Source organism: Neorhizobium sp. T7_12 (genome assembly GCF_002968535.1).
Classification (GTDB): domain Bacteria; phylum Pseudomonadota; class Alphaproteobacteria; order Rhizobiales; family Rhizobiaceae; genus Neorhizobium; species Neorhizobium tomejilense.
Genome location: NZ_PVBK01000025.1, coordinates 1 through 56,621 on the forward strand (window position 1 = coordinate 1; position 56,621 = coordinate 56,621).

Genomic DNA, 56,621 nt, shown 5'->3' on the forward strand with positions numbered 1-56,621 from the left:
CGTCGGGATGCACGCCCGAAAAACCTTCCGGGAATTCCTCGGCGATGAAGGCCGTGGTGATCTTTCCGGAGCGAAAACGGTCGTGATCCATGACGGCCGAGAGGAAGGGCAGATTGTGGCCGATGCCGTCCACCTCGAAATCGTCGAGCGCCTTGCCCATCGCGTCGATCGCCGTCAGACGATCAGGCGCCCAGGTGCAGAGTTTCGCAATCATCGGGTCGTAATACATGGAGATCTCGCCGCCCTCGAAGACGCCGGTATCGTTGCGGACCACGGTGCCGTCGTCTTGCCGGCCTTCCGCGGGCGGACGGTAGCGGCTCAGCCGGCCGATCGACGGCAGGAAGTTGCGGTAGGGATCCTCGGCATAGAGCCGGCTTTCGATGGCCCAGCCATTCAGCTCGACGTCGTCCTGACCGAGCGACAGTTTTTCGCCTGACGCAACGCGGATCATCTGTTCGACAAGATCGATGCCGGTGACGAGTTCGGTGACCGGGTGCTCCACCTGCAGGCGGGTGTTCATCTCGAGGAAATAGAAATTTCTGGCGCCATCGACGATGAACTCCACCGTGCCGGCCGAGAAATAACCGACCGCTTTCGCGAGGGCGACCGCCTGTTCACCCATGGCCTTCCGGGTTTCGTCGTCGAGGAAAGGCGACGGGGCCTCCTCGATGACCTTCTGGTTGCGGCGCTGGATCGAGCATTCGCGCTCGCCAAGATAGAGCGTGGTGCCGTGTTGATCGCCGAGCACCTGGATTTCGATGTGGCGCGGCTGGTCGACGAATTTCTCGATGAAAATGCGATCGTCGCCGAACGAGTTCTTCGCTTCGTTGCGGGAGGACTGGAAACCCTCGCGCGCTTCGGCATCGTTCCAGGCGATGCGCATGCCCTTGCCACCGCCGCCGGCAGAAGCCTTGATCATCACAGGATAACCGATCGAGGCGGAGATTTTTACCGCCTCCTCGGCATCTTCGATCAGGCCCATATGACCGGGAACGGTGGAGACGCCGGCTTCGGCCGCGATCTTCTTCGAGGTGATCTTGTCGCCCATCGCCTGGATGGCTTTGACCGGAGGGCCAATGAAAACGACGCCCGCCTTTTCCAGCGCCTGCGCGAAAGCGGCATTTTCCGAAAGGAAGCCATAACCCGGATGCACCGCATCCGCGCCGGTCGTCCGGATCGCCTCCAGGATCTTGTCGATGACGATATAGGACTGGGAAGACGGTGCCGGGCCGATATGAACAGCCTCGTCCGCCATCCGTACATGCAGCGCCTCGGCATCCGCGTCCGAATAGACCGCCACCGTCTTTATGCCCATCTTGCGGGCCGTCCTGATGACCCGGCAGGCGATCTCGCCACGATTGGCGACGAGGATTTTCTTGAGCGCCGGCATCAGACCTCCATGACGTCGTCGAAGGATTCGGGGAACGTTCTGCGGGCGACCTTCTCGTCGATCCTGAGAAGCGCGTCGTAGGAGGTCGGGTCGAAGTCGTTTTCGGCCGGAACGACCTCGCGGCCGAACAGAAGGTTGAGCCGGCCGGCATCGAGATTGCCCCGCTCGAACGGCTCAGAGCCGAAATGGTGCCACAGCGCATGCAGGAAGGCGGCATCCACCTTGTGTTCGATCGTGCCCGGGCGGGCGAGGCGCTGCAGCTGCTTCAGCGGCGTCGCCCCCTTTTCGTTTGCCCGCCGGATCGTGAAATGATGCCCGTGGCCCGGCATGCCGGAAGGGAAACCCCTATGTTTCGTCATGTCGGGCGGTCTGGGCATGCTGGTCTCCTTGCGGTCGTTCTTCAAGCCTTGGCGAGCTTGTCCTGCGTCTTCGTCTCGAAATCGGAAGCGTCGTGGCGTTCGTGAAGCTGTTCGGACGGATCGCCGTTCACCCGGTTCACCATGCGGCCACGCTTGACGGCCGGCCGTTCGGCGATCTCGGCCGTCCAGCGCTGGACGTTCTTGTAGCTCTGGACGTCAAGGAAGGTGCCGGCCTCGCCATAGGCCTTGCCTTGCGCCAGGTTGCCGTACCAGGGCCAGATGGCGATATCGGCGATCGAATATTCGGAGCCTGCCATGTACCGGTTCTCGGCAAGATGCCGGTCGAGGACATCGAGCTGGCGCTTCACCTCCATCGAGAACCGGTCGATGGCATATTTGATATAGACCGGCGCATAGGCATAGAAATGGCCGAAGCCGCCGCCGAGATAGGGCGCCGAGGCCATTTGCCAGAACAGCCAGTTCATCGTTTCGGTGCGTGCCTTGTGGTCCTTGGGCAGGAAGGCGTCGTCGAACTTGTTTGCGAGATAGAGAAGGATCGCGCCGCTTTCGAAAACGCGGGTCGGCTCGGGCGTGGAACGGTCCAGCAGGGCCGGGATCTTCGAATTCGGATTGACATCGACGAAACCGGAACCGAACTGGTCGCCGTCGCCGATCTTGATGAGCCAGGCGTCGTATTCGGCACCCTTGTGGCCGGCAGCCAGCAGTTCTTCCAGCATGATGCCGATCTTCACGCCGTTCGGCGTCGCCAGCGAATAGAGCTGCAGGGGATGTTTGCCGACCGGCAGCGCCCTTTCATGGGTCGGACCGGCGATCGGCCGGTTGATATTGGCGAACTGGCCGCCGTTTCCCTGTTCCCAGGTCCAGATCTTCGGGAGCTCGTAGCCCGCTGGAAAATTCTCGGCGGGGGATTTGTCGGTCATGAAATCTTCCTTCCATTCAAGTGGCACGCCCGGGGTTTTTAGCGGGGCGACACCTATATAGAGAGCGGCCAGCCGAATTTCCGCTCGTCACAGCGGGATCGTGTCGTGTTTCTTCCAATGCGTCGTCACCTGCTTGTTGCGCAGCGAAGCGAAGGCGCGGGCGATGCGGCGGCGCGACGAATGCGGCATGATCACCTCATCGATGAAACCGCGCTCGGCCGCCACGAACGGATTGGCGAAACGCTCCTCGTATTCCTTCGTCCGCGCCGCGATCTTCTCCGGGTCGCCGAGTTCCGAGCGGTAGAGGATCTCGGTCGCTCCCTTGGCGCCCATGACGGCAATTTCGGCGGTCGGCCAGGCATAATTGAAATCGGCGCCGATATGTTTCGAGGCCATGACGTCATAGGCGCCGCCATAGGCCTTTCGCGTGATCAGCGTGACCATGGGGACGGTCGCTTCGGAATAGGCGAAGAGAAGCTTGGCGCCGTGCTTGATGACGCCGCCATATTCCTGGGCAACGCCCGGAAGGAAACCCGGCACATCCACCAGGGTCAGGATCGGGATCGAGAAAGCGTCGCAGAACCGCACGAAGCGGGCCGCCTTGCGGGAACTGTCGATATCGAGGCAGCCGGCCAGCACCATCGGCTGGTTGGCGACGACGCCGACCGTCTGGCCTTCGAGACGGATGAAGCCGGTGATGATGTTTCTCGCATAGGCTTCCTGGATCTCGAAGAAATCGCCCTCGTCGGCGATCGCATAGATCAGTTCCTTCATGTCGTAGGGTTTTGCGGCGCTGTCCGGGATCAGGCTGTCGAGGCGGTTCTCGATGCGGGCCGGATCGTCGTGGAAGGGACGGACGGGCGGCTTTTCGCGGTTGTTGAGCGGCAGGAAATCAAAGAGCTGGCGGACGGCCTCGAGCGCCTCGATGTCGTTCTCGAAGGCCGCATCGGCGACCGAGGATTTTTTCGTGTGGGTGCCTGCGCCGCCGAGTTCCTCGGCGGTGACGATCTCGTTGGTAACGGTCTTCACCACGTCGGGACCGGTGACGAACATGTAGGAGCTGTCGCGCACCATGAAGATGAAGTCGGTCATGGCCGGCGAATAGACCGCACCGCCGGCGCAGGGCCCCATGATGACGGAAATCTGCGGCACGACGCCGGACGCCTCGGCATTGCGGCGAAAGACTTCGGCATAGCCGGCAAGCGAGGAAACGCCTTCCTGGATACGGGCACCGCCACTGTCGTTCAGGCCGATCACCGGCGCGCCGACTCGTACCGCCATATCCATGATCTTGCAGATTTTTTGCGCATGTGTCTCGGAAAGGGAGCCGCCGAGAACCGTAAAGTCCTGGGAAAAGACGTAGACCTGGCGGCCGTTGATGGTGCCCCAGCCGGTAACGACGCCATCGCCCGCGACCTTTTGGCTATCCATACCGAAATCCACCGCCCGGTGCGTGACATACATGTCGAACTCCTCGAAGGAGCCCTCGTCGAGCAGGACCTCGAGGCGCTCGCGGGCAGTCAGCTTGCCCTTGGCATGCTGCGCCTCGATACGCTTCTTGCCCCCGCCGAGCCTTGCCTCCGCCCGGCGTTTCTCCACCTCACCCAGAACTGCTCGCATGTTTGCTCCCGGTATTCCCTTGGGCATTACTTAGCGTCTCGCGGGCCTACGGGAAACCGTGGAACGCGCATCTATACGAATTGATAAGAGCGCGGGCCGGAAAATGCAAAACGGCCTGAAACCATATGACCGCGCCTAGAGCGTGGTTTCGCCCGAATCCGCCTTGATGATGTTGATGAACGCCTCGGCCGTCCAGGAGAGCGGCGCGCCGGGCATCGAGATGATTCCGTATTCGGAGACCTTGTCGGGGAGGAAAGGCCGCATGGCGATCGCATCGCTGCGGAAGAACTCGGCTATCAGCGAGGGCACGATGGCGATGCCGAGCCCTTGGGCTGCGCAGGCGCAGGCGGTCTCGACCGAATGGACTTCCAGACTGCAGCGGTAGCTCGGCACCATGCGGCGCAGTTCGTGTTCCAGTTCGTTGCGGTTGACGCGCTGCCGGCCAAGCAGGATCAGGTCGTTGCGGGCAAGATCGTTGACGTCGATGGCCTGCTTGGCGGCCAACGGGTGGCCGACCGGCATGACGCAGGTGGTGCCGCTGGTGAAAAGCGGGCGGGTGTCGAAGGAATGCTCCTCCGGCGGCAGGCGGACGAAACCGAGATCGGCGACGCGGCCGCGCACCATGCGTTCGATCGCATCGTAGGGACCGCTCAGGATTTCCACCGTCACCCGCGGATGATCGGCCTTGAAGCGGGCAAGGATCGGCGGCAGCATGGTGGTCGCGAGGCTGTGCGGGAAGGCGACGCGGATCAGCGCCTCACCGAAGGCACCCGAACGGACGTCGCCGACCTTGACGCGCAGTCTGGCGACGCTCTCTGCGACGTCATCCACCTCGTCGACCAGGAGATGCGCTTCCGGCCGGGGGATGAGCCGCCCCTTGTCACGCAGGAAAAGCTCGCGACCGATCTCTTCTTCCAGCGATGCGAGCTGACGGCTGATTGCCGACTGCGACAGGCCGAGTTGTGCCGCCGCCGCTATGGTGGAGCCGGTATCCATGATCGTCTTGAAGATTTCGAGCTGCTTGAAATTCATGCCGCGATCCTACGGAAGGCGGCGGCGAACACAAGCAGAGACATCGAACAGGGTTCCGCGCGCAAAACGCATAGGACCATGCATTCCGCGCATAATATTGCGCATCCCGCGCCGCCCGCTATCGTCGGCCTCAACAACGAGAAAAAAGGGAACGTCTTCATGAGAATTCTCTGTCCCTGCGGGACGAAGGGTAAGCAGGAGCGCACGCCATGACGGTTTTCGTCATCCGCCGCTTCCTGCAGAGCATCGCCGTCCTCTGCGTCACCGCAGTTATCGTCTTCATCGGTATCTATGCGATTGGCGATCCGGCCGAGATGCTGATCTCGCCGGATGCAAGCCCGGCGGAGCGCGCTCAGGTCGTCGCCTCGCTCGGGCTCGACAAGCCACTCTGGGAACAGTTCTTCACTTTTGCCTGGAACGCGCTGCACGGCGACCTCGGCCGCTCCTTCGTCTTCAACCGTCCGTCCATCAGCCTGATCTTCGAACGCCTGCCGGCGACGCTGGAGCTGACGCTGACCGGCCTCGTCTTCGCGCTCCTGCTCGGCATCCCGCTCGGCCTTCTGTCCGGCTTGAAACCGAACACCGCCACCGACGAAGTGATCATGACCGGCTCGATCTTCGGCTTCTCTCTGCCGAGCTTCTGGCAGGGCATGATGTTGATCATGATCTTTTCGGTGTGGCTCGGCTGGCTGCCGTCCACCGGGCGCGGCCAGATGGGCGAATTTCTGGGGCTCCGTTCCAGCCTGTTCACGCTCGACGGCCTCACTCACCTGATCCTGCCGGCGATCAACCTGTCGCTGTTCAAGCTTTCGCTGGTGATCCGCCTCACCCGCACCGGCGTGCGCGAGACGATGCCGCTCGATTTCGTGAAATTCGCGCGCGCCAAGGGCATTTCCGAGCGACGCATCGTCTTCGTCCATGTGTTCAAGAACATCCTGATCCCGCTGATCACCGTGATCGGCCTGGAGCTCGGCAGCATGCTCGCCTTTGCGGTGGTGACGGAGACGATCTTCGCATGGCCGGGGATCGGCAAGCTTTTGATCGACAGCATCATGCGGCTCGACCGGCCTGTCGTGGTCGCCTACCTGCTGGTCATCGTCAGCCTGTTCATCTTCATCAATTTCGTCGTCGACGTACTCTATTCGCTGGTCGATCCCCGCGTCCGGCTAGGAGGCGCCCAATGACCGCCCGCGCTCTTTTCGCCGAAGACATGCTGCTCGGCCGCCTGGTCACCGGCATCGGCCGCAGCCCCAAGGCGGTCGTTGCCGCCGTCGTCTGCATCATCCTGCTGTTTGCCGCGGTCATCGGACCCTATCTGACGCCCCAGAACCCGTTCGATCTCGCGGTGCTGGACATCCTCGATTCCAAGCTGCCACCCGGCTCGCAGAGCATGGACGGCATGAACTACTGGCTCGGTACCGATGGCCAGGGCCGCGACATGTTCTCGGCGATGATCTACGGCCTGCGCACCAGCCTCGGCGTCGGCGTATTCTCCGGCATCGTCGCGCTTCTGGTCGGCACGGTGCTCGGCCTGATCGCCGCCTATTTCGGCGGGCGTATCGACACGCTGATCATGCGCATCGTCGACCTGATGCTCGGCTTTCCGACCATTCTCGTGGCACTGATGCTGCTGGCGCTGCTGGGCCAGGGGCTCTGGAAGGTGATCTTCGCGCTGATCCTGGTGCAATGGGCGACATTTGCCCGCGCCGTCAGAAGTGCTGCGCTTGTCGAAAAGAACAAGGACTATGTCGAGGCTGCGGTAACACTCGGCATCGGCACGCCGCGTATCCTGATCGGCCATATTCTGCCGAACTGTCTGCCGCCGCTGATCGTCATCGGCATGCTGCAGGTGGCGAACGCCATTTCGGCGGAGGCGACCCTCTCCTTCCTCGGCATCGGCCTGCCGATCACCGAACCGTCGCTCGGGCTGCTGATCGCCAACGGATATCAGTTGCTGATGTCCGGCGAATACTGGATCAGCGTTTATCCGGGCGTCCTTCTGCTCGTACTGGTCTTTTCGATCAACATCGTCGGAGACCGGCTGCGCGAAGTCCTCAATCCCCGACTTGGTGAAAGGTGAGCGCGATGACACCGGTCCTCGAAGTGAAAAACCTTTCCACCCATTTCATGACCCGCCGCGGGATCTTGAAGGCCGTCGACGACGTGAGCTTCACGGTCGGTGAGCGCGAGATCGTCGGGCTTGTCGGCGAATCCGGCTCGGGCAAGTCGATCACCGGGTTCTCGATCCTCGGCCTCGTCGACCCGCCCGGGCGGGTGGTCAGCGGCCAGATCCTGTTCAACGGCGACGACCTCCTGAAGATGTCGCCGGGCGCCATGCGGACGATCCGGGGCAAGCGCATCGCGATGATCTTCCAGGATCCGATGATGACGCTGAACCCGGTTCTCTCGGTCGCCACCCAGATGATCGAAACGGTGCAGGCGCATGACAGGGTCTCCCGCGCGGAAGCCCGCGCCCGGGCTCGCGATGCACTGGGCCTTGTCGGCATTCCTTCGCCGGAGGAGCGGCTGGATTCCTATCCGCACCAGTTTTCCGGCGGCATGCGCCAGCGGGTGGCGATCGCGATCGCACTCCTGCACCGGCCGGACCTGATCATCGCCGACGAACCGACGACGGCGCTCGACGTGACGATCCAGTCGCAGATCCTGTTCGAGATCAAGCGCCTGGCCGCCGAATTCGGCATGGCGCTGATCTGGATCAGCCACGATCTCGGCGTCGTCGCAGCCCTCGCGGACCGGATCATGGTCATGTATGCGGGCCGGATCGTCGAGGCGGGGCAGGTCGATGGGGTGCTCACCGCGCCGCGCCATCCCTATACGTCCGGCCTGCTCAGCGCCGTGCCTGCGGCGGTGCCGCGCGGCGAGCCGCTTCGGCCGATCCCCGGTTTCGCGCCCTCGCCGCTGTCGCGCCCTTCCGGTTGCGCCTTCCGCGACCGCTGCGCTCGGGCCACCGATGTCTGCGCCACCGAACCGATACGGTCGATCGCCGCCGGCCGCGAGTTCCGCTGTTTCCACCCTCACCTCTGGAGCGCCGCATGACGAACCCGCTCGTGGAAGCCGTGCCCCTCGTAGAAGCCGTGGATGTCAGCCGGCGGTTTTCCCGCAAGCTCGACTATGCGGAAAAGATCGCCAATCTCTTCGGGGCCGGCCTCGAGGAAAAGACCGTGCATGCGGTCGACGAAGTCAATCTCGCGGTCCATCCGGGCGAGGTGGTCGGCCTCGTCGGCGAATCGGGCTGCGGGAAATCGACGCTCGGCCGGGTGATGGCCGGCATCATGCCCGCGAGCGGCGGCGAGGTACGCTGGAAGGGCCGGCCGCTGACTTCGCTGCAGGGTGACGACAAACGCGCCATGCGGCTTTCCGCCCAGATGATCTTCCAGGACCCGATGTCGACGCTCAATCCGCGCAAGCGGGTTCTCGACCTGATCGGCGAGGCGCCCAAGGTGCACGGCATCGTCAAGGGTCGGGAGATGCGGGATTACGTGGCGGCGCTGGTGACGCGTGTCGGCCTCGATCCGTCTTATCTGGACCGCTACCCGCACCAGTTTTCCGGCGGGCAGCGGCAGCGTATCGGCATTGCCCGGGCGCTCGCGGTAAAGCCGAAGCTGCTCGTCTGCGACGAATCCGTCGCTGCCCTCGACGTGTCGATCCAGGCGCAGATCCTCAACCTGTTCATGGACCTGAGACAAGAATTCGGGCTGACCTATCTGTTCATCAGCCACGATCTCGGCGTCGTCAAACATATCTGCGATCGGGTTGTGGTCATGTATCTCGGCCGCGTGGTGGAAAGCGCCACGCCTGACGAGCTCTTCGACAATCCGAAACATCCCTATACCCAGGCGCTGATCCGCGAACTGCCGTCGGTTAGCGATCGCCGCCGGGTGTTCACGCCGATCAAGGGCGAGATCCCCTCGCCGCTCCATCCGCCGGCGGGATGCCATTTCCATCCCCGCTGTCCCAAGGCTTTCGACCGCTGCCGCGTGGAACGGCCGGTCTTGAAGGAAAACACGGCCAAGGTCGCTGGTCGCCATGTCAGCGCCTGCCACCTGAACGATCTTGCCGCCCATCAGGCAACAAACGCGACGGCCGAACCGGCCATCTAAAAAGGAAGGGAACAGATATAATGAAACCGATGAAATTTCTCCTGGCCGGGGTTGCGGCCTCGGTCATCGCGCTGAGCTCGGCTCAGGCCGCCGACCTGATACTCGGCAGCGCCACCGAGCCGTCGGCGATCGATCCGCAGTTTTCGCGCACCGGCAACAACCAGAACATCGCCATGCAGGTCTTCGACCGCCTGGTGCAGACCGACCCGGCAATCAATGTCGAGCCAGCGCTTGCCGTCTCCTGGACAAATGTCGATCCGCTGACATGGCAGATCAAACTGCGCGACGGCGTCAAATTCCACGACGGCAACCCGCTGACATCAGAGGACGTGATCTTCTCGCTCACCCGCGCCAAGGATATCCCGAACAGCCCGGCGCCGTTCTCCGGCAATGTCGGGGCGATCGACAGCATGAAGGCGATCGACAAGCTGACCGTCGAGATCAAGACCAAGAAGCCGACACCCGATTTCATCGAACAGGTCGGCTTCGTCTACATCGTCGAAAAGAAGGTCGCGGAAGGCGCTTCGATCGAGGACTTCAACAGCGGCAAGGCGGCGATCGGCACCGGCGCCTACAAGTTCAGGTCCTGGACGCCGGGCGACAACCTGCAGCTCACCCGCAACGATGCCTTCTGGGGCAAGAAACAGGATTTCGACAACGTCACGATCAAGTTCATCTCGAACGACGCCTCGCGCGTTGCGGCCCTTCGCTCCGGCTCGGTCGACCTGATCGACGCCGTGCCGCCAGGCGACGTGAAGACCCTCCAGGGGATTTCCGGTCTCAAGGTCTTCTCAATCGCCTCGTCCCGGATGATCTACCTGGCGCTCGACAGCGCCCGCGACAAGACGCCCTTCATCACCGACAAGGAAGGCAAGCCGCTCGACAAGAACCCGCTGAAGGACGTCAAAGTTCGCCAGGCGCTCTCCGAACTGGTCAACCGCCAGCTGATCATCGACCGGATTCTCGACGGTTCAGCGGAAGCTGCAGGCCAGCTGGTTCCGAAGGGCGTCGCCGGCAACGATCCGTCGATCGCGGCGCCCGCCATGAACGCCGAGAACGCCAAGAAGCTGCTTTCGGAAGCCGGCTACAAGGACGGTTTCGGCATCACCATCCACACCTCCAACGACCGCTTCCCGGGCGATGCGGAGGTGGCGCAGGCGCTCGGCCAGATGTTCGCGCGCGGCGGCCTGAAGGTGAACGGCGTCGTCGCCCAGCCCTATAACGTCTACACCAAGGGCGCCGGGGCCGGCGAATTCTCCGCCTTCATCTTCTCGCTCGGCAATTCTACGCCGACCTCCGCCACGGGTCTTCGCAACCTGCTGATGACGGCCAACAAGGATGCGGGCACCGGCTCGTTCAACCGGACGAAATATTCGAACCCGGCCTTCGACGATGCGATGCGTGCCGCCACCGCCGAATTCGACGTCAAGAAGCGCGTGGAACTGCTGCAGAAGGCGACCAAGCTGGTCTTTTCCGACATTCCAGTCATCCCGCTCTACTGGCAGAAGGTTCACTGGGCCGGCAAGGCAAGCCTCTCCTATGTCGCCAACATGACGGAAGACACCGCCGCGACACTCGCCGGCATCGCCAAATAAGTCTTTCCGCACTCAACAGTTTGCTGCGGCCCTCTCTCCTGGAGCCGCGGCATATCCCGGGCCGGCCTGACGTGTGGTGGGGCTGGCCCGGAATTGATTTGCAAATTCGAGGATATGGACATGGATACTCTGACGCCATCGCGCTTCGAGGTGATTGCCGACGACGTGGTCGTCGAGCGGGATGTGATGGTGACGATGCGCGACGGCGTGAGGCTGGCGACCGACGTCTACCGGCCCGCCAAGGACGGCAAGGCGATCGAAGGCCGGCTTCCGGCGATCATGGAACGCACGCCCTACGGCAAGGCGGAGCGCTCGCGTTCCGAGATCGAAGTGGGCATGGCGGAGCCGATGAAGCGCCATGAGGTGGCGAGCTATTTCGTCCGGGCGGGATATGCCGTGATCTACCAGGATTGCCGCGGCCGCTACAATTCCGAGGGCGAGTTCAGCAAATACATTTCAGAAGCCGCCGACGGCTACGATACCGCCCGCTGGCTGGTGGAACAGGCCTGGTCGAACGGCCAGTTCGGGACGATGGGCCTTTCCTATGCGGCCCATACTCAAGCGGCGCTCGCCTGCCTGAACCCACCGGGGCTGGCCTGCATGGTGATGGATTCGGGTGGATTCTCGAACGCCTATCAGTGCGGCATCCGCCAGGGCGGCGCATTCGAGCTGAAGCAGGCGACCTGGGCCTACAACCAGGCGATCGGCGAGGGCAACGAATTTGCCCGTGCCGCGATCGAAGCGGAGGACCTTCACGCATGGTTCAACGTCATGCCCTGGAGCGAAGGCAATTCTCCGGTGCGCTGGATGCCGGAATATGAAAGCTACCTGCTCGACCAGTGGCGCAGCGGCACGTTCGACGAGAGCTGGCGCCGGGTCGGGCTTTACATGGAAGGTTTCTACGAGACTTTTCCGGAAGTGCCTGTCGTGCTGATGTCGAGCTGGTACGACGCCTATGTGAAATCGACGCTCGATAACTATCGCGGGCTTTCCGGCAAGGACAGCCGGCCGCTGCAATTGATCATGGGGCCTTGGCTGCACGGCAACCGCAATGCGACGCTTGCCGGCGACACCTCTTTCGGACCGGCCGCGCCGCTTGGCGGCAATGTGATGGAAAGCTGGCTATCCTTCCGCCGCAACTGGTTCGACCACTGGCTGAAGGGCAAGGACAACACGGTGGCGCAGGAACCGGTGGTGCGCGCCTTCGTGATGGGCGGCGGGTCGGGCACGCGCAACGCGGACGGCCGGCTGGATCACGGCGGGCACTGGATCGAGGCGGCCGACTGGCCGCTGCCTGGGACGGAATTCCGAAATTACTATATCCATGAAAACGGCTCGCTTTCGACCGACAGGCCGAGGGCGGAAGCTTCCCCCTTCACCTACGACTTCGACCCGAAGAACCCGGTGCCGACGATCGGCGGATCGCTGACGAGCGGCCAGCCGATCTTTGAAGGCGGCGGCTTCGACCAACGCGAGGGCGACAAATTCTACGGCTCGAAACATCCGGGCCTGCCGCTTTCGGCGCGTGCCGACGTGCTCTCCTTCGAGACCGAGCCGCTCGCCGAAGATGTCGCAGTAGTTGGACCGATCACGGTCGAACTTTATGTCTCGTCGGATGCGCCGGACACGGATTTCACCGCGAAACTCGTCGACGTCTATCCACCGAGCAAGGATTACCCGACCGGCTACGCGCTCAACATCACCGACGGGATCATCCGCTGCCGCTACCGCAACTCCTTCGAAAAGCCCGAGCCGATCGTCAAGGGCGAGGGGTTCAAGGTAACGATCGAGCCGTTCGCGACCGCCAACCTGTTCGCCAGGGGCCACCGCATCCGGGTTGATATCTCATCATCCAATTTCCCGAAGTACGACATAAATCCAAATAGCTATGCGCCGGAGGGCCGGGGACGCACAAGCCAAGTGGCCCGCAACACCGTTTTCTGCGATGATATGCGTGCATCCGCCATCCGCCTGCCGATCGTCGGTAGAGTGGCAATGGCGGCGCTGAAGCCCATCGCGAAATGAACGAGGCCATGCTGACCGTCGCCGTTACCGGCCAAATCCTGATCCACGGCCCCCTCGACCTCCATGGCGAAGGACAGGCCGAGGTCCAGGATTTCCTCGAGGCGGATGTTGTCTTCGGCAATCTCGAGGCGACGGTGGAGACTGCCGGTGCATGGCCCACCAAGACGAAGACGCTGCATCTGGCTTCCCCGGATGCGCTGGTTTCCATCCGGGAACTTGGCTTTCACGCGGTAACGCACGCCAACAACCACGCCTTCGACCTCGGTCCGCCGGGCATTGCGTCGACGCGCGCCGCGGTGGAAGCGGCCGGGCTGAAGCTTGCCGGCAGCGGGCGGGATATCGAGCAGGCTGCCGCGCCGGTCATCGTGCCGGGACCTGAGCAATCACTGGCCATCTTCTCCGTCGATCTCGGGCCGCAGCCGGACATCAACTATGCCTCGACGGAGCGCGGCGGCATTGCCCCGTTGCGGATGAAGCGGACGGTGAGCGTGCCGGCAGAAGAATTCGAGACGCTGAAGAGGATCGTCGGGACCCTTGGCGACGACAAACGGGGCGCGGCACGTGCTGCCGTGGGTTATGATGCAGGCGAGCGCCCGGAACTGGAGGTCTTCGGCACGCCCGTCGCTGCCGGCGACGCCATCGGTGCACGCTGGACGGCGGACGAGACGGACATGCAGCGGCTCGTCGACGGCATCGATGCCGCAAAGGCGATAGGAGATCTTGTAGCGGTGGCGCTCCACGGCCATCACTGGGATTCCAATTGGAAAATGACACCCGACTGGCTGCTCGATCTCTGTCGCGGCCTGATCGACTGCGGCGCGGACCTGGTGCTTGGTACCGGCGCGCCGGTCATGCAGCCGCTCATCTTTTATCGCGGGCGGGTGATCATCGCCGGCCTCGGCAACTTCGTCTTCCACACCGGGCGGCCGGCGACCTATGACGAAAAGCATGTCGATGTCTGGCGCAGCGCCGCGATCCGGTTGACGCTTGCCGATGACGGTACGTGCAAAAGGCTTGAATTGCTGCCGATTTCGGTTGGCAGGCCCGTGGACCACGACCTGCCTTTGGGGCCGGTTCCGCTGCAAGGCTCCGATGCGGACGATATCAGGGAAAGAGCTTTTGCCGGGCTTTCAGCGGCGGACAGGCAGGTCGTTTTTTGATCAGCCGAGCTTGCCGGTGAAAATGTAACCAACACCGCGAACGGCCTTGATGAGCTGGGGATGCTTGGCATCCGCCTCGATCTTGCGGCGCAGCCGGACGATCTGCGCGTCGATCGTGCGGTCGAAAGAATCGAGCTGCCGTCCTCTCGTGGTGTCCATCAGAAAATCGCGCGTCAGCACCCGGCCGGCATGCTGGATGAAGGCCGCCAGCATGTCGAATTCGCCCGTCGTCAATTCGACTTCGCCATCTTCGGCAGACAGCAGCTGGCGCCTCGAAAGATTGAGCGTCCATCCTTCGAAGCGGACGATCTTCTCCTCGTTTTCCTCGGGCTTCGGCTGAGCCGGCTGGCGCCGCCTGAGGATCGATTTCAGCCGCGCATGCACTTCGCGCAGGTGAAACGGCTTGGCTATATAGTCATCTGCACCGATCTCGATCCCGATAATCCGGTCGACCACATCGTCGCGGCCGGTCAGCATCATGATCGGAACGTCCGATTGCATCCGGATTTCCCGGGCAAGATCGAAACCATCCTGACCGCCGGGAAGCGAAAGGTCGAGAAGGATGATGTCGACCTCCTGCCGCTTCAGCTGAGCGCGCATTTCCTGCCCGTCGGATACCGCGCTGACGGCATATCCCTCGCCCTCGAAATACCGCGTCAGCATCTGACGAATTCGAGGATCGTCGTCGACGACGAGAATGTTGGCTGAGCTTGCGGGGGATGACATCAACAGGGAACCGGCGTGTTACAGATTGTTACCAATTAGAACCGTCTTTCACACGACTAGCATTCGCGCGTTACCGGGATTCGGTCAACTGCCTTAACCAAACGGATAGGGGCAGTTTCATGTTTGTCACGGATTATGCGAAGACCTTCAACACGGCAGCAGCAAGACCGCTCGACGAACCGGATTGTCTCCATTCGCTGTTCGCGAAGCAGCCTGTGGAATATCTGTCGGCCGGCCAGGCCCTGTTCTTCGAGGGCGACGAAGCCAGGCATATCTTCGAGGTCATGGAGGGGACGCTGCGCGTTTTCCGGATCATTTCGGACGGACGCCGGGTCATTACAGGGTTTCTGCATACCGGTGATATGATCGGCGTGTCGTTCCGGGATAATTATATCTACACTGCGGAAGCCATCACCACGGCGAAGGTCCGTCGGCTGGCGCGTCGGCAATTCGAGGCAGCCGTCATCAATTCCGAGAGCCTGAGGCCGAAGGTCTTTGCCCGCGTCTGCGACGAAATGGCCGCAGCCCAGGACCAGATGGTGCTCCTGTCGAGCAAAAGCGCGGAAGAGCGGCTCTGCACCTTCCTTCTGAGATACCTGAAACGCGCGATGGCCGAACGCAATGCGCAGCCGGTCGTCGAGCTCTCCATGAGCCGGCAGGACATGGCCGACTATCTCGGACTGACGATCGAGACCGTTTCGCGTACTATCACCAGGCTTATCGGCAAAGGCGTGTTGAATGTTCTGGACCCGGCCGCCCGTCATTCCATAAGAATCGAACGGCCGGGGATGCTTGCGCAACTCGCCGGTGACGACGATGACTGTGGGGACATGCGGCGCGACCTGATCGCTCTCGGCGAGCGACGGCGCCATTAGACGGATTGGACATGATCGGCAAGACAGGACCCGAAGCCACGACGGAAAGCCAACTCGATGCCGTCACTCTTCTTCTCGACGATGCCAACCTCATCGTCCACGGCGTGGACGGCATTATCAGCCGCTGGACGAGCGGCTGCGAGCAGCTTTACGGCTGGCGTCGGGAGGAGGCTCTCGGAAGGGTCGTCCACGAGCTGCTGGCGACGCAGTTTCCCGAGCCGCTCGACGGGATCCGCCATCATGTCCAGATCTATCATACCTGGCAGGGAGAGGTCGTCCATCGCCACAAGCACGGTCACTCCGTCGTCGTGGCGAGCCGCTGGGTGGCCGTCAATCCGTCGAGCGACGGACCTTCGATCATCATTCAAACGAACAACGATATCACCGAGATGAAAAGGGTGCAGAACGATCTTGCCGAACGCGAAGCGCATCTGCGCTCCATTCTGGACACGGTTCCGGAATCGATGATCGTCATCGACGAAGTCGGCTGCATCTCCTCCTTCAGCACCGCTGCCGAGCAGCTGTTCGGCTACTCGTCCGACGAAGTCTGCGGGCAGAATGTGAAGATGCTGATGCCATCGCCCGACCGGGACGCCCATGACGGATATATCTCGCGCTACCTCACCACAGGCGAGCGCCGGATCATCGGCTACGGCCGCGTCGTGACCGGGCAGCGCAAGGACAAAAGCACATTTCCGATGGAGCTTTCGGTCGGCGAGGCCGTCACCAACGGAAAACGCATTTTTACCGGCTTCGTCCGCGACCTCACCAGCCGTCACAAGATCGAAGAAGAACTTCGCCAGGCCCAGAAGATGGAAGCGATCGGCCAGCTGACCGGCGGCCTTGCGCACGATTTCAACAATCTTCTCACCGTCATCAGCGGCAATCTGGAGATGATCGAGAACAAGGTCGCGGATGCAGGCCTGCTGGAACTGCTGCATGAAGCCCAGGGCGCCGCGGAAGACGGTGCCAAACTGACAGGCCAGCTTCTGGCCTTCGGACGGCGCCAGCCGCTCAACCCGAAGCTCGCAGATGTCGGCAATCTCGTCTCCGGCTTCTCGGAGCTTCTCAGACGAACGCTCGGCGAAACGATCGAGCTTCGCACCACAGTGACCGGCGTTTCCAACGAAGCGCTGGTCGACGCATCGCAGCTCCAGAATGCGCTTCTCAACCTGACGCTCAATGCGCGGGACGCGATGCCGCGCGGCGGCAAGCTGACGATCGAGATCTCCCGCGTCAGGCTGGATGTCGATTATGCGCAGATGTATCCCGATGTCCGCACCGGCGATTTCGTGCTGATCTCCGTCACCGATACGGGTGTCGGCATGCCTTCCGACGTCAAGGACAAGGCTTTCGAGCCATTCTTCACCACCAAGGGCCTGGGTGCTGGAACAGGCCTCGGCCTCAGCATGGTCTACGGTTTCGCCAAACAGTCCGGCGGGCATATCCAGCTCTATAGCGAGCCGGGACAGGGCACGAGCGTGCGGATTTTCCTGCCGGTGGCGCACAAGACGCAGGCCGCAGGTCCGCTTGCCGTCGAGGCCGGCTCGAAACAGGCCTCCATTCCCGGCGGCACCGAAAAGATCCTCGTCGTCGAGGACGACCCGCGGGTCCGGCGCATTGCCGTGTCCCGGCTGACGCAACTCGGCTACGGCGTCATCGAGGCCTCGAACGGCCAGGAGGCGCTGGACCAGCTCGGCCAGCACGACGGCATCCACCTTCTTTTCACCGATATCGTGATGCCAGGCGGAATGACGGGCGACGAACTGGCGGCCGCAGTGCGCGCCAGACGGCCCGGCATGAAGGTGCTGTTCACCTCCGGCTACGCCGAACCGGCCATTGCCGGGCGCGAACTCGCCCAATCCGGTAGCTGGCTAAAGAAGCCTTACACCGCCAGGGAGCTCGCGATGCGGCTCCGGGAACTGCTGGACTGATTTTCGTTTGATAGAAGGGATGTATCCGCGGCCAGCGCCCCAGATTCCGCCGCAGAGCTCAGAGTTTCTGTGAATCCCCTGAAGGCCCTAGCCTTTGTGGTTCACCGATCTCTATCGCGTGTCCGTCGGGATCATAAAAGCGGAAGACTCGCTGTCCCCAGGCTTGCTGCTCTACCGGATGGATCAGTTCCACATGCGGCGCGATGTTTTCGAAGGCAGCATCGACATCCTCATGTTCGAAATATAGCAGCAAATTTCTCCGTCCGTAGGGTTCGTTCGCAACAGGGCCTTGCCGCCAAATCGTTTGCTCAAGCGAACTGCCTTCGTGGATTGCGAAACCGGTTTCGAAGAGTACGAAACCCCCGAAATCGTCCAGTATCCTCAGCCCGAGCCTATCTCGGTAAAACGCTTTCGAGTGATTTATGTCGCGAACGAAAGGAATGGGATTGATAAAACGCATCGAATTCCTTTCGTGAAGGCCGCAGTCCTTGCGGGCGCAGATGCCGTTTGTTGGCGGTTCCACGAAAAGAATGCCTCACGACAGTGCTCTCGGCAAGAAAACCGCCAGCGACGCCCACTCCTGAGAAGCTCGAGGGCGTGCCGGAGCTTGTCGGGGGTCGCCGGTTCATTCCGGCGGATCATCCCGAAGCACGCGCCAAGAGGCGCCTTCGAGGTCGTCGTACTGGCCGCTCTTCAGCGACCAGAGAAAGGCGAAGAGGCCAAGACCACCGAGGAAAAGCGCAATCGGGATGAGATAGATCAGCATGTTCATGCGACGCGGGCCTCACCGGGAGGGGCTTTTGCTCGACCGTGGCTCTCCGCCGCCGCTTCGGCCTCGGCAGCGCCTCCCGATCCGCTGAGCCGCAGCGCGTTGGCGACGACGATAATCGACGACGTGGACATGGCAACGGCGGCAATCAGCGGCGTCGCATAACCGGCAAGCGCGATCGGCACCGCGATGACATTGTAGCCGATGGCGAGCGCGAAATTCTCGCGGATCAACCGGCCGGCGCGTCGCGAGATATCGATCGCCATCGGCACCGCTTCCAGGCTGTCGCGCATGAATACGAAGTCGGCGGCCTGACGGCCGACGTCCGCCGCCGTCGCCGGCGCGATCGAGACATGGGCTGCGGCAAGCGCCGGCGCGTCGTTGATGCCGTCACCGACCATCAGCACCTTGCGGCCGCTTGCCTCGAGCGAAGTGCAGAACTCCGCCTTCTGTCTCGGCGAAAGCTCCGCCTGCCAATGTTCGAGGCCGAGGCGGATGGCGAGATCGGCAACCACCCGACGGCGGTCGCCCGATAGTATGCCCGTCTCGAAACCGCTTGCCGCGAGGGATGCCGTAGCGGTCAGGGCGCCGGGGCGGAGCGAATCATCGAACCGGAAGGTGGCTATTTCCTTGGCGTCGAGCGAGAGAACCGTCTCGGTCACGCTATTGCCCGGGCTTCCGTCGTCCGGCACTGACAGAGCGAAGCGGCGGTTGCCGAGGCGGTAGAGGCCTGCCGGCGTCACCGCTTCGAGGCCCCGCCCCGGGATTTCGGTGACCGTTTCGAAGACCGCAACCGGGCCGGATACCGCCATCGCGAGCGCCTGGGAGAGAGGGTGGCGCGAATGGGCGGCGAGGCCGGCGGCCAGGGCGAGCTGCTTCCTGTCGAACCGCTCGACATCCAGCAGCCGCGGCCGGCCGAGGGTCAGCGTGCCGGTCTTGTCGAAGAGCACCGTGTCGATTTCGGCAAGCCGTTCCATGGCCGAACCGTCCTTGACCATGATGCCGTTCCGGAACAGCCGGCCGGCCGCGACAACCTGCACCACCGGCACGGCAAGGCCGAGCGCGCAGGGGCAGGTGATGATCAGCACGGCGATTGCCACCAGCATCGCGTGTTTCCAGTCGCCGCCGATGAAACCCCAGGCGAGAAAGGCTGCAAGCGCCAGAAAATGGACGGCCGGAGAATAATATTGCGCTGCGCGATCGGCGATCCGGCGATAGCGTGCCCGTCCACCCTCTGCCGCCTCCATCAGCGAAATGACCTCGGACAAGAAGGAATCCTTCGCCGCAGCCATTGCCTTCAGTACTAGCGAACCGGTGAGGTTGAGCGTTCCTGCCTGTATTATGTCCCCAGCACGGACCGGCCTCGGCGCGCTTTCGCCGTTGACGATCGAGACGTCGATATCGCTTGCGCCGCTCTCGACGAGCCCATCGACCGGCACCCGCTCACCGGCCGCAATCGCCACCCGGTCGCCCGGCCGTATTTCGTCCACCGGGCGATAGTCGCGCGAGCCGTCCTGACCGATAACCGTGGCGCCGCGGGGCGACAGGCGTGCAAGGCCGCTGATCGCAGCCCGCGCCCGGTCGCGCATGACATGGTCGAGCGTGCGGCCGATCAGCAGGAAGAACAGCAGCGACACCGTCGCGTCGAACCAGGCATGTTCGCCGTGATGCATGGTTTCCCAGAGCGACACCGCATAGGAAAGCGTGATGGCGAGCGCGATCGGCACGTCCATGTTGGTGCGACGGCGGCTGAGCGCATTCCAGGCCGACTGATAGAAGAAACGGCCGCCATAGATCAGCGCCGGCGCGGCGATCAGTGCCGATATCCAATGGAACATGTCGCGTGTCGAGGCATCGGCACCCGACCATACCGAAACCGACAGCAGCATGATGTTTGCCGCCGCAAAACCGCAGAGCGCGACGGCGCGGATGAGGTCGCGTTGCAGCTTCTCGCCGACCTCCTCGGCATTCGAGAAAAGATGCGCATCGTAGCCGGTGGCGTCGACGATCGCCTTGACCAGCTCGACCGGATCCGTGTCGACATCTCCGGCCTTTTCCCGCCAGACGATCGAGACGCGTTTGGTGGAGAGATTGACCCGAGCCCGCTCCACCGACGGCAGTGCATTGAGCGCCTTTTCGATCGTCGCGATGCAGGTGCCGCAATGGACCTGCGGAACGCTGAGATCGGTCTGGCGCAAGCCAGGGGAGATCATCCGGCTGGACAGCGTCAGTTCCTCGGAGGACGGAAGCGGAAGATCCGAATAGCCTTCGGCTCCAGGCGCGCAGCAGCTCATTCCGCCCTCCTCAAAACCGAGATGCGTTCGGCCTGATGCAGGACGCGCTTGCCGTTCCGGATGGCGCTCGCATCGACGATCCATTGGCCGGGCAGGATTTCATGGGTGGCTACGAATATCCCCTGGCCGACGGGAACGAGGTCGAGTTTGAAATCCTGATGTTCGCCGACCGGTCGTTTGAACTTCAGCGTCAGCGCATCAGCCGCGACCGGCCCGTTCTTCGGGTGGAAGACCTCGTAACGGACATCCGAGCCGTTGACGGTGATGCGGCCGGTGACGCCGGTCGCCGTCAACGTCCGCGCCTCGGCTGCCTTGCCGTTGAACTGCTGGCTGGCGACATAGGTGTTTTCCGCCACCAGCCCGCTCCAGCTGGTGACCGCGTTATAGGCCATGTAGAAATTGACCGAGATGATGGTGCCGAAAAAGAGCACCAGCACGCCGACCATGTGCCAGCCGGTGAAGACGAAGGATTTTGCAGGGATCGCGTTCATTTTCGTCGGGCTCATTTTCTGGCTCCCGGTGTGTTGAAGACGGCTGAATAGCTGTCCTTTTCGTGGCTCGACCGGTCCTCGGCGATGAAGTGGAAATCGACGGCCTCGGAGGAAACGGCATCCTTGGGAAGGGTCACGAAAACCTTCAGGGCAAGCGTCTTGTCGGGCTCCACCTGCACCGCGAAGAGGCGGCCCGGTACGTCCGTGACGCCGGATATCTTCATCGTCGCTTCGGGCAGGCCTTCCATCGAGACCATGATCGTGCGCGGCTCCGGGATCATGTTGAGCAGCCGGATCGTGTAGCCGTTGCGGATGGAACCGTCCGATTCCAGCACGAATTGCGGGTTGCGATCATGGAGCACGTTGACCTCCAGCCGGTCGCGCGACAGGAGCGCGAAGACGAGGCCGAGACCGACGGCCGACCAGACACCGAAATAGATCAGCGTGCGGAGCCTGAAGATCACCCTCCAGTCGAAATGGCGGACCTTGTCGATGAAGGAACCGTCCGGATTGCGCACCCGGGCCGGATCGATCGGCGTCGTGCTGCCGTTTGTCGCGAGCGCCATGTTGGCGTCGTATTCGTCGAGCGTCGCATAAGCGATCAGGCCGCGCGGCTTGCCGATCTTGTCCATCACGCCGTCGCAGGCATCGATACAGAGCGCGCAGGTGATGCAGGCCATCTGCTGGCCTTCGCGGATGTCGATGCCCATGGGACAGACCGCCACGCAGGCATTGCAATCGACGCAATCGCCGACCGGCTGGCCGGCCGCCGCCGCCTTCTTGGCATGGCGGCTGCGCGGTTCGCCGCGCCAGTCGTTATAGGTGACGACCAGCGAACTCTCGTCCAGCATGGCGGCCTGGATGCGCGGCCAGGGACACATATAGATGCAGACCTGTTCGCGCAGCAGTCCGCCGAGGACGTAGGTCGTGGCCGTCAGGGTGGCGACGGTGGAATAGGCGACCAGCGCCGCCTGGCCGGTGACGAAATCGAAGGCGAGCGAGGGTGCGTCGGCAAAATAGAAAATCCAGGCGCCGCCGGTCGCCACCGCGATGGCCAGCCAGGTGGCGTGTTTGGCGACGCGCTTCCAGAGCTTGTCGAGGCTCCAGGGCGCGGCGTCGAGCTTGATGCGGGCATTGCGGTCGCCCTCGAAGAAGCGCTCGACGACAAGGAAGAAATCGACCCAGACCGTCTGCGGGCAGGCATAACCGCACCAGGCGCGACCGACGGCCGAGGTCACCAGGAAAAGGCCGAAACCGGCCATCACCAGAAGCCCGGCGACGTAGAAGAATTCCTGCGGCCAGATTTCGATGAAGAAGAAATAGAAACGACGGCTCGCAAGATCGACGAGCACCGCCTGATCGGGTGCAAAGGGACCCCGGTCCCAGCGGATCCAGGGAGTGAGGTAATAGATGCCGAGGGTGATCAGCATCACCAGCCATTTGAAGCGACGGAAGCGCCCTTCGGCCCTTTTGGGAAATATCTTCTTGCGCTTCTCGTAAAGCGGCTTGCCCGGCGAATGCACGGGCTGGACATCGATACGCTCAACGGAAGCGTCGCTGGGGCTAAGCGCGGGAGACGTGTAGAGATTCATGGGACCAGTTCCTTTGGTCCATGTTTTCTCATCCCGGCGACGGTCACTCCTTGACACAAGTCAATCGAACCGGTGTGACAAAACGGCCGCCTGCTGATGACGCACAGGCGGCCGCTCGTCAGATCGAGTGGATTGCGACTTTTCTCACTCCCCGCCGCCGAGCGAGTGAATGTAGACGGCGAGCTGCTTGACGGCGACGTCTCCGAGGCGGGCTCCCCAGGCCGGCATGACGCCGTGTTTCGGGGCCTGGATCTGCCTGGCAATCTCCGCCTCGCCGCGAGCCTTCAGCCAGATCGCGTCGGCAAGGCTCGGCCCGCCAAGGTCGCGGTTGCCCTCGGCCTTCTCGCCATGACACGAGACGCAATTGTCGGTGAAAAGCTGCTTTCCGGGCTCGACCATCGCTGGATCGCGCGGGGTTCCAGTGAGGCTCACCACGTAGGCGGCGACCTGGCGCACCTCGTCCGGCTTCAGCATGTCCGTAAAGGCCGGCATTTCCGAAATGCGGGTCTCGCCGTCGGCGGGATCGCGGATGCCGTGGGCGATCGTCTGATAAAGAGCGTTGACATCGCCGCCCCATAGCCAGTCGTTGTCGTTGAGATTGGGATAGCCCTGCCCGCCGGCGGCACCCGTGCCGTGGCAAGGGGTGCAGTTGACTCGGAAGGCGGCCGCGCCGCCTGCGATTGCGAACTGGCTAAGCTGGGGGTCGGCGACAATCTCTTCCAGCGACGAACTGGAGATTTTCTCCAGGATCCCACCCTGGGCGATCTTGGCACCATCGAGATCTGCCGCAAGCTCGGCACGGCTCGAATATCCAAGCAGGCCCTTCGTCGCGTCGGTCAGGAGGGGAATGGAAGGGTAGGCGATCGCATATCCGACCGACCACAGGATGCAGGCATAGAAGGTCCAGAGCCACCAGCGCGGCAGCGGATTGTTGAGCTCGCGGATGCCGTCCCACTCGTGGCCGGTGGTCTCAACGCCGCTCAATTGGTCGATATGTTTTTCCGCCATATGTTTTTCTGGCATGTTCAATCCTCCTTCAGAGGGATCCGGGCGGCCTCGTCTGCAGAGGCTTTCGCGCCGGGGCGCAAGGTGAAGACGAGAACGCCGAGGAAAAACAGGGTCATGGCAAGCAGACCCCAGCTATCGGCGAAGTGGCGCATGGCCGTGTAGAATTCCATGAGCTTGTTCCTTCAGCGGTAACCGGCAGCGTCGTCATAAGTCGAGAAATCGACCAGCGTGCCGAGCATCTGCAGATAGGCGACCAGCGCATCCATCTCCGTGAGGCTTTGGGCATTGCCGTCGAAATCGCCGACCTTGGCCTTGGGATAGCGGGCGAGCAGGCCGGACGTGTCGGCGTTCGGATCGGCCTGGGCCGAAAGGTCCGCCTTGGCGCTCGCTATCATTTCGTCCGAATAAGGGACGCCGACCGCGCGGTTCGCCTTCAGCTCCATGGAAACGTCGGTGATCTTGAGCGGCGTCTCCTTGAGGAAGGCGTAGCTCGGCATCACCGATTCCGGCACGACATCGCGCGGTTCGATCAGGTGCTGGACGTGCCATTCGTTCGAATAGCGGTCGCCGACGCGGGCGAGATCGGGGCCTGTGCGCTTCGATCCCCACTGGAACGGATGGTCGTACATGGATTCAGCCGCCAGGCTGTAGTGACCGTAGCGCTCCACCTCGTCGCGGAAGGGGCGGATCATCTGGCTATGGCAGACATAACAGCCTTCGCGGATGTAGATGTCGCGCCCGGCCAGCTCGAGCGGCGAATAGGGCCGCATGCCTTCCACCTTCTCGATGGTGTTTTCGAGATAGAAGAGCGGCGCGATTTCCACGATGCCGCCGATCGAAACGACGAGCAGCGAGCCGACCAGGAGCAGGGTTGCGTTGCGTTCGATGTAGTGATGTTTGTCGAGAATGGACATGAGTGGTTCCCTCCTTATTCGGCCGGCTGGAGAGCGGCGGGGGAAGCACCACCCCGAACCCGCTCCTGCCGTTGGTAACCGAGGATGGTCATGGTGACGTTGAAGGCCATGATGAGCCCGCCTGCGAGGTACATGGCACCGCCCACCGCACGCAGCAGGTAGTAGGGGAACATGGCCGCGACCGTTTCGGCGAAGGAATAGACCAGGAAGCCCTGGCTGTCGTATTCGCGCCACATCAGGCCCTGCTGGACGCCGGCAACCCACATGACGGCGGCGTAGACGACGATGCCGAGGGTGGCGAGCCAGAAGTGCCAGTTGACCAGATCGAGACTGTAGAGCCGCTCGCGGTTCCAGAGCTTGGGCGTCATGTAGTAGACGGCGCCGAAGGAGATCATGCCGACCCAGCCGAGCGCACCGGAATGCACGTGGCCGATCGTCCAGTCCGTATAGTGGCTGAGCGAATTGACCGCCTTGATCGACATCATCGGGCCTTCGAAGGTCGACATGCCGTAGAAGGCAATGGCGATGATCATCATGCGGACGATCGGATCGGTGCGGATCTTGTCCCAGGCGCCGGAGAGCGTCATCAGGCCGTTGATCATCCCACCCCAGGAGGGCATCCAGAGCATGATCGAAAAGACCATCCCGAGCGTCTGGGCCCAGTCGGGCAGCGCCGTATAGTGCAGGTGGTGCGGGCCGGCCCAGATATAGAGGAAGATCAGCGCCCAGAAGTGGATGATCGACAGACGGTAGGAATAGACCGGGCGATTGACCTGCTTCGGCACGAAATAATACATCATCCCGAGGAAGCCTGCGGTCAGGAAGAAACCGACCGCGTTATGCCCGTACCACCATTGGGTCAACGCATCCTGGACACCCGAGAAGGCCGAATAGCTCTTCACGCCGAGGAAGGAGACCGGAACCGCCAGGTTGTTCACCACGTGCAGCATGGCGATGGTTACGATGAAGGCGAGATAGAACCAGTTCGCCACATAGATATGCGGCTCCTTGCGCTTCAGGATCGTGCCGAGGAAAACGGCGAGATAGGCGACCCAGACGACTGTCAGGAAGAGGTCCACATACCATTCCGGCTCGGCATATTCGCGCGACTGCGTGATGCCGAGCAGATAGCCGGTCGCCGCCATGACGATGAAAAGCTGATAACCCCAGAACACGTACCAGGCGAGATTGCCGCCGAAAAGGCGGGCGCGACAGGTGCGCTGAACCACATAAAACGATGTGGTGATCAGTGCATTGCCGCCGAAGGCAAAGACGACGCCCGAAGTGTGCAGCGGTCGCAGGCGGCCGAAATTGAACCAGGGCTCGATGTTCAGGTCCGGAAAGGCAAGCTGGAGTGCGATGACGACGCCGACCAGGAAACCGACGACGCCCCAGAAGACCGTGGCGATGGTGCCGTATTTGACCACCTCGTCGAAATATTCGGATTTTGACGGCAGGCTTATCGCGGGCGCCTGCGGCGCGAAGGAAATCCTGCGCATCAAGACGGTCGTGCTGATCAGCAGCACGAAGAACAGGACCCACATATGGGCTGCAAACAGGCTGTCATGGGTATAAGCGGCCGCGAGCAACGCCAGGAAGGTGCCGATCGACAGCCAGAGTGTTTCTGAGAGGTAATTCATGGTCTTTGGCCTCACAGCGCAAATACGCTGCCGGTTGAAGGATTGTGACCATGATGTGCTGACATACGGACCGCTTCGGGGGTTTGACTTGCGTCAACGCCCCCGGCAAACGGCCCCGTTCGTATTCCATTTCGGGTTCAGTTTTCCAGATCGAGGATACAGCACTGCTCCGGCAGCGGCGTGAGCACCGCCCGGGCACCGGCATCCAACGGGTCGGAAAGCGGGCCGTTGGCGGTGATTTCGCCCGCGGCCGTTTCGCATTTGTATTGATAGGCGCGACCGAGATAGGTGCGCGTCCCGAGGACTGCCGGGATGCCTTCGCCCTCGCGGCGGACCGCAAGCCCGTCGGCGCGGCAGGCCAGAATGAAATCGTCCTTGATCGGGCCAAACAGATCCTGGGAAAGGTGAAGCCGCGTGCCGCCGGTCGCCTCGGCGGTAACGATTGCCGACTGGCGGTCGACGACCTTCATGCGGATCAGGTTCTCGAATCCGACGAAGCGGGCAACGAAGGCGCTGGCCGGCTTCTGGTAGAGCACTTCCGGCGTATCGAGCTGCAGGATACGGCCGGCATTCATGATCGCGACGCGGTCGGAGATCGAAAACGCCTCTTCCTGATCGTGGGTGACGTAGAGCGAGGTCGTGCCGTTGGCGCGCTGCAGCTGGCGGATTTCGACGCGCATGTCGATCCTGAGCTTCGCATCGAGGTTGGAGAGCGGCTCGTCGAACATCAGGAGCGGCGGCTCGATGACGAGAGCTCGGGCAAGCGCGACGCGCTGTTTCTGGCCGCCGGACAGCGCTGCCGGCAGGCGGTCGGCGAGCGGCGCAAGGCCGACACGTTCCAGCATCGCCATCGCCCGCTTCGTGCGGTCCGGCTTGGCGAGGCCACGCTGCTTCAGGCCGAAGGCGACATTGTCGAGCACGCTCAGATGCGGGAAAAGCGCATAGCTCTGGAAGACGAGACCGATATTGCGGGCATGGGCCGGCAATGTCGTCAGATCGCGGTCGCCGAGGCGGATCCGGCCGCTGGTCGGCTGCAGAAAACCCGCCACCAGGCGCAGCGTCGTCGTCTTGCCGCAGCCGCTGGAGCCGAGCAGCGACACCAGTTCGCCGGCCGCAACGGAGATCGACAGGTCTTTCAGAACCTGCGTGGTTCCGTAATGGGCGGAGAGGCTTTCGATGGTCAGGGATACGGTCAAGGGAACCTACTTGGTGAGGAATGTGAGGCCGAGCGTCGCTTCGACGATCGCCATGACGCCGACGGTCACCAGCATCAGGAGCACGGAAACGGAAGCGATCGTCGGGTCGAAGAACTGCTCCATATGCGCGAGAATCTGGATCGGCAGCGTCGAGATGCCCGGGCCGGTCAGGAAGACCGACACCGACACGTCGTTGATGGAGGTGATGAAGGCGAGGATGAAGGCGGCGATGACGCCGGCGCGGATGTTCGGCAGCACCACAGTCATGAAGGTTTTCAGCGGCGGGCAGCCGAGGCTTCTCGCGGCCTCCTCGATCGAGAAATCGAACGAGGCGAGGCTGGCGCCGACGACGCGCACCGAATAGGGCAGGATCAGCAGCGCATGGCCGACGACGAGGCTGATGAAGACCGGCAGGCCGAGGCCTATCGTGATCGACTTCAGGAGCGCGAAGCCGAAGACGATTTCCGGCACCAGGATCGGCAGCACGAACAGTGTCGAGAGCCAACGTGGCAGCTCGACCCGATAACGATTGAGCGCGTAAGCGGCCGGAATGCCGATCAACAGAGACAGGCCGGTGCCGAGAAGCGCCACCTGCAGGCTGGTGATCGCCGTGCGGCGGAAGGCCTCCATCTGGAAGATGTTGGCGAACCAGCGCAGCGTCAGCCCCTGCGGCGGGAAGGTGAGGAATGTCGTGTCGCTGAGGGCCGAGCCGACGATGATTACCAGAGGCGCGAGCAGGAAGAAGAAGACGAGAATGGCGAAAGCGCCGAGAAGGGGGTGAATACGCGTCGCCATCAGACCGCCATCGGGTTGAGCCGGCGTGCCATGCGGCTCATGATGAGCACGACGCCGATGGTTATGACCACCATGATGGCGGCGATCGTCGAAGCGCCGACCCAGTCGAAGGTCACCATGGCGCGCTGGTAGAGGAAGGTGCCCATCATCATCTGCTTTTCGCCGCCGAGGAGCTGGGGGGTCGCATAAGAGGTGAAGCTGCCGGTAAAAACCAGCACCGCGCCGACGATGAGGCCGGGGGCTGCAAGCGGCAGGATGACCTGAAGGAAGGTCGGGACCGGCCTTGCGCCGAGCGAGGCGGCGGCCTCGATCAGGTCACGCGGGATCCCCTCCAGCACCCCGACCAGCGTCAGGATCATCAGCGGCACGAACAAATAGACCATCGCGACGATGACGGAGCCTTGGGTGTAGAGCATCGACAGGGGCTCACCGATCAACCCGACCGACATCAGGGCATTGTTGATGATGCCGTTCTTGCCGAGGATGATCAGCCAGGCGAAGGAGCGGACGACAACGCCGGTCAGCAATGGAAAAACCGCGGCGACGATCATGATGCTCTTCAGGCGTCCCGGCATCTGGGCGATGACATATGCGGTGATGAAGCCGACCACGAGCGCGATGCCCGTGGTGATCAGGGCGACCTGAAGGGTTCGATAGAGGACGGCCATGCGAAAGCCGCTCTTGAAGAAGGCCGTATAGGTGGAAAACGGACCGGCCGCCTCGCCGAATGTGGTGGCGATCGTCAGCACGACGGGGATGACCAGAAGCAGGACGACGGCGATCGTCGCCGGCATCGTCAAACCCCATCTGGCAAGCTTGTTCATCGACAGTCTTTCTCAAAGGCAGGAGCGCCGCGTTGATGGCGGCGCTCCGTTCTCAATGCAAACATATCACCAGTCAGGCGACGTCCGGGATTACTTGCCGAAAACCTCGTTCCAGCGGTCGATCCAGTCGGTCTTGGCCGCGTTCATCTTTGCGTAGTCGACGCGGGCCAGGCTGGAAACCTGATCGGCACCGTAGGTCCAGATCTTCGCCTGGTCCGGGGTGAGCTGGACCTTGGTGGAGATCGGCGCATCGACGCCCTGCTCGGCTTCCTTCTGCTGCACGTCCTTCGACAGGATGAAGTTGATGAACTGGTGGGCCAGCTCAACGTTTGTCGAACCCTTCGGGATGTTGACCGTGTTCAGCGTGGCGATATCGCCGTCCTTGAGCTTTGCCCAGGTCATGGTCTTCACCGCGGCCTGCATCGAGGCGAGCGTGAAGTCCTGGCCGATTGCGACGCGCACTTCGCCGGTCGAGATCAGGTTCACCAGTTCAGAACCGGTATTGTAGTTCTTGACCACGTTCGGCTTCAGGGCTTCGACGGCTTCGAACGCCTTGTCGGTGCCGGTATAGGGATCGACGCCGGCATGTTTGCCGGCCTGCACCACGACCATCGGGCCGGCCGTGGTGGTGATGCCCGGCAGCGAAACCGAGCCCTTCAGGTCCGGGCGCCACAGATCGCTCCAGGAGGTGATCGGAGGATTGACCTTGGCCGAGTCGTAAACGAGGCCGATGCGGCCGATCGTATAGGCCGGGCCGTATTTGCCCTGCGGCGCGCGGCCGAGTTCGTAGATCTCGGAGAGGTTCGGGATCTTCGCCGGATCGACCGGCTGGAACAGGCCCTGCTCGATGCCGAGCTGCGAGAAGCTGTCGGTCAGGTAGATGACATCGACGCCCTTGCCGTCACGCAGCTTCAGCTTGTTGAGGCGGTCGGCATTGTTGCCGGTTTCGAAAACGATGTCGCAGCCGCAGATCTTCTTGAACGGATCGATGATGTTTGCGGTCATCTTCTCGCCGTTGTAGCCCCACCAGGAGATGGTGAGCGTCTTCGACTGGGCGCTTGCCGTTGCCGTGCCGCCGAGCGTTGCCAGGAGAGCAAGAGTTGCCAATTGGGTGAAACGAATGGCCTTCATGAGGCGGGTCCTTTTGCGAAAGCGGCGTTGATGCTCCCCTGGGGCACCCCCGGGAATTGGGGGTGATACTATTTTTTGAACGGTCCCGCCGCAAGCCCAATTATTAGGCATAGACCCCTAGAGAGACAAATTTCTTTAGGCTTGAACCATCCTATACCGGAGGTTGATTTTGGGCCTCAGGCGATACCCGATGCACGGTTTGCGATGGTTTACACGTCCGGGCATCGTCTTTAGGGTCCGGCGATCAGAACCGACAGGCATTCCTCCGATGACAGTTTCCGCGCCCCTCCCCGACGACCTGCTGATCAACGCGGCCGACGAAACCCGCATCCGCCAGGACCTGGTGCTGACGGCGCTCGGCAAACGGCCTGCGGACCGGCTGCTGAGGGTCGGCAGACTGCTCGACGTCCACAGCAGGACTTGGCTCGAGGACCAGGAGATCGTCATCAAGGGACGGCGGATCGCCTATGTGGGACCGGCGGGCAGTTTTGCGGGCGAGGTGGCGGAACGTAGCCACGAGCCCAGTCTCTCGGCTGTTCCGGGTTTCGGCGAGGCGCACAAGCATATCGAGAGCTCGCATTTGACACCGGAATGGGAAGCGGCTCTCGTCATGCCGCACGGGGTCACCTGGACCTGCGAGGCGAGCCACGAATTCTCGAACGTCAACGGCGCCCGCAACCTGGAATTCTGGCTGGAAGCCCGCCGCCGTGGGTCGCCGATGAAGATCTTTCCGCTGCCGGGTTCGGCCGTGCCGCCGACGGCCTATGAATGGGGCGGCGGCTATTTCGGTTATGACGAGCAGAAGCAGTTCATGAGCGAAAGCCTGATGGTCGCCGGCCTTGACGAGGTAATGGACTGGCCGTCGATCTCCGATCCCTCAAACCCCTCCTACGACCGGCTCTGGGGCATGATCGGCGCGACTTTCGAACAGCGCGGCGTGGTCGAGGGACATGGCGCGGGCCTGCGCGACCTGGCCTCGATCAACGCGTTTGCCGCCGCGGGCCTTGCCTCCGATCACGAAGGCTGGTTCCTGGAGGAGATCTGGCAGAAGCTGCAGCATGGGCTGTTCATCGAGCTTCGGCCGCATTCGCTGCCGGAGGTCATCCGGGGGCTCATCGAGAAGAACCTCGCAGACTGGTCCCAGGTGGCTTTCGTCACCGACGACCGCAGCGCCTCCGACACGCTGAAAATGGGCGCGACGGACTACAATGTCCGCCTTGCGATCGAGAACGGCCTTTCGCCGGAAATCGCCATCCAGTGCGTGACGCTCAATCCGGCGCGGCATATGCGGCTGACGCCCTGGGTCGGGTCGATCGCGCCCGGCCGTTTTGCGGATATTGTGCTGCTCGACGACGTCGAAAAGCTGTCGATCGCCAAGGTCTGGGCGGATGGCGGGCCGGTGTCGGAAGGCAGGACGTTTACCGGCGCGCGGCCAGAGATAGATTGGCCGGAATGGGCGACCAAGACGGTGAAGATCGACCGGCAGGTGACCGCCGCCGATTTCCGCATCGAGGCGCCGGCGGATCGCGCCACGGCGAATGCCGCCCTGCTGCGGCCCTTCCACTGGTCGGACGAATTCATCACCATGGAACTGCCGGTCAGGGATGGCGCCGTCCAGCGCGACCATGACCGCAACGTCACGAAATTCTCGATCGTCGATCGGTTCTCCGGCGAGGCGAAAGTGTCGAAAATGTTCTGGCTCGGCACCGGGCCGCGCACGCCGGATACGGCGCTGGGCTCGACGCTCGGGCATGACAAGCACAATATCTGGGTGGTCAGCTCCTCGGACGAGGCGATGGCAATGGTGGCCAATGCGCTCGCCGAACAGCAGGGCGGCTGGGTTCTCGTCTCCGGCGGCAAGGTGGTCGCCCGCGTCCATTACGAAGTCGGCGGGCTGATGACGGCGCGCTCGGCCGCGGAACTCGATGCGGAAATGCAGGCGCTCTACAAGGCCGGCGAAACGATCGACTGGATGTACGAGCCGACCTTCTCGCCGCGCTGGTGGCCGGGCTTCCCGGAGCGGCTGTCGTTTGCGACGCTGACCTGTTCGCCCTGGCGCTGGGTGCTGGTGGCGCCATCGGAGCGGGCGCCGCAGGGATTCGTCAACGTGCTCACCGGCGAAACGCATCCGGTCGTCTGGTAGGGCCGCTCTCGTCAGCGTGACTTGATGAGACCCGGTTGATTTGCCAAAAACGCGGGGATCGATTTCAGGCGTCACCGATCCTCCCTCCTCGGCGCCAACGATCGCGCAAAGGAACTCAATCATGGCCCAGCCTGCTCTCTTTTCTCCGATCCGCGTCCGCAATCTCGAACTCTCGAACCGCATCGTCATTGCGCCCATGTGCCAATATTCGGCCGAGGACGGCTGCATGACCGACTGGCACCTCATCCACCTCGGCCAGCTCGCGCTTTCCGGCGCAGCGCTTCTGACGATCGAGGCGACAGGAGTAACCCCGGAGGGGCGCATCACCTATGCGGATGTCGGGCTCTACGACGACGCCACCGAGAAGGCGATGGGCCGCACGATCGACAGCATCCGCAAATGGTCGGACATGCCGATCTCGGTGCAGCTCGCCCACGCCGGCCGCAAGGCTTCGACCGACAAGCCCTGGTTCGGCGGCAGCCAGATCGCGCCGGACCAACCGAACGGCTGGCAGACCCAATCGGCTTCGGCGATCCCCTTCAATCCGAAATACGTGGCCCCCGTCGCGCTCGACAGGCAAGGCCTGAACAAGGTGCGCGACGCGTTTGCGGCTTCCGCCGTACGGGCGGCAAGGATCGGCCTCGATGCGATCCAGATCCACGCAGCGCATGGCTACCTGCTGCACCAGTTCCTGTCGCCGCTCTCCAACCAGCGGACCGACGAATATGGCGGTTCGCTGGAAAACCGCATGCGCTTTCCGCTCGAAGTTTTCGATGCCGTGCGCCAGGCCTTCCCGTCCGACAAGGCGGTTACCGTGCGCGTTTCGGCGACCGACTGGGTCGACGGCGGCCTCGACATCGACCAGACTATCGCGTTTGCCCAGATGTTGGACGAAAAAGGTTGCGACGCGATCCACGTGTCGAGCGGCGGGCTGCATATCGAACAGAAAATCCCGCTCGGCCCGAACTATCAGGTGCCCTTGGCGCGCGCCGTCAAGGCCGTGGTGAAGATGCCGGTCGTGGCGGTCGGCCTGATCACCGAACCGACGCAGGCGGAAGCGATCGTTTCGACCGGCGACGCGGATATCGTCGCGATCGCCCGCGCGGTCCTTTATGATCCGCGCTGGCCGTGGCATGCGGCAGCGGAACTCGGTGCCCAGGTGAAGCCGGCACCGCAATATCTCCGCTGCCAGCCTTCGCAGCTCAGGAACCTGTTTACCTCCTGAGGGTTCAGGCCTCTTCGTAAACGGCCTCGGCCGGCGCCAGGAGCAGCCGGTCGGCCATCTCCTGCTTCAGCCAAACCAGGCGTTCCTCTTCGGCCGGCGTCCGGTCCGGTTTGCGGCTGACGATAATGAATTCCTCGCGGACATGGCCTTCCTTGAGCTGCAGCGTCACCGTCTTACCGCGATAGCTGAACTCGAAGACGTAGCGTTCGAGAATATTACCGCGCTCGGGCTTTTCGAACCCGTGATCGACCGTATAGCGGCCTTCGGTCAGGCCGCGCGTCACCATTTCGAAGGCGTCACGGGCACCCGGACCGCGAAACGCGGTGCGAATGACGATCTCGCGGCGCTCCGGCAGGCCGTCGGGGCTCAAGAGCGGCATGGCCCGCTGCATCACCTTGAAGGCATGGGCGACACCGCCCGGATAGCCGAAGCCGTGGAAATGCATCATGTCCGCATAGGTGTAGGAAAGCGGCTTGCCGTCTTCGAGAACGTTGATTTTGTCTGTCATTTTGTCCTTGCTCCGTCCAGCTCTTCGCGCATCCAGGGCAGGAAACCGTCCAGGAAACGAGTCGTCGCCGGCATGAAATGTGACCCGTGATGGAAACACGGGTCGAGGCTGGTGATGATCATGCGGCCGGGCGTCGTCACCTCGTCCACATAGAGAATGGGCTTTCCCTCGCCATTGACGGCGAGCACGTCGACACCATCAGGCGGGTCGAACCAGCCATGCAGGTGCCACGTGAGATCGTCTTGTCCAAGTCGGTTGAACAGCGTGTGGCCGGGCGCGGCAATGCGCACGCCGAGATCGGCACCGGGCGTCAGCCACCACCACCAGTTCGTGGGCTGCGGCGTGAAGGCGATGCCGGGGAGGAAGACGTCCCAGTTCGTCTCGCCGGTCGAGACGATCGTGCCGCCTTGGTCGAGATAGGCGCGAAGTTGCGCGGCACGCGGCGCCAGGCGATCGGCCGGCGTGCGGCAGGGAATGAAGACGACAGCGTGTTCGGCAAGATCTACGGAGGCCAGGTCTTCCGGCCGCACGAGCCTATCGAAGTGATGGGCGTAACGCGGCGCTTCGAGCGTCTCGATATGGTAGTAGGCGCCGGGATGGATCGCGAGAATGCTCATCAGTTCAGCTCTCCGGCAAGCCAGGCGACGGCGCGGCTCGCCAACTGCTTCTTGATTTCGGGATCGTCGCCGCAGCCCCAGAATTCGTTGCCGGCGTGGGAGAGGAATTCCCCACCCTGCGGTCTGGCCCACACCCAATCGACCGGGGCTTTTGCGGGGCCGAGCGCATTGATGACGACAGCGCCCTCCGGAGGCGGATTGTAGCCGCGGCCATAGAAGCCGGCGACCCCATGGTTGGTTTCCAGCATCTTCTGGTCGATGCCGGCGAAGATCGGGTGCTCGTAAAGCCGGGACTGGACGAGATCCACCCGCTTTGGATCGGGGATCGGTCGGTAGGTGCCGAGTTCGGTCAGGATCGGGCGGAGAATATGACCATGATAGATCCACCGCCCGCCGCGATCGAGAAAGGCGGTAACGTCGGCTGCGAAACGCGTAAAACCGACCTGATCGAGATGGGTGGTGGTAATCAGCCCCCGCGCCGCCGCGAAATCGTCGCCGGTCAGTTCCATCTCGCGCACGACCTTCATGAGGCCGGAGGCGATGGCATCCGCAAACGCCGGCGGGGTCATCGAGTACGGCTCCTGGTAATGCGACTGGATCATCAGGATGGTCATGCGGCACGAATTCCTGCAAAGGCGGGCAGAACTGCCCGATGGGTTTCGCCGGAGGGTCCAGCCAGCTCGACGACGCGCATCGGCACGCCGTAAAGGTTTTCCAGATGCTCCGGCGTGATCGTCTCGGCGACCGGGCCGAACAACGGCGGCTGGCCGCCCGGCATCATCAGCAGCGCATCATCGGCGGACGAAAGCGCGTGGTTCGGGTCGTGGGTGGTGAAGACGATCGCCTTGTCGCGCGGCCGACGCAGCGTGTTGAGCAGCGCCAGCAGCCGTTCCTGATTATGCAGATCGAGGGCTGCCGCCGGTTCGTCGAGAACCAGCACCTGCGACCCCGTGGCGATCGCACGCGCAAGCAGCACAAGCTGGCGCTCGCCGCCGGAAAGGCGGTCGAAATAGTGATCGGCGAAGCGCGCGGCGCCGGCCCGGTCCAGCGCCGAACGGGCGATCCTGAAATCCTCCGGCCCCGGCTGGCCGAAAATGCCGAGATGAGCGGCGCGGCCCATGACCACGACGTCAAGCGCGCGGTAACGCTGGTTGCTGGTGCCGGTCTGCGGCACATAACCGACAATATCGGGCGCGACCCTGCGGCCGGCATCGAGCTGCTGGAAACCGAGCATCGCCTTCAGCGTCGTGGTCTTGCCGCGTCCGTTCGGGCCAAGGACGGCGAGCGTGCGGCCGACCGGAACCGAGAAGCTCAAGCCCTCGATGATGGTGCGCGAACCGAAGCGGACGGTGGCGTCTTCGAGGCCGATCATGAGCCGTTCCTTTCGCGGTAGTGATTGCGCAGGAGCATCGCGAAAATCGGCGCGCCGACCAGGGCGGTGATGACCCCGAGCGGGATCTCGGCGGCAGTCGCGGTGCGGGCAAGCGTATCGATGATCACCATGAAGCCGGCACCGAGCACGACCGAGGCAGGCAACAGCGCGCGGTGGTCGTGGCCGACCAGCAGCCGGGAGGCATGCGGAATGACGATGCCGATCCATCCGATGATGCCGGAGACAGCCACCTGGCTGCCGACGATGACGGCGATCAGCCCGAAGACCAGCCAGCGCTCGCGGTTCGTCCTGGCGCCAAGGCTCTGGGCCTCCGCTTCGTCCAGCGACAGGATGTTGAGGCGAAAACGCAGCATCCAGAGGAGCACGCCGCCGATGATGAGGCCGGGTGCTGCGATCAGGGTGCGCTCCCAGGTCGCGGTCGCGAAGGATCCCATCAGCCAGTAGACGATGGCCGGAAGCGAGGTGTTGGGGTCGGCGATAAATTGCAGCAGCGAGACGACGGCCGAGAACATCGAGCTGACCACGAGGCCGGAAAGGATCACGGTGATCGTTTCGCTGCGGCCGTTGACGCGCGCAATCAGGCCGACGAGGATGACGGCGGCCATGCCGGAGATGAACACCATGGCGATCAGCGGAAAACCCCAGATGCCGAGCATGATGCCGAGCGCGCCGCCGAAGGCCGCTCCTTGCGAGATGCCGAGGATATCCGGCGAGACCAGCGGGTTGCGGAAAACGCCCTGCAGCGCCGCACCCGACAGGGCGAGCCCGGCGCCGGCGAGTGCTGCCAGCACGACGCGCGGTGCCCGGACCAGAAGAACGATGCGCTCCTCGATCGTGGTGAGTTCCCGCCATGGATCGGTCGCGCCGAGCCAGATCAGCTCCAGCGCCCGCCCGGCCGGGACCGAGAAACGGCCGACGCAGAGACTGACCACGAAGGCGACCGCAAACAGCGCCAGCAACGCTGCGAAAACCAGCGTCTGCCGGGCCAGATGCGAACGGACTATCGGAGCCGCCTCGTTTTCAGTCAGCGCCGCCATGACCTACTTCGCCTTGAACTGAGCGTAGTTGGCCGAGCCGCTCTGTTCCTTGATCCACAGGATGCCGTCGATATCGGCATCGGTGATGTCGTAGTTGTAGAGCGTCTTGTAGGCGGTCTTCATCTCGGCACGCAGATCGTATTTGAAGACGTCCGGCTGGGTCAGGTTGGCCGTCCACATCCAGGCCAGCGGCGATTCCTGGTTCGGCGGATCCCAGCGATAGCCGCCGAGCGGCATCTTGTAGACGCGCTTGTTCCTGGCCGCCTTGGTCAGCGACAGGATCGGGTCGTTATAGACCCAATCGACGTTGAGCCTGGCTTCGAAGGCGTTGAGGAAGATGACTTCCGGATCCCATTGGGCAATCTGCTCCTTGTTGATGGTCACCGTGCCGTTGAGTTCGGCGGAGGCGTTCCTGCCGCCGACTAGCTCCATGTACCAGGCGTTATAGCTGCCCTTGGTTCCTGTCGTTGAAATCTCCGTCAGAGCGCGGGCGATATAAAGCGTGGTCGGCTTCTTGTCTTCAGGGATCGCCTTGGCCTTCGCCTCGATGTCCTTCTGCACCCGGTCGCGCCACTCGACCAGTTCCTTGATGCGCTCCGGCTTGCCGATCGCCCGGGAGGTCATCGTCATGTAGTCGCGGGTCAGCTGTTCGGTGCCGTAGAGGATCAGCATGGCGTTAAGGCCGGCATTGGTGATCGGCGCGACGATATCGTTGCCGCGGCCGCCCCACTGGATGACGAGATCGGGATTGGTCGCCGTCAGCGCCTCGACGTTCGGCACAAAATTCGGAGCGGTCACGTCGGACGGAATGTCCCTGGTTTCTGGAAAGATCTTGCTCAGGATGCCTTCGAGCACCGCGCTCTTGGCGGTCGGGTTCATGCCGACGAGCCTCTTCGTCCCGCCATCGAGTGCGATCACCGTGGAAGCCATCGGGATGACGATCGAAACGATGCGCTCGGCCGCGTTGGCGAGTTTTATCTCCCGGTTTTCCTGGTCCTTGAAGACGATCTCCTGCGCCGCGGCGCCATGCGCCAGCAGGCTGGAAAGTGCGGCGGCCAGAAGGCCGCGCGAAGCGAAACGGGTGAGCGAAACCATGATCTATCCCCTGCCGGTAACGTCGTCGGGGAGCATTCCTAATGCGCGCGATTAAACTTGTCTACAAATCTCCACTTTTAAAATGCGCTTTCGCCCAACCTGGCGCAAAGAGATGAAATGAACAGTCTCCCGGCGGCTCGAACCGGTCGGCCGGCGCATTCATGCTCGCAATGCATCGGACAGGACGCTATGGAACATTGGTGCTGACCGATTCATCAAAGGATTTCCATGCCGACCATCTATCTTGCCGGCCCCGAAGTGTTTTTGCCCGACGCCCAGATCGTGATGGGCGAGAAACGCCGGCTCGCCCGGAGCTTCGGCTTCGAGCCGACCGGCCCGGGCAGCGACGAAAACCAGGCGCCCGTAGGCCAGCTGACGGCAGCCGCGATCTACCAGCGCAACGACGGCGCGATGCGGCGTGCGGATGTCTGCCTTGCCAATATCACGCCGTTTCGCGGTATCAGCGCCGATCCCGGCACCGTCTATGAAATCGGCTTCATGATCGCGCTCGGAAAACGGGTTTGGGCCTATACCAACCATCCCGACGACTATGGCACGCGGGTGCGGTCGATTTGGTATTCCGGGCTCGAGATCGATGAGAGCAGCGGGAGGCCTCGCGGCCCGGACGGTTTGTCGATCGAGAACCACGGCAAGGCCGACAATCTGATGATCGACCTCGGCATCGAGGAAGGTGGCGGCCGGGTCATTCGCGCCGCCGCACTGCCAGCCGACCCGGAACGGGACCTGGCCGCCTATACCGAGGCCTTGCGGCACTTGCGGGGTTAGGCGAGCGACAGGGCGTCTTTGAGACCCGAGCCCTGCTTCAACTGAAGATCGAGATCCGCTTCGATATGATCGATGTGGTGGATCATAAGCTTGGCGGCACGCTCGCCGTCGCCCTTTTCCAGGGCGTCGAGAACGGCAGTATGTTCCGAATGCCCGCAGCTCGATACGCCGGAACGGCCATAGAGCGCGATCACCAGCGATGAACGCGCAACCAGCTCGTCCATGAAGCGCTGCAGGATGACATTGCCGGCAACGGAGGCCAGCATCAGGTGGAAATCGCCGGACGCCTTGATCTCGGCGCGGCGGGCGGCCGGACCGCGCTCGTTCAGAAAACGCTGCTCCTCGTCGAGCTGACGGCGGAACCTCGCAATGTCCTCAGGCGTGATGCGCTCGACCGCGGCCGCGACGATGCCGGGCTCGATCAGCCGGCGGGACGCAAAAATCTGCCGGGCCTCTTCCGGCGACGGATTGGAGACGAAGGCGCCACGGTTACGCTCGGTCTTCACCAGGCCTTCGAAGGCGAGCATCTGCAGGGCGGCGCGGGCGACCGTGCGGCTGACGTCGAACAGGGATCCGACTTCGCTTTCGGAAAGTTTTGTGCCGGGCGCCAGACGGCGGTCGATGATCGCATTCCGCAAGGATTCCCGAATCGCCATGGAGCGATCTTCCTGGGAGCGATCCTCTGGCGCGGTATCGGTAAAATTGATTTTTTCGCTGATATTCATTGCTGCGGTCCAATGTACGGCCTTTGTAACCCGAGTGTCTACAGGATGCCAAGCAACTTGTTTTTGATCCAATGCCAAGATTGCATACGATTTGCCCAATGGATCGAAAACGATCGCCTGATTTTTGCGCACCGGCAAAGCCCGGCCACTGACCCTTTCAGGTAAATTCAAGTCTTTCTAGACGTTTAATCGAGTTGGCATGGCTGATGCATAGACATATCAGACGCAAGGGAGCGCCTGATGAGCAAAGCCGCCGAAATCGACATCGCTTCAGTCTCAAAGATCTACGGAACAACCACGGCCGTTCATGCGATCAGCCTGAAGATTCCGGCCGGAACCTATTGCTGCCTGCTCGGTCCGTCCGGCTGCGGCAAGACCTCGACGCTGCGGATGATCGCCGGGCACGAGAGCATTTCCTCGGGCGACGTCCGCCTCGGCAATACCGTCGTCACCGACCTGCCGCCGGCGAAACGCGGCACGGCGATGATGTTCCAATCCTACGCCCTATTCCCGCATCTCGACCTCGTCGACAACATCGCCTTCAGCCTCAAGATGAAGGGCGTCGACAAGGACGAGCGGCGCGCCAAGGCGATGGACATGCTGCGGCTGATGCAGCTCGAAGCCTATGCGACCCGCCGCCCGGCCCAGCTTTCTGGCGGCCAGCAGCAACGCGTGGCACTTGCCCGCGCGCTGATCACCGATCCGGAAGCGCTGCTTCTCGACGAACCGCTTTCGGCGCTCGATCCGTTCCTGAAGATCCGCATGCGCGCGGAATTGAAGAAGCTGCAGACCTCGCTCGGCATCACCTTCGTGCATGTGACGCACAGCCAGGAAGAGGCGATGGCGCTCGCCGACCTGATCGTCGTGATGAACGACGGCCGCATCGAGCAGGCCGCCCATCCGCGCGTGGTATTCGAAAAACCGGCGACCGCCTTCGTCGCCAAGTTCATGGGCGATCACAACGTCATCTCCGGCCGGGTGGCGCAGAGTTCCGGCGACAAGCTGATGCTGTCGGTGCCCGCGGGCGGAGATTTCCTCGCCACCGACGACGGCGCCGCCGGGCTGACCGACACGGCCGACATCGCCATCCGCACCGACCATGTCCGCATCGGCGAGCCTTCGGAAAAGGGCCTCGGCTTCACCGGTTCCGTCTCGAACGTCGAATATCGCGGTTCTTCGGTAAAACTCTCGGTCAACGGCGCGGGCATCGAGGATTTCACCGCGATCCTGACCGACGCCGAATTTTTCGCCAATCCGGTCAAGGTCGGAGAAGCGATCCCCCTTTCCTGGGGCCGCGAGGACGCCATCGTCCTCGGCCGCCTCAAGAACTGATGCCAAACACAAAAACTCAACAGAGGAGAACATGGCAATGACTGAGACCAAAAAACCAACCAAGGGCATTTCGCGCCGCACGCTTCTGAAGACGGCGTCCGCGGCCGCCGGTCTTGCCGCCGGCTCCGGCGCCATCACCGGCTTCCCGACCATCTGGGCCCAGAACCCGATCACGCTGCGCCAGTTCGGGACCGGCGTTTCGAACCTCAATGCGATCGCCGAGAAGTGCAAGGCCGACCTCGGCATCACGCTCGAAATGACCGCGACGGACTCTGACGCGGCCGCCCAGCGCGCCGTCACCCAGCCGAACTCCTACGACATCGCCGATATCGAGTACTGGATCTTGAAGAAGGTCTATCCGGCCGGCGTCATCCAGCCAATGGATACGACCAAACTCAAATATTACGACAAGATCGTGCCGCTGTTCAAAAACGGCAAGCTGAAGCCGGACAGCGTGATCGCGCAAGGCACTGCGCCGCACACGGTCGGTTATGTCGCAAAGCCCGGCGACAAGACGTTCGCCAAGGAAGAGACCAAGTGGTTCACGATGGTTCCGACCATCTACAACGCCGACACGCTCGGCATCCGCCCGGACCTCGTCGACCGCGAAATCTCGACCTGGGCCGACATCATGGACCCGAAGTTCAAGGGCAAGGCCTCGATCCTCAACATCCCGTCGATCGGCATCATGGATGCCGCGATGATCATGGAAGCCATGGGCAACATCAAGTATGCCGACAAGGGCAACATGACCAAGGCGGAAATCGACAAGACGATCGACTTCCTGATCAAGGCCAAACAGGCAGGCCAGTTCCGCGCCTTCTGGAAGTCGTTCGACGAGAGCGTCAACCTGATGGCCTCAGGCGAGGTCGTCATCCAGTCCATGTGGTCGCCGGCCGTCGCCGCCGTCCGCTCCAAGGGCATCGCCTGCAAATACCAGCCACTCAAGGAAGGTTACCGCTCGTGGGGCGGCGGTCTGGGACTTGCCGCGCACCTCTCCGGTGCCAAGCTCGACGCTGCCTATGAGTATATCAACTGGTACACGTCCGGCTGGGTCGGCGCCTATCTCAATCGCCAGGGCTACTATTCGGCTGCGATGGAAACCGCCAAGGCACACATGTCTGCCGACGAATGGGGCTACTGGATCGAAGGCAAGGCTGCCAAGGGCGATATCGTCGCTCCGGACGGCAAGGTCATGGAAAAGGCCGGCGCAGTCCGTGACGGCGGCTCCTTCGAGGAACGCATGGGCCACGTGGCCTGCTGGAACTCGGTGATGGACGAGGACCGCTACATGGTCCGCCGCTGGAACGAATTCATCGCGGCGTAAGGCGTTCTCCGACCTGTCCCCTCCCCCTTGTGGGGAGAGTTAGGGAGGGGCCTTCTCCTGAAACCCCTCCCGGCCTGCCGGCCACCCTCCCCACAAGGGGGAGGGAAACCCGTTGCACCGCTGAAGCCTCCAGAGGGAGACAAGACATGGCGACGATTGCATCATCCGAGCCGGAAACGGCCGAAGAGAACACAAAGCGCAGGAGCTTTCGTCTGTCGCCGGCGCTGGTCTCCTATCTTCAAGCGACGCCGCTGGCGCTGATCCTCGGCGCCTTCCTGCTGCTGCCGATCCTGATGATTACAGTCGTCAGCTTCTGGGACTATGACTTCGCCCAGATGTATCCGGATTTCCTGTCGATGAACTATGCCGAGACGCTCGGCTCTTGGGTGACCTGGAAGACCTATCTGAACACGCTGAAATTCGCCTTCCTGGTCTGGGCGATCACGCTGTTCGTCGGGTTCTGGGTCGCCTATTTCCTCGCTTTCCACATCCGCACCACCGCCATGCAGATGGTGCTCTTCCTCGTCTGCACCGTGCCGTTCCTGACGTCGAACATCATCCGCATGATCTCGTGGATCCCGGTGCTCGGCCGCAATGGTCTCGTCAACACGACGCTGATCAATGCGGGTATCGTCCCAGAACCGGTCGAATGGCTGCTCTATTCGGATTTCGCGGTGGTGCTCGCAATGGTGCATCTCTACACGCTGTTCATGGTGACGCCGATCTTCAACACGCTGATGCGCATCGACAAGTCGCTGGTCGAAGCCGCGCGCGACGCCGGCGCCACGAGCACCCAGATCCTCACCAACGTCATCATTCCGCTTGCCAAGCCCGGCATGGCGATCGGCACCATCTTCGTCGTGACGCTCGTCATGGCCGACTTTTCGACGGTTCAGGTGATGTCCGGCGGTCAGAGCGCTTCGGTGGCGCTGATGATGAAGAACCAGATGTCGCTGCTCCAATACCCGGCGGCCGCCGCCAACGCGGTCGTGCTGCTCGTCCTCGTTCTCCTGATGGTCGCGGGCATTCTCCGCATCGTCGACATCCGCAAAGAACTTTAGGGAAAAGGGGAGCTCTGAGATGCACAGCGACAAGCGCGGCCGCGAATTCTACCTTCTCGCCATCTTCTTCATCGTCTTCGTGCTGTTCCTTTACGGCCCGCTTTCGGCGATCCTGATCCTCTCCTTCCAGGGGCCGAACGGCGGCCTCACCTTCCCGCTGAACGGCGTGTCGCTGCGCTGGTTCGCCAACCTGTTCGAGACCCAGGCGGTCGGCGATTTCGGCGGCTCGTTCCGTCGCTCCGCCATGCTCGGCATCATGGTGATGATCGTCACCGTCGTCGTTTCGCTGCTGGCGGGCCTGGCCTTCCGCCGCCGCTTCATCGGGTCGACCGCGCTGTTCTATCTGGCTGTCGCGAGCCTCGTGGTGCCGTCGATCATCATCTCGCTCGGCATCGGCGTCGTCTTCCAGCAGCTCGGTTTCCAGCCGTCCTGGTATACGTCCGCCTTCGGTGCGCACCTCACCTGGACGCTGCCCTTCGGCGTCCTGATCATGTTCGCCGTCTTCAACCGCTTTTCGCCCGCCTACGAGGAAGCCGCGCGCGATCTCGGCGCCTCGTCCTGGCAGACCTTCCGCCATGTCGTGCTGCCGATGATCGCGCCGAGCCTCATCGGCGTCGGCCTGTTCGGCTTCACGCTGTCCTATGACGAATTCGCCCGTACGCTGATGACGGCAGGCTCTTTCAACACGTTGCCTCTCGAAATCTACGGCATGACGACCAATGTCACGACGCCGGTGCTCTACGCGCTCGGCACGGTGACGACGGTGTTCTCCTTCCTCGTCATCGCCGGCACGCTCGGCCTGATCGTCCACCTCAATCGCCGCCGCCTGCGGTCGTGAACAGAATGCGCATTCTTGTCGTAAACCCGAATACCACCGCCAGCATGACGGCGACGATCGCCGATTCCGCCATGCGCGTCGCCAATGCCGGCACCGAAATCCTTGCCGTTACCTCCTCCATGGGGCCGGTCTCGATCGAGGGTTATTATGACGAGGTCTTCGCGGTACCCGGCCTGCTGATCGAGATCGCCAAGGGCGAGAAGGCCGGCGCCGATGCGGCGATCATCGCCTGTTTCGACGATACTGGCCTCGACGCCGCACGGGCACTGGCCAACATTCCTGTGGTCGGCATCTGCGAAGCGGCACTCGCCACCACCGCCTTCATCGCCCAGCGCTTTACCATCGTCACCACCATGGAACGTTCGCGCCTGCCGCTCGAACATCTGGTTCATCGTTACGGCATGGCCGGACGATGCAAGGTGCGGGCCGCCGATATTCCGGTCCTGTCACTGGAAGATCCGGCCTCCAACGCCCGTGACCGGCTGCGCAAAGAAATCTCGGCCGCGCTCAGCGAGGACAGGGCGGAGGCGATCGTGCTCGGCTGCGCCGGCATGGCCGATCTCACGGCCGAACTGCGCCGCGAATTCGGCGTACCTGTAATCGACGGCGTCGCGGCGGCGGTGAAACAGGCTGAAGCGCTGGTGACATTGGGCTTGTCGACCGCCAAACGAGGAGCCTATGCTTCGCCGGTCCGCAAACCCTATAAAGGCCTGCTCGAAGATTTCGAGCCCGGGAAACTCGCCGCCCAATGAAGACTCATTCGACCATTCGCGTACTCACCTCCTCCGAGGTCGAACAGCTCGTCGACTGGGCACGGATCGAGGGCTGGAATCCCGGCCTTGCCGATGCGCCGGCTCTTCATGCCGCCGATCCTCAAGCTTTCATCGGTTGTTTCGTAAATGGGGAAATGGCGGCCGGCATATCCGCGACCCGCTACGGTTCCGATTTCGGTTTTATCGGCCTGTACATCACCCATCCCGATTTTCGCGGCAAAGGTTTTGGCAGAAAGGTCTGGGATGCCGGCATGGCGCATCTCGACGGCCGGACGATCGGCCTCGACGGCGTGCCGGAACAGCAGGCGAACTATCGCAGCATGGGCTTCGAGCTGGCCTACGAGACGTTTCGCTGGGGCGGCAGCCTTGCCGGCAGCCGCGGTGCTAATGTAGCCGCGATCAGCGACGATCTCGTGCCCGCCATTCTTGGTTATGACCAAGCTTTCTTCCCTGCGGAGCGCGATACTTTCCTGACCGCCTGGCTGAAGCCGCCGCGGGCTGCCAAGGTCATCATCCGTGACGGCAATGTCTGCGGCTATGCGGTCTGCCGCAAATGCCATGACGGCTACAAGATCGGCCCGTTGTTTGCACAGACCGCTGCCGACGCCCAAACGCTGCTGAACGCCTGCGCTGCGGAGATCGGCAACGAAACCATGCATGTCGACGTCCCGGCCCTGCAGACGGAATTTTCAGCCTATCTCGAGGCCCATCGTTTCGTGAAAGGCTTCACGACCGCGCGGATGTATCGCGGCCCGGTGCCGGCGGTGCGGCTGCCGGGCGTGTTCGGAATTACCACCCTCGAACTCGGCTGACGGCGGCGTCCCGATGAGGACGCCGCTCGCGCTCGTTCAGCGGCGGCTACCACAGTTCGGTGTGGCGGTTGACGTCCTTGTAGAGCAGGTAACGGAAGCGGCCGGGGCCGCCAGCATAACAGGCCTGCGGGCAAAAGGCGCGCAGCCACATGTAGTCGCCCGCTTCGACCTCGACCCAATCCTGATTGAGCCTGTAGACTGCCTTGCCTTCGAGAACGTAGAGGCCATGCTCCATCACATGAGTCTCCATGAAGGGGATGGTCGCGCCCGGCTCCAAGGTGACGATGTTGAGGTGCATGTCATAGCGGACGTCGGAAGTGTCGACGAAACGGGTTGTCCCCCAGCGGTCGCCGGTATCCGGCATCCATGAAATCGGATGCTCGTCTTCATGGGTAAAGACCGCCGGCGGAGCTTCCAGGCCCTCGACCGCCTGAAAGGCCTTGCGAACCCAGTGGAATTTGACAGGCGCCGTGCCGCGATTGCGCAGCTTCCACGGCGATCCCGCCGGGATATATGCAAAGGAGCCCGCCCTCAGCGCATGATCGTTTCCGGCAAACTCGATCGACATCTCGCCCTCGACGACGAAGATTGCCGCCTCGGCGCGCGCGTTGGGTTCCGGCCGGTCACTTCCGCCTCCGGGCTGAACTTCCACGATGTATTGCGAGAACGTCTCCGAAAATCCCGTCATCGGACGGGAGATGATCCATGCCCGGGTTCCCTGCCAATGGGGAAGCAGGCTGGCCACGATGTCTGACATGACGGTTCGAGGAATGACCGCATAGGATGTCGTGAAAACAGCTTTGCTGGAAAGAAGATCGGTCTGCGGCGGCAAACCGCCGAGGTTTGAATAATAATCTCTGTTGGTCATGGGTCTGTTTGCGGTCCAATTTCGCGGCGTCTGATACCCATATGCTTTAAGCGCCGCGTGCCTCTAAGCAACCAATAAATTCGAGCCGACAAGCCGTGGCTCCAAGATTTCCGCCATACATCGGCGCTGCGGCTAGCGGCGCGGCATTTTTCGGCAGACGCCTCGCATTCTCGCCATAGAATTCGGCACGAGCCGTCCGTATCTCGAAATCAAGCTCATCTATCTGCGCTATTCCTTTTGGAGATAAGTGAAATCCTGGTTTCACAGAAACTGGCATGAAATCTGCTTCTCCTTTGATGACTGGCTCAAAGTCCAGCGACTTCAATAAAGAGGGAACAGCATGATCAACACATCATCGAGTAGCCGGCACGGCCTCGGCATTTTCCGGAACCTGCGGATGACGACGGTATTTGGCGCGACCGCGGCAGCACTCCTTGCAGCCGCCGCGACCCCCGCACTGGCGGCTGGAACGCTGCGCATCGGCATGACCGCTTCCGATATCCCGCTCACCACCGGCCAGACCGACCAGGGCGGCGAAGGCCAGCGCTTCATGGGTTATACGGTCTACAATTCTCTGATCGAATGGGACCTTTCGAAAGCCGACAAGCCATCCGCCCTCATTCCGAGCCTTGCGACATCCTGGCAGGTCGATCCGGCCGACAAGACCAAATGGGCCTTCAAGCTCCGCGACGGCGTCAAATTCCATGACGGCAGCGCCTTCGACGCGAATGCAGTCGTCTGGAACCTCGACAAGCTTCTGAAGGCGGACGCACCGCAGTTCGACAAGCGCCAGGCGGCCCAGGGCAAATCTCGCGTCCCGGCGGTCGTTTCCTACAAGGTCGTGGATCCCCTGACCGTCGAAATCACCACCAACACGCCGGATGCGACGCTTCCCTACCAGCTGAGCTGGATCCTGATTTCCTCGCCGGCGAACTGGGAAAAGCAGGGCAAGAACTGGGATACCGTTGCCCAGAAACCTTCCGGCACCGGCCCATGGAAGATGGAAAGCGGCTTTACGCCGCGCGAACGGGCCGAACTGACGCCCAACAAGGACTACTGGGACAAGGCGCGCGTTCCCAAGCTCGACAAGCTCGTCCTGATCCCGCTGCCGGAACCCAATACCCGTGTCGCGGCGCTCCGCTCCGGCCAGGTCGACTGGATCGAGGCTCCTGCCCCGGATTCGGTGAAATCGCTGAAGGAAGCCGGCCTCAAGATCATCACCAATTCCTATCCGCATAACTGGACCTGGCACCTGTCGCGCATCGACGGTTCCCCGTGGAACGATATCCGCGTCCGGAAGGCCGCAAACCTTGCCGTTGACCGCGCTGGCCTCAATGAGCTTCTCGGCGGCCTTTCCGTTCCCGCGCAAGGCTACATGCCACCCGGGCACCAGTGGTTCGGCAAGCCGACCTTCAAGGTGGAATACAATGTCGAGGAAGCCAAGAAGCTGATGAAGGAAGCCGGTTACGGCCCCGACAAGCCGCTCAAGACCAAGGTCATCATTTCCTCGTCCGGCTCTGGCCAGATGCTGCCGTTGCAGATGAACGAATATATCCAGCAGACGCTTGCCGAAGTCGGCATCAATATCGAATACGAGGTCGCCGACTGGAACACCGTCATCAACATCTGGCGGGCGGGTGCCAAGGATCCGAGCGCCAAAGGCGCCACCGCGGTCAACTACAGCTACTTCATCCAGGATCCCTTCACCGCCATGATCCGCCAGTCGCAGTGCAAGCTCGCCCCGCCGACCGGCACCAACTGGGGCTATTATTGCGACAAGGACATGGACGCGCTGTTCGACAAGGTGCGCAACACCTTCGATCCCGTGGAGCAGGACAAGGTGATGCAGCAGGTGCACGAGAAATACGTGAACGACGCGCTGTTCCTGATGGTGACGCATGACGTCAACCCCCGCGCCATGACCGCCAAGGTCAAGGGTTTCGTCCAGGCCCAGAACTGGTTCCAGGATTTTTCGACGATTACCGTGGAGTAATCCCGAGCAGGCGGCGCGCCGGGCGATCGGCGCGCCGCCTTTCATGATGCCCGATCAACCTCCCCGGTGAGGACACCATGCTGCTCTATGCCCTGAAACGGCTTCTGCACGTCATTCCCGTCACGATCGGCGTGAGCATCGTATGCTTCATGCTGATCCATATCGCGCCGGGCGATCCGCTCGCAGCGATCCTGCCTTCGGATGCCTCCGCCGAGCTGCAGACACAGATGCGCAGCTTCTACGGCCTCGACCGGCCGCTTCCGGTCCAATATGCCCTTTGGGCATGGCATGCGCTGCAGGGCGATCTCGGTACCTCGATCGCCAGCGGTCGGCCGGTGCTGAACGAGATCCTCGATGCATCCGTCAATTCCATCATCCTTGCACTAGCGGCGGCCGTTATCGGCTTCGTGGCAGGTTCTTCCCTGGGTTTCCTTGCCGGCGTCTTCCGCGGAGGCTGGGTGGATCGCCTGGCATCGGCGGTTTCGATGCTCGGCGTCAGCGTGCCTCATTATTGGCTCGGCATGGTGCTGGTCATCGCCTTTTCCGTTACCCTCGGCTGGCTGCCGGCCATGGGCGGCGGACCGGAGGGATCGTCCGGCCGAAACCTAAGCTGGGCATATCTGCAGTTCCTCATCCTGCCTGCGGTCACCATGTCGGTCATCCCGATGGGCATCATCGCCCGCACCATCCGCTCGCTGGTCGCCGATATCCTCTCCCAGGATTTTACCCAGGCACTCGCCGCCAAGGGTCTGATGACACCGCAGATCCTGCGCCACGTGGTGCGCAACGCCGCGCCGACCGCGCTCTCGGTCATGGGACTGCAGCTCGGTTACCTGCTCGGCGGCTCGATCCTGATCGAAACGGTTTTCTCCTGGCCCGGAACCGGCTTCCTGCTGAACGGCGCGATCTTCACCCGCGACCTGCCCATCCTGCAGGGTACGATCCTGGTGCTCGCCATGTTCTTCGTTTTCCTCAACCTCGTCGTCGACGTGCTGCAGAGCGCGATCGATCCCCGCATCCAGAGGAGCTGACACATGGCTGTCGTCACCGCAGACATCGCGGCCCCTTCCCCTGCCGCTATCGCCAAATCCCCCGGCTTCTGGAGCGGCGTGCTGCGGCGCATCTGCCGCGACCCGGTCGCCATGACGGCCCTCGCTATTCTTCTGATCCTGGTGCTGATCGCGATTTTCGCCCCCTATATCGCGCCTTACGATCCCTCCAAGGGCAGCGTCATCCGCCGCCTCAAGCCGATCGGCACGCCAGGCTATATCTTCGGCACCGACGAACTCGGCCGCGACATGCTCTCCCGGCTGATTTATGGCGCCCGGCTTTCGCTCATCATGGGTGTCATACCGGTGCCGATCGCCTTCATCATCGGCTCGACGATCGGTATCGTCGCCGGTTATGCGGGCGGCATCGTCAACACGCTGATCATGCGTACGGTCGACGTCTTCTACGCCTTTCCGTCGGTCCTTCTGGCCGTGGCGCTGTCGGGCGCACTCGGCTCGGGGCTCACCAACGCGCTCGTCTCGCTGACAGTCGTTTTCATCCCGCAGATCGCCCGCGTCGCCGAAAGCGTCACCACCCAAGTCCGCAAGCTCGACTACGTGGACGCGGCGCGCGCCTCCGGCGCCCCGCCGATGACGATCATCCGCGTCCATATCCTCGGCAATGTGCTCGGCCCGATCTTCGTCTTTGCCACCAGCCTGATATCCGTCTCGATGATCCTCGCCTCGGGCCTCTCCTTCCTTGGCCTCGGCGTACGGCCGCCGGATGCCGAATGGGGACTGATGCTGAACACGCTTCGCACTGCGATCTACAACAACCCGCTCGTGGCGGCCCTGCCCGGCCTGATGATCTTCATCACCTCGATTTGCTTCAACCTTTTCTCAGACGGGCTGCGCACAGCCATGGATGTGAAGTCATGATCAGCATCGTCGAAGAACCTGCCTACGATCTTCCCGTCGGCGAAAGGGGCGGCCCCGCTCAGCCGCTCATCTCCGCGCGCGGCCTCATCAAGCATTTCCCGGTCAAGGGTAGCGGCTTCATGAAGCCGAAAAAGGTCGTCCGCGCCGTCGACGGCGTGGATTTCGATATCTTCAAGGGCGAAACGCTCGGGGTCGTCGGAGAAAGCGGCTGCGGCAAGTCCACCACCGCGCGGCTGCTGATGCAGCTCATCTTGCCTGACCGAGGCGATATCCTGTTCGACGGTGAGACGGTTGGCGGCGCGCTACCGCTTTCCGAGTACCGCCGCCAGGTCCAGATGGTCTTCCAGGACAGCTACGCCTCCCTCAACCCCAGGCTGACGATTGAAGAGTCCATCGCCTTTGCGCCGCGCGTGCATGGTATTGCCGCGAGCAGGGCGATCGCCAGGGCCCACGACCTGCTGCACCGGGTCGGGCTAGAGCCGTCGCGCTTTGCCGGCCGTTACCCGCACGAACTGTCGGGCGGACAGCGGCAGCGCGTCAACATCGCCCGCGCGCTCGCGCTCGAACCGCGGCTCATCATCCTCGACGAAGCTGTGTCGGCGCTCGACAAGTCGGTAGAGGCCCAGGTCCTGAACCTGCTCCTCGACCTGAAGCGGGATTTCGGTCTGACTTACCTGTTCATCTCCCACGACCTCAACGTCGTGCGCTTCATGTGCGACCGGGTGATGGTCATGTATCTCGGCAAGGTGGCCGAGATCGGCAGCCGCGATGCGATCTTCGAAAACACCCGCCATCCCTATTCCGCGGCGCTGCTCGCCTCGATGCCGAAGATGGACCCTTCCGAAAGAACCTCCGAGCCGCCGCTCTCGGGCGACCCGCCGAACCCGATCGATCCGCCGTCAGGCTGTCGGTTCCATACCCGCTGTTCGTTCGCCGAGAGCATCTGCAGCGAGAATTTGCCGCCGCTCGCCAGCGTTTCCGAAAGCCAGTCCGCAGCCTGCCTGATGTCGGTGCCTGGCTCACGCCACAGCCGTGCGCCGGCATTGATGGAGGCATGACCATGCAAACCGCCGCGATGATCGATATTCGCAATCTTTCGGTGACGTTCAACCGCGGCCGAAAGCCCGTCAAAGCCGTCAACGGCGTCAGCCTTTCGGTACAGGCGGGCGAGGTTGTTGCGCTGCTTGGCGAATCCGGGTCCGGCAAGAGCGTCACCATGCGCTCGCTGCTGCGCCTGCACCCAAAAGGCACGACGATCGAAGGCTCGATGACGGTCGCCGGCCGCGATGTGACGGGATTGACGACCAAGGATCTCGGTGCCTTTCGCGGCGCCGTTGCCTCGATGGTCTTCCAGGAGCCGCGGTTGGCACTCGACCCTGTCTACACGCTTGGCCGCCAGATAGAAGAAACCATCATGCGGCATGAGGGCATCTCGCGCTCGCAGGCGGCGGCGCGCGCGCTTGCCCTCTTCCAGAAGGTCAAGATCCCCTCCCCGGAGCGCCGGCTGCAAAACTATCCGCATGAAATGTCGGGCGGCATGCTGCAGCGGTCGATGATCGCCATGGCGCTCGCCTGCAATCCGAAGGTCCTGCTCGCCGACGAACCGACCACGGCCCTCGATGCGACGGTCCAGATCCAGATCCTCCTGCTGATCCGCGATTTGCAGAAGGAATATGGGCTCTCCGTCATCTTCGTCACGCATGATATCGGCGTTGCGGCGGAAGTCGCGGACCGGATCGCGGTGATGTATGCCGGGCGGATCGTCGAGGAAGGCAGGGTCGCCGACATCATCCGCGAACCGAGGCACCCCTATACCAAGGGTCTGCTCGGCGCCCGCGTCGAACTTGCCCATGGACGCGACCGGCTGATCACCATCCCCGGGGCACCGCCGGACCTGGCCGCCATGCCGCCCGGTTGCGCCTTCGCGCCGCGCTGCGCCCAGGTTTCCGATCTCTGCCGCACGGAAGTACCGGCCTTGATGCCGGTCGGCGGGGCCGGCAGCGTCGCTTGTGTGCAATGTGCCTAAACGCCAAAGATGATGAGAGACGATGACAAGGCAGGGAGGGCGCCCGTGCAATCGCGCACGGAACGAGACATGACGCGCATCACATTGATCAACCCGAACACGTCCCGTGCGACGACGGTCATGATGACCGAGATCGCCCGGAAATACCTGCCGGAAAATTTCTCCGTGGAGGGGGTCACCGCCACGAGAGGAGTATCGATGATCCTGAATGGCGAGGAGCTTGCTGCATCGGCCGGCGGCGTCGTCGAAATGGGATTGGCCGCGGAGCAATTTAGCAATGGGCTGATCGTCAGCGCATTCGGCGATCCGGGCCTCGATCGCCTGAAGGCCCTGTCCAGCCTGCCTACAGTCGGCATCTGCGAGGCGAGCATGTACGAAGCCTCCGCCGGAGGCCGGCGGTTCGGCATCGCGACTGTCACCCCCGACCTCGTGGCGAGCTTCGCCGCCAAGGCTGAAACGCTTGGCCTTGCCCACCTCTTTACCGGGACACGGCTGACCAGCGGCGATCCGCTGGTCCTTGCCTCCGACCCCGCGCGTTTGCACGCGGCCCTTGAGCTCGCGGTTCGCGAATGTCTCGAACGGGATGCCGCTGAAGCCGTCATCATCGGCGGCGGCCCGCTGGGCCAGGCGGCAGACGATCTTCAGCGGGCTCTCTCGTCGCCGGTGATTGCGCCTATCCGCTCCGCTGTCGAACTGTTGCTTTCCCGGATCGCCCATCCTCCCGAAGCCGGATCGAGTGCGAACTGATGGGGGCATCTCCCAGGCATGGAGAGGTCGTTTTTTCTGTTGCAAGTCGCGGCATTCCACCGGAAAGTCCGCGCGCTGATGACTTGGCGGAGCTTCCCTTGCCGAAGGATAAATCGTTCCTGTATCGCGTAAGGCAGGCAATTCCCCACCTGCACCCTGCCGAGAAGCGTCTGGGGGAATTCGTCTGCGACTTTCCCGGCGAACTCGCCAGCTATTCGGCGCAGGAGCTTGCCGCGCTTGCGCATGTCTCCAAGGCCACGGTGACGCGCTTCATCCAGCGCCTCGGCTACGAAAACTACGAGGAAGCCCGTCGCCATGCCCGAGCCGAAAAGCAGACCGGCTCCCGGCTCTTCCTGACGGCGGCTGCCGACGCCGCGGCCGCCCAGTCGATGCAGGCGCATGTCGCCCAGGGGGTCGCCAATCTTGAAGCAACGTTCCTTTCCATTTCCCAGGGCCAGATCGAGGCCGTGACGGAAGCGATGATTGCGGCACGGAAGGTCTGGGTGCTCGGTTTCCGGAGCAGCCACCCCTTTGCCTCCTACCTGCAATGGCAGCTGACCCAGGTCATCGAGGATATCGTCGCAATCCCCGGCGCGGGGCAGACGCTTGGAGAACATCTTGTCAGCCTGCGGGAAGACGACGTGGTCGTATTCTTCGCCATGCGCCGGAGGATCGCTCAGGTGGACGCCATCCTTGCCCAGCTCCGGAAGTCAAAAGCGAAACTCCTCTACATCACCGACGAGGGTGCCGCGTTCGAGACGTCGGCAACCTGGCATTTCCAATGCCAGACCCTGGCGCCTGGCCCGCTCTTCAACCACACGGCGGTCATGGCCCTCTGCCATCTGCTGATCACCCGATGCCTGGAGAAGGCAGGCGTCGAGGGGAGAAAGCGGCTGCGCAACATCGAGACGCTGAATGAGGGGCTCGACGAACTCTGATGCGGTCAGCGCCGATGGCGAGAAGACACCCGGCACTCAATCTGGCTGCCAGTCAATGCTGACCGATATCGCCCCGGGCTTCAAACGGATCGGAATGAAATCCGACGTCCACGATCACAGCAGCAAGGTAACAACCTCGCACAGCGAGCAGGAAAAAGAAGGCCACTGACGTACACAGCACGATATAGTGCCTGCGTTGCGACCTCCTTGGCAGTGTTGATGCAAAAAGCGTCGCGGCATGCCGCACAAGCCGGCCCACTGCCACGATCAGAAACAGAACGACTATAATATACCCGCTCAACGAGGCGGCGCTTATCAGCCAGTGAACCAAAAGACATATCCCGAAAAAAGCCTGCTCCTGCCGTGGAACTGCAATCCGCCAGAGCTCCATCGTCCAAGGCTCCTGTCCGGCTGCGGTTATTCTTTTTCTGTTGGTGCTTCTCTCTATCGCCGAACTGAAGCCGGCCGCGGCCGCTGTAAGCCTCTCAGGATCGAACATCCTTCAATCCTTCTCGCCGACGCAGCAAACCAAAGACGGACTTCAACGCCACCCGCCATCGGGGCGCCATCGGTTCTCGCATCCCTTCATTCTTTGTTTGCTCGATGCCAGCGTGTTCAACTCTCGTTGCCAGAGGCTGAACAAGGAACTCGATCCGTTTCATGAATGCGCTGCTGTCGAACCGTTTCGACGTTATCAACGGACCATCGCCGGAAGGCTCCGTGTGGAAGAAAACCTCGAGATTGACCACCGGGATGGAGCGGATATTCCGCACGAGATCGATCTCGGGTCGGGTCGTTATGGCGAAGGAATAATTGTCCGAACGGAGTGCCGTAAAAGCCTCCGGAAACGTCGACACCGCAACGGACTCATGTCCATGGGCGGCCAGCATCGCGACGATCGCATTGGCCGCCGCCACTGGCAGAAACACAAGAATTCTCTTGGGGTGAATGGTTTCGATAGACATAGCGAGTTCCTCATACGGAGATGAGAAAACCTAGCTTTTGCCGGTGCAAGAGTGTGTTTGGTTTTGTTTGATTTTGTTGCAGCCGCCGTCCGCGGTTCAGCGGTATCGACCGGGACAACATTTCTTAACATCACAAAACCCAAGTTAACGGCGTCGTCTGGGACAGTGCGCTCCGCAAGAGGCTGGCGCGTCGGGCTTACACCTGCACGCCAAAAACTCTCTACCGGATCCCAGGAGCCAATTCGAATGTCATTGACCAATTCCTTCTTAAGCCATCCGCGGCGCGTCGCCATCGCTGCGGGGCTCGCGGTTGTCGCTTGCCCCCTTACCCAGGCGAGCGCGGCCGACCCTTACGAAGGTGAAGAGGCTGCTATCCCCGCGACAGAGAATTTCGACAAGGGACGGTTTGGCGGGATACGCCAGAAGCTTTCCGACTGGAACGTCATGGTTGGCGCCGGAGCCATGTATGCACCTAAATTCGAAGGATCGGACGAGTTCGAACTGGTCCCCATTCCCATGATTTCCGCCACCTTCGGCGATCGCGTCACGGTCGATCCGGGCGGGCTGGAAATCGATGTGCTGAAGTCCAACGGCGTCAAGCTCACGGTGAAAGGCGGTTACGACATGGGGGGCGGGCGCGATGAAGACGACTCCTCTCACCTGAGAGGGCTTGGCGACATCGACGCCGGCGCTGTCGTCGGAACGCAGCTCTCGTATGAATGGGGGCCGATGGAATTTTATGCGTCTGTCGACAAGACAATCGGGGGCAGCGACGGCTTGATCGGTCAGGTCGGTGCGAATGTCTCGCATCACTATGATCGCTTTATTCTTTCCGCGGGCGCTTCCGCGACGTTCGCCGACGACAATCACATGGAAAGCTATTTTGGGGTAACCGCTGCCCAGTCCGCGAGATCGGGATTACGGCAATATGAGGCAGGCGCTGGCCTGAAACGCTTCGATATCGAGGCGTCCGTCACATATATGGCGACCGAACACTGGGTTATTCGTGGCCAGGCAGCGGTCGGCTTCCTGACCGGCGATGCGAAGGATAG

The 56,621-nt window shown here is 62.4% G+C and carries 56 protein-coding genes (1 of these 56 running past the window's edge); 26 read left to right on the top strand and 30 right to left on the bottom strand.

All coding sequences use genetic code 11. From position 1 onward, the window contains the following. From C5J26_RS29305 to C5J26_RS29325, 5 genes are all read right to left on the bottom strand, one after another. On the bottom strand, positions 1-1,390 hold a 1,390-nt coding region (locus tag C5J26_RS29305; RefSeq protein ID WP_105404972.1), incomplete at its 3' end, for an acetyl/propionyl/methylcrotonyl-CoA carboxylase subunit alpha. Continuing rightward, positions 1,390-1,767, bottom strand: coding sequence for a hypothetical protein (locus C5J26_RS29310; protein WP_105405017.1), 378 nt, complete (start codon positions 1,765-1,767; stop codon positions 1,390-1,392). The genes C5J26_RS29310 and C5J26_RS29305, both read right to left, overlap by 1 nt. Before the next feature lie 23 nt (positions 1,768-1,790). Then, complete coding sequence (gene yghU, locus C5J26_RS29315; protein ID WP_105404973.1) at positions 1,791-2,690, bottom strand: glutathione-dependent disulfide-bond oxidoreductase; 900 nt, start codon at positions 2,688-2,690, stop codon at positions 1,791-1,793. 87 nt (positions 2,691-2,777) lie between these two features. After that, positions 2,778-4,310 (bottom strand): acyl-CoA carboxylase subunit beta, encoded by a 1,533-nt coding sequence (locus C5J26_RS29320; RefSeq protein ID WP_105404974.1) that lies wholly within the window; start codon positions 4,308-4,310, stop codon positions 2,778-2,780. Between the two features lie 135 nt (positions 4,311-4,445). Further along, positions 4,446-5,342: a LysR family transcriptional regulator gene (locus C5J26_RS29325; protein WP_105404975.1), complete on the bottom strand. Its 897-nt coding sequence runs from the start codon at positions 5,340-5,342 to the stop codon at positions 4,446-4,448. Positions 5,343-5,551: 209 nt separating this feature from the next. Between C5J26_RS29325 and C5J26_RS29330 the strand changes: the two genes are divergently transcribed. From C5J26_RS29330 to C5J26_RS29360, 7 genes are all read left to right on the top strand, one after another. Continuing rightward, complete coding sequence (locus C5J26_RS29330; protein ID WP_046638255.1) at positions 5,552-6,526, top strand: ABC transporter permease; 975 nt, start codon at positions 5,552-5,554, stop codon at positions 6,524-6,526. Next, a complete protein-coding gene (locus tag C5J26_RS29335; protein WP_105404976.1) occupies positions 6,523-7,422 on the top strand; it encodes an ABC transporter permease in 900 nt (299 codons plus the stop codon). Before C5J26_RS29330 ends, C5J26_RS29335 begins: the two co-directional genes overlap by 4 nt. 5 nt (positions 7,423-7,427) lie before the next feature. Then, the gene (locus tag C5J26_RS29340; RefSeq protein WP_105404977.1) at positions 7,428-8,399 is read left to right on the top strand and encodes an ABC transporter ATP-binding protein; all 972 of its coding nucleotides are present in this window, start codon (positions 7,428-7,430) and stop codon (positions 8,397-8,399) included. Beyond that, on the top strand, positions 8,396-9,463 hold the full coding sequence (locus C5J26_RS29345) for an ABC transporter ATP-binding protein (protein ID WP_105404978.1): 1,068 nt from the start codon (positions 8,396-8,398) through the stop codon (positions 9,461-9,463). The genes C5J26_RS29340 and C5J26_RS29345 overlap by 4 nt, the downstream gene beginning before the upstream one ends. Before the next feature lie 20 nt (positions 9,464-9,483). Further along, positions 9,484-11,058: an ABC transporter substrate-binding protein gene (locus tag C5J26_RS29350; protein WP_105404979.1), complete on the top strand. Its 1,575-nt coding sequence runs from the start codon at positions 9,484-9,486 to the stop codon at positions 11,056-11,058. Positions 11,059-11,178: 120 nt separating this feature from the next. After that, complete coding sequence (locus C5J26_RS29355; protein ID WP_245441321.1) at positions 11,179-13,083, top strand: CocE/NonD family hydrolase; 1,905 nt, start codon at positions 11,179-11,181, stop codon at positions 13,081-13,083. After that, a complete protein-coding gene (locus tag C5J26_RS29360; protein WP_105404980.1) occupies positions 13,080-14,243 on the top strand; it encodes a CapA family protein in 1,164 nt (387 codons plus the stop codon). Before C5J26_RS29355 ends, C5J26_RS29360 begins: the two co-directional genes overlap by 4 nt. On the opposite strand, the gene C5J26_RS29365 is transcribed toward C5J26_RS29360, so the two are convergent. After that, positions 14,244-14,969 (bottom strand): response regulator, encoded by a 726-nt coding sequence (locus tag C5J26_RS29365; RefSeq protein ID WP_105404981.1) that lies wholly within the window; start codon positions 14,967-14,969, stop codon positions 14,244-14,246. 119 nt (positions 14,970-15,088) lie between these two features. On the opposite strand from C5J26_RS29365, the gene C5J26_RS29370 reads away from it, so the two are divergent. Both C5J26_RS29370 and C5J26_RS29375 read left to right on the top strand, forming a co-directional pair. After that, entirely contained in the window at positions 15,089-15,844 is a 756-nt protein-coding gene (locus C5J26_RS29370) for a cyclic nucleotide-binding domain-containing protein (RefSeq protein WP_105404982.1), read from the top strand. 11 nt (positions 15,845-15,855) lie between these two features. After that, positions 15,856-17,778 carry a PAS domain-containing sensor histidine kinase gene (locus C5J26_RS29375; RefSeq protein WP_105404983.1) on the top strand — a complete coding sequence of 641 codons (1,923 nt, stop codon included), beginning with the start codon at positions 15,856-15,858 and terminating at the stop codon, positions 17,776-17,778. A 58-nt stretch (positions 17,779-17,836) separates the two neighbouring features. Here the strand turns inward: C5J26_RS29375 and C5J26_RS29380 are convergent, their stop codons facing one another. The 13 genes from C5J26_RS29380 to C5J26_RS29440 form a co-directional block, all read right to left on the bottom strand. Further along, positions 17,837-18,238 carry a VOC family protein gene (locus C5J26_RS29380; RefSeq protein ID WP_105404984.1) on the bottom strand — a complete coding sequence of 134 codons (402 nt, stop codon included), beginning with the start codon at positions 18,236-18,238 and terminating at the stop codon, positions 17,837-17,839. Between the two features lie 165 nt (positions 18,239-18,403). After that, the gene (gene ccoS / locus C5J26_RS29385; RefSeq protein WP_046633456.1) at positions 18,404-18,550 is read right to left on the bottom strand and encodes a cbb3-type cytochrome oxidase assembly protein CcoS; all 147 of its coding nucleotides are present in this window, start codon (positions 18,548-18,550) and stop codon (positions 18,404-18,406) included. Next, positions 18,547-20,841 carry a cation-translocating P-type ATPase gene (locus C5J26_RS29390; protein ID WP_105404985.1) on the bottom strand — a complete coding sequence of 765 codons (2,295 nt, stop codon included), beginning with the start codon at positions 20,839-20,841 and terminating at the stop codon, positions 18,547-18,549. The genes ccoS and C5J26_RS29390 overlap by 4 nt, the downstream gene beginning before the upstream one ends. After that, positions 20,838-21,347 (bottom strand): FixH family protein, encoded by a 510-nt coding sequence (locus tag C5J26_RS29395; RefSeq protein WP_245441322.1) that lies wholly within the window; start codon positions 21,345-21,347, stop codon positions 20,838-20,840. Before C5J26_RS29395 ends, C5J26_RS29390 begins: the two co-directional genes overlap by 4 nt. After that, positions 21,344-22,924, bottom strand: a complete 1,581-nt coding sequence (ccoG, locus tag C5J26_RS29400; protein WP_105404986.1) for a cytochrome c oxidase accessory protein CcoG — start codon at positions 22,922-22,924, stop codon at positions 21,344-21,346. Before ccoG ends, C5J26_RS29395 begins: the two co-directional genes overlap by 4 nt. Positions 22,925-23,068: 144 nt before the next feature. Next, entirely contained in the window at positions 23,069-23,932 is an 864-nt protein-coding gene (gene ccoP, locus C5J26_RS29405) for a cytochrome-c oxidase, cbb3-type subunit III (protein ID WP_105405020.1), read from the bottom strand. Between the two features lie 17 nt (positions 23,933-23,949). Beyond that, entirely contained in the window at positions 23,950-24,102 is a 153-nt protein-coding gene (locus C5J26_RS29410; RefSeq protein WP_007762698.1) for a CcoQ/FixQ family Cbb3-type cytochrome c oxidase assembly chaperone, read from the bottom strand. A 12-nt stretch (positions 24,103-24,114) separates the two neighbouring features. Next, positions 24,115-24,846 (bottom strand): cytochrome-c oxidase, cbb3-type subunit II, encoded by a 732-nt coding sequence (gene ccoO, locus C5J26_RS29415; RefSeq protein WP_105404987.1) that lies wholly within the window; start codon positions 24,844-24,846, stop codon positions 24,115-24,117. Positions 24,847-24,860: 14 nt separating this feature from the next. After that, complete coding sequence (gene ccoN / locus C5J26_RS29420) at positions 24,861-26,486, bottom strand: cytochrome-c oxidase, cbb3-type subunit I (RefSeq protein ID WP_105404988.1); 1,626 nt, start codon at positions 26,484-26,486, stop codon at positions 24,861-24,863. 137 nt (positions 26,487-26,623) lie between these two features. Further along, positions 26,624-27,682: an ABC transporter ATP-binding protein gene (locus C5J26_RS29425; RefSeq protein WP_105404989.1), complete on the bottom strand. Its 1,059-nt coding sequence runs from the start codon at positions 27,680-27,682 to the stop codon at positions 26,624-26,626. A 6-nt stretch (positions 27,683-27,688) separates the two neighbouring features. Next, complete coding sequence (locus tag C5J26_RS29430; RefSeq protein WP_037086550.1) at positions 27,689-28,480, bottom strand: ABC transporter permease; 792 nt, start codon at positions 28,478-28,480, stop codon at positions 27,689-27,691. Beyond that, positions 28,477-29,301 carry an ABC transporter permease gene (locus C5J26_RS29435; protein WP_105404990.1) on the bottom strand — a complete coding sequence of 275 codons (825 nt, stop codon included), beginning with the start codon at positions 29,299-29,301 and terminating at the stop codon, positions 28,477-28,479. The genes C5J26_RS29430 and C5J26_RS29435 overlap by 4 nt, the downstream gene beginning before the upstream one ends. A 90-nt stretch (positions 29,302-29,391) precedes the next feature. Continuing rightward, entirely contained in the window at positions 29,392-30,432 is a 1,041-nt protein-coding gene (locus tag C5J26_RS29440) for an ABC transporter substrate-binding protein (RefSeq protein ID WP_105404991.1), read from the bottom strand. Positions 30,433-30,700: 268 nt separating this feature from the next. Between C5J26_RS29440 and C5J26_RS29445 the strand changes: the two genes are divergently transcribed. Then, positions 30,701-32,575, top strand: coding sequence for an adenine deaminase (locus tag C5J26_RS29445; RefSeq protein ID WP_371681961.1), 1,875 nt, complete (start codon positions 30,701-30,703; stop codon positions 32,573-32,575). 121 nt (positions 32,576-32,696) lie between these two features. After that, complete coding sequence (locus C5J26_RS29450) at positions 32,697-33,800, top strand: NADH:flavin oxidoreductase/NADH oxidase (protein WP_105404993.1); 1,104 nt, start codon at positions 32,697-32,699, stop codon at positions 33,798-33,800. A 4-nt stretch (positions 33,801-33,804) separates the two neighbouring features. On the opposite strand, the gene C5J26_RS29455 is transcribed toward C5J26_RS29450, so the two are convergent. Genes C5J26_RS29455 through C5J26_RS29480 form a run of 6 tightly spaced genes read right to left on the bottom strand, consistent with a single transcriptional unit; the run spans position 33,805 to position 38,450 of the window. Further along, a complete protein-coding gene (locus tag C5J26_RS29455) occupies positions 33,805-34,308 on the bottom strand; it encodes a hypothetical protein (protein WP_105404994.1) in 504 nt (167 codons plus the stop codon). After that, a complete protein-coding gene (locus tag C5J26_RS29460; RefSeq protein ID WP_105404995.1) occupies positions 34,305-34,925 on the bottom strand; it encodes a hypothetical protein in 621 nt (206 codons plus the stop codon). Before C5J26_RS29460 ends, C5J26_RS29455 begins: the two co-directional genes overlap by 4 nt. Next, the gene (locus C5J26_RS29465) at positions 34,925-35,539 is read right to left on the bottom strand and encodes a hypothetical protein (protein ID WP_105404996.1); all 615 of its coding nucleotides are present in this window, start codon (positions 35,537-35,539) and stop codon (positions 34,925-34,927) included. Before C5J26_RS29465 ends, C5J26_RS29460 begins: the two co-directional genes overlap by 1 nt. Beyond that, positions 35,536-36,297, bottom strand: coding sequence for an ABC transporter ATP-binding protein (locus tag C5J26_RS29470; protein WP_105404997.1), 762 nt, complete (start codon positions 36,295-36,297; stop codon positions 35,536-35,538). Before C5J26_RS29470 ends, C5J26_RS29465 begins: the two co-directional genes overlap by 4 nt. Continuing rightward, the gene (locus C5J26_RS29475) at positions 36,294-37,355 is read right to left on the bottom strand and encodes an iron ABC transporter permease (protein WP_105404998.1); all 1,062 of its coding nucleotides are present in this window, start codon (positions 37,353-37,355) and stop codon (positions 36,294-36,296) included. The genes C5J26_RS29470 and C5J26_RS29475 overlap by 4 nt, the downstream gene beginning before the upstream one ends. Positions 37,356-37,358: 3 nt before the next feature. After that, positions 37,359-38,450: an ABC transporter substrate-binding protein gene (locus C5J26_RS29480; RefSeq protein ID WP_105404999.1), complete on the bottom strand. Its 1,092-nt coding sequence runs from the start codon at positions 38,448-38,450 to the stop codon at positions 37,359-37,361. A gap of 228 nt (positions 38,451-38,678) precedes the next feature. Between C5J26_RS29480 and C5J26_RS29485 the strand changes: the two genes are divergently transcribed. After that, positions 38,679-39,236 (top strand): nucleoside 2-deoxyribosyltransferase, encoded by a 558-nt coding sequence (locus C5J26_RS29485; protein ID WP_037086554.1) that lies wholly within the window; start codon positions 38,679-38,681, stop codon positions 39,234-39,236. Here the strand turns inward: C5J26_RS29485 and C5J26_RS29490 are convergent. Then, positions 39,233-39,961 (bottom strand): GntR family transcriptional regulator, encoded by a 729-nt coding sequence (locus tag C5J26_RS29490; protein ID WP_105405000.1) that lies wholly within the window; start codon positions 39,959-39,961, stop codon positions 39,233-39,235. The genes C5J26_RS29485 and C5J26_RS29490 overlap by 4 nt on opposite strands. 240 nt (positions 39,962-40,201) lie before the next feature. Here C5J26_RS29490 and C5J26_RS29495 point away from each other — a divergent pair, with 240 nt between their 5' ends. The 6 genes from C5J26_RS29495 to C5J26_RS29520 all read left to right on the top strand — a co-directional run bounded on the left by C5J26_RS29495 (position 40,202) and on the right by C5J26_RS29520 (position 46,104). Then, a complete protein-coding gene (locus tag C5J26_RS29495; RefSeq protein ID WP_105405001.1) occupies positions 40,202-41,293 on the top strand; it encodes an ABC transporter ATP-binding protein in 1,092 nt (363 codons plus the stop codon). 37 nt (positions 41,294-41,330) lie between these two features. Then, positions 41,331-42,620 carry a PotD/PotF family extracellular solute-binding protein gene (locus C5J26_RS29500; RefSeq protein ID WP_105405002.1) on the top strand — a complete coding sequence of 430 codons (1,290 nt, stop codon included), beginning with the start codon at positions 41,331-41,333 and terminating at the stop codon, positions 42,618-42,620. 146 nt (positions 42,621-42,766) lie between these two features. After that, a complete protein-coding gene (locus C5J26_RS29505; protein ID WP_105405003.1) occupies positions 42,767-43,681 on the top strand; it encodes an ABC transporter permease in 915 nt (304 codons plus the stop codon). Positions 43,682-43,700: 19 nt separating this feature from the next. After that, positions 43,701-44,519 carry an ABC transporter permease gene (locus C5J26_RS29510; protein WP_105405004.1) on the top strand — a complete coding sequence of 273 codons (819 nt, stop codon included), beginning with the start codon at positions 43,701-43,703 and terminating at the stop codon, positions 44,517-44,519. 5 nt (positions 44,520-44,524) lie between these two features. Then, positions 44,525-45,271, top strand: coding sequence for an aspartate/glutamate racemase family protein (locus tag C5J26_RS29515; RefSeq protein WP_105405005.1), 747 nt, complete (start codon positions 44,525-44,527; stop codon positions 45,269-45,271). Further along, a complete protein-coding gene (locus C5J26_RS29520) occupies positions 45,268-46,104 on the top strand; it encodes a GNAT family N-acetyltransferase (protein ID WP_105405006.1) in 837 nt (278 codons plus the stop codon). The genes C5J26_RS29515 and C5J26_RS29520 overlap by 4 nt, the downstream gene beginning before the upstream one ends. Before the next feature lie 46 nt (positions 46,105-46,150). On the opposite strand, the gene C5J26_RS29525 is transcribed toward C5J26_RS29520, so the two are convergent. Next, positions 46,151-46,972, bottom strand: a complete 822-nt coding sequence (locus C5J26_RS29525) for a bifunctional allantoicase/(S)-ureidoglycine aminohydrolase (RefSeq protein WP_037086505.1) — start codon at positions 46,970-46,972, stop codon at positions 46,151-46,153. 46 nt (positions 46,973-47,018) lie between these two features. Continuing rightward, a complete protein-coding gene (locus C5J26_RS32945) occupies positions 47,019-47,249 on the bottom strand; it encodes a hypothetical protein (protein WP_172746169.1) in 231 nt (76 codons plus the stop codon). Positions 47,250-47,369: 120 nt separating this feature from the next. Here C5J26_RS32945 and C5J26_RS29530 point away from each other — a divergent pair, with 120 nt between their 5' ends. The 7 genes from C5J26_RS29530 to C5J26_RS29560 all read left to right on the top strand — a co-directional run bounded on the left by C5J26_RS29530 (position 47,370) and on the right by C5J26_RS29560 (position 54,604). Then, on the top strand, positions 47,370-48,965 hold the full coding sequence (locus C5J26_RS29530; RefSeq protein WP_105405021.1) for an ABC transporter substrate-binding protein: 1,596 nt from the start codon (positions 47,370-47,372) through the stop codon (positions 48,963-48,965). A 77-nt stretch (positions 48,966-49,042) separates the two neighbouring features. Further along, positions 49,043-49,996 carry an ABC transporter permease gene (locus tag C5J26_RS29535; protein ID WP_046607771.1) on the top strand — a complete coding sequence of 318 codons (954 nt, stop codon included), beginning with the start codon at positions 49,043-49,045 and terminating at the stop codon, positions 49,994-49,996. Between the two features lie 3 nt (positions 49,997-49,999). Then, positions 50,000-50,893, top strand: coding sequence for an ABC transporter permease (locus tag C5J26_RS29540; RefSeq protein ID WP_105405007.1), 894 nt, complete (start codon positions 50,000-50,002; stop codon positions 50,891-50,893). Beyond that, complete coding sequence (locus C5J26_RS29545; protein WP_105405008.1) at positions 50,890-51,951, top strand: ABC transporter ATP-binding protein; 1,062 nt, start codon at positions 50,890-50,892, stop codon at positions 51,949-51,951. Before C5J26_RS29540 ends, C5J26_RS29545 begins: the two co-directional genes overlap by 4 nt. Positions 51,952-51,953: 2 nt before the next feature. Next, entirely contained in the window at positions 51,954-52,919 is a 966-nt protein-coding gene (locus C5J26_RS29550; RefSeq protein WP_371681962.1) for an ABC transporter ATP-binding protein, read from the top strand. A gap of 69 nt (positions 52,920-52,988) precedes the next feature. After that, positions 52,989-53,666, top strand: coding sequence for an aspartate/glutamate racemase family protein (locus tag C5J26_RS29555; protein WP_105405010.1), 678 nt, complete (start codon positions 52,989-52,991; stop codon positions 53,664-53,666). A 98-nt stretch (positions 53,667-53,764) separates the two neighbouring features. Then, on the top strand, positions 53,765-54,604 hold the full coding sequence (locus C5J26_RS29560) for a MurR/RpiR family transcriptional regulator (protein ID WP_105405022.1): 840 nt from the start codon (positions 53,765-53,767) through the stop codon (positions 54,602-54,604). 52 nt (positions 54,605-54,656) lie between these two features. On the opposite strand, the gene C5J26_RS29565 is transcribed toward C5J26_RS29560, so the two are convergent. Together C5J26_RS29565 and C5J26_RS29570 are read right to left on the bottom strand one after the other, a co-directional pair. Then, positions 54,657-55,103 (bottom strand): hypothetical protein, encoded by a 447-nt coding sequence (locus tag C5J26_RS29565; protein WP_245441323.1) that lies wholly within the window; start codon positions 55,101-55,103, stop codon positions 54,657-54,659. Beyond that, the gene (locus C5J26_RS29570) at positions 55,090-55,569 is read right to left on the bottom strand and encodes a hypothetical protein (RefSeq protein ID WP_046669390.1); all 480 of its coding nucleotides are present in this window, start codon (positions 55,567-55,569) and stop codon (positions 55,090-55,092) included. Before C5J26_RS29570 ends, C5J26_RS29565 begins: the two co-directional genes overlap by 14 nt. Positions 55,570-55,815: 246 nt before the next feature. On the opposite strand from C5J26_RS29570, the gene C5J26_RS29575 reads away from it, so the two are divergent. Continuing rightward, positions 55,816-56,621: the 5' portion of a MipA/OmpV family protein gene (locus C5J26_RS29575; RefSeq protein WP_245441324.1), read on the top strand. 61 nt of this gene lie beyond the right edge of the window; 806 of the gene's 867 nt are visible here — the first part of the coding sequence; its start codon is at positions 55,816-55,818; the stop codon falls past the right edge of the window.

Coding starts and splice junctions, on each gene's coding strand:
- C5J26_RS29370 (WP_105404982.1), top strand. CDS start 15,089: ATGTTTGTCACGGATTATGCGAAGACCTTCAACACGGCAGCAGCAAGA.
- C5J26_RS29470 (WP_105404997.1), bottom strand. CDS start 36,297: ATGATCGGCCTCGAAGACGCCACCGTCCGCTTCGGTTCGCGCACCATC.
- C5J26_RS29440 (WP_105404991.1), bottom strand. CDS start 30,432: ATGAAGGCCATTCGTTTCACCCAATTGGCAACTCTTGCTCTCCTGGCA.
- C5J26_RS29495 (WP_105405001.1), top strand. CDS start 40,202: ATGAGCAAAGCCGCCGAAATCGACATCGCTTCAGTCTCAAAGATCTAC.
- C5J26_RS29565 (WP_245441323.1), bottom strand. CDS start 55,103: ATGTTCGATCCTGAGAGGCTTACAGCGGCCGCGGCCGGCTTCAGTTCG.
- C5J26_RS29330 (WP_046638255.1), top strand. CDS start 5,552: ATGACGGTTTTCGTCATCCGCCGCTTCCTGCAGAGCATCGCCGTCCTC.
- C5J26_RS32945 (WP_172746169.1), bottom strand. CDS start 47,249: ATGCCAGTTTCTGTGAAACCAGGATTTCACTTATCTCCAAAAGGAATA.
- C5J26_RS29435 (WP_105404990.1), bottom strand. CDS start 29,301: ATGAACAAGCTTGCCAGATGGGGTTTGACGATGCCGGCGACGATCGCC.
- C5J26_RS29520 (WP_105405006.1), top strand. CDS start 45,268: ATGAAGACTCATTCGACCATTCGCGTACTCACCTCCTCCGAGGTCGAA.
- C5J26_RS29510 (WP_105405004.1), top strand. CDS start 43,701: ATGCACAGCGACAAGCGCGGCCGCGAATTCTACCTTCTCGCCATCTTC.
- ccoS (WP_046633456.1), bottom strand. CDS start 18,550: ATGAACATGCTGATCTATCTCATCCCGATTGCGCTTTTCCTCGGTGGT.
- C5J26_RS29350 (WP_105404979.1), top strand. CDS start 9,484: ATGAAACCGATGAAATTTCTCCTGGCCGGGGTTGCGGCCTCGGTCATC.
- C5J26_RS29390 (WP_105404985.1), bottom strand. CDS start 20,841: ATGAGCTGCTGCGCGCCTGGAGCCGAAGGCTATTCGGATCTTCCGCTT.
- C5J26_RS29355 (WP_245441321.1), top strand. CDS start 11,179: ATGGATACTCTGACGCCATCGCGCTTCGAGGTGATTGCCGACGACGTG.
- ccoO (WP_105404987.1), bottom strand. CDS start 24,846: ATGTCCATTCTCGACAAACATCACTACATCGAACGCAACGCAACCCTG.
- C5J26_RS29450 (WP_105404993.1), top strand. CDS start 32,697: ATGGCCCAGCCTGCTCTCTTTTCTCCGATCCGCGTCCGCAATCTCGAA.
- C5J26_RS29550 (WP_371681962.1), top strand. CDS start 51,954: ATGCAAACCGCCGCGATGATCGATATTCGCAATCTTTCGGTGACGTTC.
- C5J26_RS29545 (WP_105405008.1), top strand. CDS start 50,890: ATGATCAGCATCGTCGAAGAACCTGCCTACGATCTTCCCGTCGGCGAA.
- C5J26_RS29410 (WP_007762698.1), bottom strand. CDS start 24,102: ATGGAATTCTACACGGCCATGCGCCACTTCGCCGATAGCTGGGGTCTG.
- C5J26_RS29570 (WP_046669390.1), bottom strand. CDS start 55,569: ATGTCTATCGAAACCATTCACCCCAAGAGAATTCTTGTGTTTCTGCCA.
- C5J26_RS29365 (WP_105404981.1), bottom strand. CDS start 14,969: ATGTCATCCCCCGCAAGCTCAGCCAACATTCTCGTCGTCGACGACGAT.
- C5J26_RS29490 (WP_105405000.1), bottom strand. CDS start 39,961: ATGAATATCAGCGAAAAAATCAATTTTACCGATACCGCGCCAGAGGAT.
- C5J26_RS29555 (WP_105405010.1), top strand. CDS start 52,989: ATGACGCGCATCACATTGATCAACCCGAACACGTCCCGTGCGACGACG.
- yghU (WP_105404973.1), bottom strand. CDS start 2,690: ATGACCGACAAATCCCCCGCCGAGAATTTTCCAGCGGGCTACGAGCTC.
- C5J26_RS29375 (WP_105404983.1), top strand. CDS start 15,856: ATGATCGGCAAGACAGGACCCGAAGCCACGACGGAAAGCCAACTCGAT.
- C5J26_RS29540 (WP_105405007.1), top strand. CDS start 50,000: ATGGCTGTCGTCACCGCAGACATCGCGGCCCCTTCCCCTGCCGCTATC.
- C5J26_RS29500 (WP_105405002.1), top strand. CDS start 41,331: ATGACTGAGACCAAAAAACCAACCAAGGGCATTTCGCGCCGCACGCTT.
- C5J26_RS29485 (WP_037086554.1), top strand. CDS start 38,679: ATGCCGACCATCTATCTTGCCGGCCCCGAAGTGTTTTTGCCCGACGCC.
- C5J26_RS29320 (WP_105404974.1), bottom strand. CDS start 4,310: ATGCGAGCAGTTCTGGGTGAGGTGGAGAAACGCCGGGCGGAGGCAAGG.
- C5J26_RS29340 (WP_105404977.1), top strand. CDS start 7,428: ATGACACCGGTCCTCGAAGTGAAAAACCTTTCCACCCATTTCATGACC.
- C5J26_RS29395 (WP_245441322.1), bottom strand. CDS start 21,347: ATGAGCCCGACGAAAATGAACGCGATCCCTGCAAAATCCTTCGTCTTC.
- C5J26_RS29460 (WP_105404995.1), bottom strand. CDS start 34,925: ATGAGCATTCTCGCGATCCATCCCGGCGCCTACTACCATATCGAGACG.
- C5J26_RS29380 (WP_105404984.1), bottom strand. CDS start 18,238: ATGCGTTTTATCAATCCCATTCCTTTCGTTCGCGACATAAATCACTCG.
- C5J26_RS29535 (WP_046607771.1), top strand. CDS start 49,043: ATGCTGCTCTATGCCCTGAAACGGCTTCTGCACGTCATTCCCGTCACG.
- C5J26_RS29455 (WP_105404994.1), bottom strand. CDS start 34,308: ATGACAGACAAAATCAACGTTCTCGAAGACGGCAAGCCGCTTTCCTAC.
- C5J26_RS29530 (WP_105405021.1), top strand. CDS start 47,370: ATGACGACGGTATTTGGCGCGACCGCGGCAGCACTCCTTGCAGCCGCC.
- C5J26_RS29515 (WP_105405005.1), top strand. CDS start 44,525: ATGCGCATTCTTGTCGTAAACCCGAATACCACCGCCAGCATGACGGCG.
- C5J26_RS29445 (WP_371681961.1), top strand. CDS start 30,701: ATGACAGTTTCCGCGCCCCTCCCCGACGACCTGCTGATCAACGCGGCC.
- C5J26_RS29475 (WP_105404998.1), bottom strand. CDS start 37,355: ATGGCGGCGCTGACTGAAAACGAGGCGGCTCCGATAGTCCGTTCGCAT.
- ccoP (WP_105405020.1), bottom strand. CDS start 23,932: ATGGCGGAAAAACATATCGACCAATTGAGCGGCGTTGAGACCACCGGC.
- ccoN (WP_105404988.1), bottom strand. CDS start 26,486: ATGAATTACCTCTCAGAAACACTCTGGCTGTCGATCGGCACCTTCCTG.
- C5J26_RS29360 (WP_105404980.1), top strand. CDS start 13,080: ATGAACGAGGCCATGCTGACCGTCGCCGTTACCGGCCAAATCCTGATC.
- C5J26_RS29465 (WP_105404996.1), bottom strand. CDS start 35,539: ATGACCATCCTGATGATCCAGTCGCATTACCAGGAGCCGTACTCGATG.
- C5J26_RS29335 (WP_105404976.1), top strand. CDS start 6,523: ATGACCGCCCGCGCTCTTTTCGCCGAAGACATGCTGCTCGGCCGCCTG.
- C5J26_RS29525 (WP_037086505.1), bottom strand. CDS start 46,972: ATGACCAACAGAGATTATTATTCAAACCTCGGCGGTTTGCCGCCGCAG.
- ccoG (WP_105404986.1), bottom strand. CDS start 22,924: ATGAATCTCTACACGTCTCCCGCGCTTAGCCCCAGCGACGCTTCCGTT.
- C5J26_RS29505 (WP_105405003.1), top strand. CDS start 42,767: ATGGCGACGATTGCATCATCCGAGCCGGAAACGGCCGAAGAGAACACA.
- C5J26_RS29480 (WP_105404999.1), bottom strand. CDS start 38,450: ATGGTTTCGCTCACCCGTTTCGCTTCGCGCGGCCTTCTGGCCGCCGCA.
- C5J26_RS29310 (WP_105405017.1), bottom strand. CDS start 1,767: ATGCCCAGACCGCCCGACATGACGAAACATAGGGGTTTCCCTTCCGGC.
- C5J26_RS29325 (WP_105404975.1), bottom strand. CDS start 5,342: ATGAATTTCAAGCAGCTCGAAATCTTCAAGACGATCATGGATACCGGC.
- C5J26_RS29345 (WP_105404978.1), top strand. CDS start 8,396: ATGACGAACCCGCTCGTGGAAGCCGTGCCCCTCGTAGAAGCCGTGGAT.